Raw genomic sequence first — 57671 nt, 5'->3', positions numbered from 1 at the left:
AGTGTATCTTGCGTAATTGTAAAATTCTTTACTTACAAACAAGTCATCTTCTAATAAAATTAAAGAACCATATTTCCTAGTTAAATCTCCACAGGAAATTACATGTTTTCTTAAACCTTGATTGGATTTATGAATAAGAACCTCCTTGAGACCGTGCTCCCAAATAAAATTTTCAGAAATCTCTACAACTTCAGTGTGCTGAGTACTGTTATGGAAATCTATACTAATAATAAGATTTATTGATCTATTGGGATAGTTTGCTATTTTAATGGAATTGAGTAATCTCTTTAAGGAATTGGGCCGATTGAAGGCAACAACAACTATGCAAGGATTGGGAATATTCATTTGGTTTATTCGGCTATTTCAACCTTAAATGTTGAACATTAAATACTATAAGCGCACTTAGATATTCTTTAAAAGTAATTTCTGTCATTTTAAATATAAGTAGTCGCCAAGCAGGATAAATAAGTAAAATCATAGAACCCATCATTGCCAGAGCAACACCTATGGTTCCAAAACTTACCCCGATTATCACAAAAATAGGAGTTAAAATAAGTGTTAATATATTCCAGTAAAATTCAAGATCAGTTCTTCCTGTTGCAATAACCAGACTCCCAATAGGAGAATTGATTGCTCTGATTAACATATAAAATCCAAGAATACGCACTAATATTGTTATATCTTCAAATCCCGAGCCATAAAGAATCTCGACTGCTAATGGCGCAAATACTATTAAGGCTATATAAACCGGTATGTTGATTGCCGCAATAATACTTAAAAGTTTAAGATAATTCTTTTTTAATTCCTGTATTGAGTCTTGAAATTTGGCTAGAGTGGGTGATGCAACTTTAGTTACTATAGGGTTTAATATCTGCATTGGTCGCATTACCAGCTGCTTAGCTAAATTATACCCCCCCAATACTTCAGGAGAAAAAAACTTTCCTACCAATAAGATATCAATATCTCTATTAAAATAATTTACCAATTGGCCTCCGACTTGATATATGCCAATTTTAAGGAATGGTTTAACTTCTAAATACCTGTAATGCAGCTTTAGACCATATGTATGCAACCCGTAAACTAGAAAAAATAAATTTGATAAGGAGTACTGTATTAAGGCAGAGTAAATAAGGGAATAGACCCCATAATTATTATAAGCAAAGTAAATTGCAAAAATAAGTGAAAACATAGCTGCAATCATTTCGAACCATGCTACCGTACGAAACTTTAAATGTTTATGATCTATAGTTTTAAAGATTCTACCTAAACCGGATATGATTAAATTCAATCCAAGTAAGGGTATTAATATTTTGAGTTGCGGTTCCTCGTAGAAATCTGCAATTAGAGGTACTACTAATAGCAATAACCCATACAAACAAATACTAATTACAAGGTTAAACCAGTATAAACTGGAATACTCCCTGTCTGAGATATTTTTTTTATGAAGAATTGCGGATGTAAGCCCCATCTCATTAAAGAGGTCCATAAATCCCAATACAAATGTAACCATAGCCATTAGACCAAAGTCACTTTTATCTAAAACACGGGCAAGTATAGAAATTTTAAGAACGGCCGTTATTGCAATAAAAATCGTACCGGCACTAGACCATTTTATTCCGGAAATAATATTAGTTCTCAGACTCATTTTATACCCGTTAAATTAAAAAATGATTGAAGCTCATTTTTTAATATTTCGTCTTTAACTTCCAAACTTAACAGTCTTCTGTTGTGCTCTCTTTGCAAGGGTGTGAGTAGAGTGCTCAATTGGTCACTATTTAAATCTTTATTAATTGAGTAAACAAATAAACCTAACCTTTTTAAATAGTCAAATAACGTGTTGCGCTCATTTAAAAAAACTTTCGCTCCCATCCAAAGCATTACAAGTACATTACCAACGGCCTGTTGTCGATAATGGTTCATTACAGCAAAACCACAACTTTGAATGTAGCTATTATATTTATGTAAAGGCATAAAATCCAACAAGGGCTCAAAAGCTGAACCTAAATATTTCTCGCCTTGTTCTTTTATTAATTGTGCATAATCGTTATCTCCATAACTTAAAGGACATATTACTTGTTGATCTTTTAAATCAAAATCCTTAAGCTTATCTAAAATTTCCAGATGATTGTTTGCAATAAATGCAGAGTTACCAAGTAAAACAGAGTTTCCGGTCACAGTAGATTGAGAGTCTGCAAGCATTTTTTCAATTGGGTAATATGAAAATTTAAAAAAAGATAGCTTCGCATTGTCTATCTTCTTTTTTATAAATTCATATTCTTCTTTGTAAGGTAAGCCTATAAACGAAGTTCGTCTCATCGCAAATAGACATTCATTATTCGGTGATCTCGTACCTTTAAATATTCTGAAATAAGGAATACGCAATAACTGTTTCCATAAACTATCTTTATTATCATTAAGTTTAATTGTTAGATCTCCATAAAGCTTTGAAGGATTAATTATCAAAGGGTTATTATAAATTTCATACCCAAAAAGTAACCAGATAATAATAGTTTCTTTAGGAAGTCTGTTTGCGATTATACTTGCCTGGTAAGAAAAGCTGTGAAATACAACGTATCGCACACTTTGTAGCTTTTTAGCAATTACTTTAGCATTTTTTATAGAAGCGCTCTCGATGCGCATATTTTTCTTTAAACTCACATAATTCAAAGGAGTTACTGCCGTTTGATTTACCAGAATTAAAAAAAGATTTTGATCAGGTAAAATAGCTTCAAATTGATCATACGCACTATTTATAAATTTTTCATCAGGGGCTATATGTACTATTTTATAATCCAAAATTCTTCATTAAATTCCTTTATAAAAAGCGAATATTGTATCTACAATATGCTTTTGCTCGTTTTCAGTAAGCTCATAATAAAGAGGTAGTCTTATCAAACAATTCGAGTAATGATCTGATTGAACCAAATTTCTATTGTCGTGAAAAGGCTCATAATATTTACTTTTATGCAAGGATAAATAATGAAATACGCTTAATATATTTTCCTTCTTGAGGTAAGCCAACAAGGCTTTACGTTCTTTAGCGTTTTGAACTACTAAATAATACATATGCGCATTGTTAGTAGCACTATCTGGTAAGTATGGCAATCGAACCCCAAATTTCACGTCCAAGTGACCTCGAAATGCGTCATCGTATCTCTTCCAAATCTCTTTTCTTCGGGTTTGAATAGTATCAAGATTTTCTAGTTGAGCATACAAAAAAGCAGCAATAATATCTGAAGGTAAAAAGGAAGAACCTACATCTACCCAACCATATTTATCCACTTCTCCCCTAAAGAAAGCTGATCTGTTCGTTCCCTTTTCACGTATTATTTCGGCACGCTTCATAAACCGTTCATCATTGACCACAAGTAAACCGCCTTCTCCTGATATTATATTTTTGGTTTCGTGAAATGAAAAAGCAGCTAAATGTCCAAAACTACCTAATGGCTTCCCTTTATAATAAGAATCTATAGCCTGTGCAGCATCTTCAATTACGAACAAGTTGTATTTCGTTGCAACACTCATAATAAAATCCATATCACATGCTACTCCCGCGTAATGTACAGGTACAATGGCTTTAGTTTTTTCAGTTATTAAAGATTCAATTTTTGACTCATCGATACCGGGGTGATCTTCATGACTGTCTGCAAATATGATTTTTGCTCCTCGAAGCACAAAAGCATTTGCAGTCGAAACAAACGTATAAGAAGGCATTATAACCTCATCACCCGGCTTAAGATCAATTAGTATTGCTGCCATCTCTAAGGCATCGGTGCAGGAGGTGGTCAATAATACCTTAGAAAATTGAAATTTCTGTTCAAAAAAATTATGACATTTTTTTGAAAAAATACCATCCCCTGAAATCTTGCCGGATGACACTGCTTCTTTAATATAGGTTGTTTCTAAACCTGTAAAATAGGGTTTATTGAAAGGTATCATTTCCATATGTGATATATGTATGTAGTTGATTTTAATTTAAATTCTTGGCTTTCGTATAATTTAACAGCCGGCTTATTCAAGCCCTGAGTTACAACTGAAATCTCACTAAATCCATTTTGGAAACTTTTATTAATAGCATTTTGAATAAGTAATTTAGCATACCCTTTTCCTCTCTCTTTCTCATCAACTGCAATTAATCCAATACTAGCCGTTTCAGCGTCAACCTGTCCTAAAGTTATAAAACCAACCTCTCTAGAATCATTTTTGATAAACAATACGTCCCAACAGAGCTCAAGATTCATTGATTTTTCAAACCAGATACTGTATAGTTTTTGAAATTCTGAATTCTTAAAGGCATGGTCTGTATAAAATCTTGAAAAAACTCCACTTTGAAAAGCAAGCCTTTGAAGATTCTTGTAATTAAAGTTATGTTGCGTTACAGATTCTATTTCTTTTAAGTTTTTTATTGATGTGGTAGATCGTTTATAACTTTCTTTGCGATCAACTAATCTAAGTGGTAGTTCCACGCTTGAAAACACATAAATTAATTGGTAATCGTCAGGAAGTTCGTTTGGTTTATAATCCTCGATCCTATTTATATACAGAGCCCCTACTTTATATCCAAATAAAGAACTGTCAAAATTTAGAAATTTAACCTGTGGGTTCATCTAAAGTCCTAAAAGATATTGCCCATAACTACTCTTCCCCAAAGCTTCGCCCAGTGTCTTTAACTGTTTTTTATCAATATATTTCATTCTATATGCTATCTCCTCAATACAAGCAATTTTTAAACCGGTCCGCTTTTCGACAGCCTTTACAAATTCAGTAGCCTCAGTGAGTGCCTCATGTGTTCCTGTATCTAACCAGGCAAAACCCCGACTTAGAATTTCCATTTTTAAATTGGACTCCTCTAAGTACATTTGATTAAGACTTGTTATCTCTAATTCCCCTCTTTTGGATGGTCTTACTTGTTTCGCCTTTTTAACTACATCATTTGGGTAAAAATAGAGACCTACAACTGCAAAATTAGACTGAGGTTTAATTGGCTTCTCTTCTATACTAATAACATTTTTATTATCATCAAAATTAGCAACTCCATATCGCTCAGGATCATGTACATAATTGCCAAAAATCACGGCCTTATTAGTGTCTTTAACCATTTTGACAGAATTTGCTAAAAGATTTTGTAAGCCTGCACCGTAAAATATATTGTCTCCCAAGACAAGGCAAACAGAGTCCTCTCCAATAAAATCTTCGCCAATCAAGAATGCTTGGGCAAGACCATCAGGCGAGGGTTGTTCTTTATAAGTTAGACTGATACCCAAATGACTACCATCTCCCAATAAATTCCGAAAATTTGGCAAATCGGAAGGAGTGGATATAATCAGGATATCAGTAATTCCAGACAAAAGCAAGACTGATAGTGGATAATAAACCATTGGTTTATCATAGATTGGCAATAGTTGCTTACTCACTGTTAAAGTTAGAGGATGTAAGCGTGTACCAGATCCTCCGGCAAGTATAATTCCCTTCATTTGCTTATTCATTAAATTCTAAAAAAATCCTTATTTTTCATACTGAGTGTCGTAATACTCCTGATACGCTCCACTAGTAACTCTAGCCAGCCATTGCGGGTTATCAAAATACCAGTCTATGGTTTGCCTCAGTCCCTCTTCAAAGGTTACCGAAGGCTCCCAACCCAATTCGGTATTTATTTTTGTGGCGTCTATGGCATAACGTAAATCATGCCCGGGCCTATCTTTTACAAAAGTGATGAGTTTAACAGAGGTGCCGGGGTTCCTGCCTAATTTTGCATCCATTTGCTTACATAGTAATTTGACCAGATCAATATTCCTCCATTCGTTAAACCCGCCTATATTATAGGTTTCCCCGTTAACCCCTTTATGAAATACAAGATCTATCGCCCGTGCGTGATCAATTACATACAGCCAATCCCGGGTATAATTGCCGTCCCCATACACCGGTAAGGGTTTTTCATTAATGATGTTGTTGATGAATAAGGGGATTAATTTCTCTGGAAAGTGATTGGGTCCATAATTGTTAGAACAATTGGTAATCACATAGGGCAGACCATAGGTTTCTCCATAAGCCCGTACAAAATGATCGGAACTCGCTTTAGAAGCCGAGTAGGGCGAGTTGGGATCGTAAGCGGTGGTTTCTGTAAACAAACCCTCAGCTCCCAATGAGCCATACACTTCATCAGTACTGATATGATAAAAGCGTTTGCCTTCCGATTTACCCTGCCAGATGCTCTTGGCGGCATTTAAAAGATTCATAGTTCCTAAAACATTGGTTTTTACAAAGGCCAAAGGATCTTTGATGGATCGGTCTACATGGGATTCCGCTGCAAGATGAATCACCCCGTCAAACTGTTCCTGCTGAAAAAGCCGATCTATAAAATCTGCATCCGTAATATCCCCTTTTATAAAATGGTAATTGGATTGGGCTTCAACATCTTTGATATTCTCCAAGTTTCCCGCATAGGTAAGAGCATCCAGATTATGGATTTCATAACCAGGATACTTTAATACCAGTTGCCGCACCACATGCGACCCGATAAACCCGGCTCCTCCGGTAATTAATAGTTTTCTGTTACTCATGATACCAATTATAAATCTGTTTAATACCCCGATACAAATCTACGTTATGATGCCATCCTAAAGCATTTAATTTAGTTACATCCGTCAGTTTTTTCATCGTTCCATCCGGTTTATCCGTATTAAAATACAATTCGCCTTGAAAACTTACCGTTTCTTTAATCAACTCCGCCAGCGCTTTAATCGAGAGGTCTTCTCCGGTACCAATGTTGATGTGGGTATTGCGGATTTCTCCGGTATTTGCATGTTGCCCCTCGACTGCGCTCGGGGTGACGTCAGCAAAGTCTCGGTTTTCCATGATAAAGACACAGGCATCAGCCATATCTTCACTCCACAGGAATTCACGCATGGGTTTGCCGCTGCCCCAGATCTCTACCCGCACGGCAGCCCCCTCCCGGCAGCCCCCATTGGGGGATTTGGAGTTGGCAGTCCCGGCAGGCAGTTTGCGGCTTATGCCGTACTTTTTAAGAATGCCAAGAATCGCATCTTCAGAGGCACTGCCATCAACCCCCTCAATAGGTAGTTTATTTAAATCAGCCTTTAGGCTGTCCCAGTCGTTTTGTTCCAGAGCTTTCCCCAAATGCATCTTACGAATCAGCGCCGGCAATACATGAGACTTCTCGAGGTCAAAATTATCGTTAGGCCCATACAGATTGGTAGGCATTACCGAGATAAAATTGGTCCCGTATTGCAAATTATAGCTTTCGCACAACTTGATCCCGGCAATCTTCGCAATGGCATAGGGTTCATTGGTATACTCCAGCACATCGGTAAGCAAATACTCCTCTTTCATGGGCTGCGGGCAGTTTTTGGGATAAATACAGGTACTGCCCAAAAACAACAACTTCTTGACTCCGTGCACATAGGCCTGATGCACCACGTTGTTCTGAATCATCAGATTCTCGTAGATAAAATCAGCCCGGTAGGTGTTGTTGGCTACAATCCCCCCCACTTTTGCCGCGGCCAGAAATACATATTCCGGCTGTTCTTCCTTAAAAAAAGCAGCTACCTGCACGGCATCCCGTAAATCCAGTTCGCTACTCGTACGCACGACCAGATTGGTATAGCCCTTTTCGGTCAGATTTTTCACAAGTGCCGAGCCTACCAAACCCCGGTGTCCCGCCACATATATTTTTGAATCTTTTCTCATGTATTTGATGTCACTGTTAAGGTTCGTTACACGGATTTATCCGGATTATCACAAATAGCAGGCGTATTGATCAAACGCTTCCAGGTTAGACTCTTTGCTCCGAAATTAATTAACAAACCCAATTCAAAACGACTTGCTTTCAGATAATTAATAGTTTGTGCAATCATAGATTCGGTAAGCAATGCCGTGGCTTTAAGCTCAACCACTATATGTTCATAGCATATAAAATCAGCTTTAAAGAATTTCTTCAGTTTCTGATCTTCATAAAACACTTCTAGCTTTTCCTGAGACCTAAACGGAACGTTCCGGTTTATAAACTCACGCGAAAGGGCCTCTTGATAAACCGATTCCAGAAATCCAGCTCCTAAAGTCTTATGCACCTGCATACAAGCACCTATAATTGCATAACGCTCTTCCTCGTAAATCAACTTCCCCATACTACCAAATCACTAAATCCGTGGAATCCTTAATAATCCGCGTAATCCGTATTCCTGTAATCCGTGCTTATTCGAAGTAATTAAGGATTCTATACCCCCCATCCTTCAGATACTGATCTTTCTTCATCAGTTTCAGATCGCTTTGCATCATATCATTGACCAGGTCTTTCAGATCGTATTCCGGTACCCAGCCCAGCTTTTCTTTGGCTTTGGTGGCATCTCCTATAAGCAAATCCACTTCCGTGGGTCTGAAGTATTTGGGATCTACCGCCAATACTTCTTTCCCGATTTCCAGCTGATACTCGGGATTGGTACAGGCGGTTACATAAGCCTTCTCCTCAACCCCTTCTCCTTTAAACTCCAGCTCAATCCCGGCATGACCAAAAGCCATACGTACAAACTCGCGTACCGGCGTGGTCTTATTGGTGGCGATTACCCAGTCTTCCGCTTCATCGGCCTGTAAAATCATCCACATCATGCGTACATAATCCTTAGCATGCCCCCAGTCGCGCTTGGCATCCAGATTCCCCAGATACAGCTTATCCTGAAGCCCTAAAGCTATTCGCGAAGCTGCACGGGTAATCTTTCGGGTTACAAAAGTTTCCCCACGGATGGGCGATTCATGATTAAACAAAATCCCGTTACAGGCAAACATCCCATAAGCCTCCCGGTAATTTACCGTAATCCAGTAGGCATACATCTTGGCCACCGCGTAAGGCGATCGGGGATAAAAAGGCGTGGTTTCGGTCTGAGGAACTTCCTGCACCTTCCCGTACAATTCGGAAGTAGAAGCCTGATAAATACGAGTTTTCTCAGACAAGCCCAGTAAACGCACCGCATCCAGAATACGCAGCGTACCCAGACCATCGGCATTTCCCGTATATTCCGGTGTTTCAAACGAAACCTGCACATGACTCATCGCTGCCAGGTTATAGATCTCATCAGGCTGTATCTCCTGAATCAGACGAATCAGGTTGGTACTATCGGTCATATCCCCATAATGCAAAAAGAAATTACGGTTCTCTACGTGGGGATCCTGATACAGATGGTCAATACGATCGGTATTAAATAAAGACGAACGGCGCTTCAGCCCGTGTACCTCGTACCCTTTTTTCAATAGGAACTCACTCAGGTAAGCCCCGTCCTGTCCGGTTACCCCGGTAATTAATGCTACTTTCATAATGTGGTTTTAATATATGGTATTCAAGTTAAGAGCCAATGGCATAAAATTCAAATCCTTTCGCCTGTAGAGCTTCCTTATCGAGTAAACGCCTCCCGTCAAACAAAAAGGCCGGCTTCAGCATAGCTTTGTAGATATGATCCCAGTCCAGTGCAACAAATGCATCCCATTCGGTCAAGATCGCCACCGCATGGGCCTCCCGGGTAGCCGCATAGGCAGTATCCACCACTGTAATGAGTTCGCGGTTTTCCGCTTCAGAGCGAGATCCCAGATAATCCAGATCGGCAAGAATTTGTTCTTTCGTAACTTTAGGATCATACACCACCACCTCAGCCCGTTCGTTCAGCAGATAATCGGCTACATAAATGGCTGCCGATTCCCGGGTATCATTGGTATCTTTTTTAAAGGCCCAGCCCAGCATCGCGATCTTTTTCCCGCTCACGGTATTGTAAAGCGTACGTACGATGTTCTCTGCAAAGCGGCGCTTCTGATGATCGTTCATAATAATTACCTGCTCCCAATAGTCGGCCACTTCCTGTAAGCCAAAAGACTTAGCTATATAGACCAGGTTTAAAATATCTTTCTGAAAACAGGAACCTCCAAAGCCTACCGAGGCTTTTAAAAATTTAGGCCCTATACGGCTGTCCATCCCAATGGCTTTAGCCACTTCATTCACATCGGCTCCGGTTTTCTCACACAATTCAGACATGGCATTTATGGAAGATACCCGCTGGGCGAGGAAAGCATTGGCTGTCAGTTTTGAGAGTTCGGAAGACCACACATTAGTTGTGAGAATATTATCAGCTGTCACCCAATGCCCGTAGACATCTACCAGCGCCTGTACAGCTGCTTTTCCGGCTTCCGTATCCAGATCGCCGCCTATCAGGACGCGGTCGGGCATTTGCAAATCGGCCACCGCGGTTCCTTCTGCCAAAAACTCCGGATTCGACAGAATCTGGAAATTCACCCCGTTCCCGGTATTATCCAGGATGTTTTTAAGTGCCTCTGCCGTACGTACCGGTAAGGTTGACTTTTCTACGATGATCTTATCGCTGGTCGCTACCCGGGCAATTTGCCGGGCACACAATTCGATATACTTTAAATCGGCTGCCATGCCTTTCCCGATCCCGTAGGTTTTGGTGGGCGTGTTTACCGAAATAAAAATCATATCGGCTGCATCAATCGCGGCATCCACATCTGTTGAAAAAAAGAGATTGCGTCCGCGGGCCTCAGCCACTACTTCAGAAAGCCCCGGCTCATAAATGGGAATCTTTTCCACATCAGGGTCATTCCAGGCTGCGATGCGCTTTTCATTGATATCCACAACGGTGACCCTGATCTCCGGGGATTTTTGGGCGATGATCGCCATGGTAGGTCCGCCCACATAGCCGGCCCCAATACAGCATATATTTTTTACCTTCATCAATAATTATTTATCACCCCCTTGAAGAAGGGGATCTTTTAATTCTAACTCCTTGACTTAATCAAAACGCTCTAAACACATTCTCAACTTGTCAAACTGCCAATGCCCGACGATGATGTTCTTGAGCTACAAACAGCAAAAAGACTTCGACAGGCCCAGACTGACCATTTTACACCGCACAGTGTCAGAACGTCTCCTTTATAATTTTACTCCTTAAACCGGTACTTATACCCCACGCCTACACCCAGCACATCCCGGGTACGATTACTAAGGTCTCCTCCCAGATACCCGGTAAACAGACCAAAAGACGTGGTATAGCCCAACTCTCCATAAGCATAGAAAGCCTGTTCTTTGGGCTGATAGGGAGTATTGTACGTACCCAGATTGGTCACCGCACTCAGTTTTGCTTTATAGCTCCAGCTGCTGATGCTTCCGGTAGCTCCCAGATGATAAACAAAACTGCGGTCGTTTATGTTGCGTTGCCCGTAAGCCCCGGGAATGATAAAAGGAAGTCCGATAATGCGATCCTGATAGCTCCACCCGGTTTGATAAATCCCGTTCCAGAAATAACTATCACCTCCATTGAAGTTACCTCCATTTCCACTATTTCCAAAACGCCCGCTTTGCGATACAGTTTGCACATATTCCATTACAAAAGCATCCAGCCAGGCTATTTTTTTCGGTTCGATATAGGCCCCCCAGACTCCATCCGGAAAATTTTTCAGCATCATACCCGAGCCATCTTCAAATATATTTTGATGATAGAGACGCAGATCAAATTTGTCGCGCTTCATGTCGTAAGCCACTTCTTGCGACCCCAAAGCATTTCCCAGGACATTTTCCTGATCTCCGGCAAATGCAGTTTCACTGCCCGAACTACCAAAAAACACCCGGATATAATCTCCAAAACCAGAAGGCTGTTTGCCAAACTCCGGAGAAGTCCCTCCGTATTGAACATAGTGCTTCAACGTACCGCTGAGCCGGTCGCCGTTACCAAAAACCAGTGCCAGTTCAAGACTCTTATGATGCACCTGTGCGTTTGAAACATAACGAGCTTTTTCTAAGAAATAATGCCCAAAAGTAGCTTTAACCTCAAACCATTTAAAAACGGGAAATGGCTTAAGCATCTCCACATAAAACCCCGGAAGGGCCCGGGCATTATTGCTCCAGACAACATCACCGCCCACGCTCGAAATACCGCTCAGTTTCTCGTCCCGATGTTTCAATCCGGCACTTGCCTGCAACCAGGTATTGGTGTAGGCAACATATAATTCATCAGCTCGCACATCCTCATAAATACCGTCATTGGCTAATAGACCACCACCCAGTTTTAGACTATTCTCCCCTCCCAGCTGAAACGTATAGCCGGCCTGTACCAGCGCCAGGGCATGGGTTTCTGCGTCTTGCCTGCCGTATTGGTTGCTGTACATCCAAAAAGGATTATTAGAACCTGAAGAAACCAAGCCCAATCCACCTAAAGAAAAATCAAAACCCGAAACCTGCTCCTGAGACCAGGCTTTATTAAGGCCTGGAAAAATCATCAGAGCAAGAAAAAAAGTGCATTTATAAACCGTATTCATATTTAGAAATTGATAACTAAATCTCATGGCTTCGCCACGTGAGTCCCATTTAGAGTCCCACCGGGAATAAAAAATAAAGACCGGCAGCTTCAAAAGCTCCGGTTATGTTTCATCAGCATCAGGACACCAGGTCCCGGTAGCTGGCCTCGACGATCACGTCAAGATGTTTTAAAATTAAGCGTATTTTTCGCGATCCCGTATGGTCTACCACGGCGCTTTGCCCTTTAAAAACCCCGCCTTTGATTTCTACGCGATCCCCCGGGCTAAACTGCCTTACCTGCACATCGGCCACCTGCTCATCAGCCAGCCACTTCTTAACAGTCTCCAGTTCTTCATCCCGTACCACAGCCGGCTTACCCAGCCAGAATAAATACCGTACTACTCCGGGAACAGCAAACACCTGCTGGCGCTCCTCTTCCTTAAGCCGTACGAATACATAGGATTTAAATAACGGAACTTTTACCTTTTTCTTGCGATCACTCCACTGCCGTACTTCGGTCTTAGTGGGACAAAACACTTCAAGCCCCATCCGCTCCAGAGCCGCAGCGGTTTTTTTTTCAGTTTGTGACTTCACGTAGAGTACGTACCAGTTCATTGAAATAAGGCGCTTTATAACCGAACTTTAATATTCAGTCTTTTAACATTTTGGAAAGGCGAAAATAAGTAAAAACAGTCGCTAAACAAGGATAATATAGCATTAAATTTCGGAGCCACAACAAATAAAAAAACACCCGAAACACGCGAAAACGTTTGAAAATCAACACCTAAAGACACTTAAAAAAGCTAGCCCATTGATCCCTAGCGATATAGATTGTTAAAACCTATATATGTATAAGTTTAACAAATAAAAGCTCGTTAAAGTGTGATCGCGCGATTGTATCGCGTGCCTGAACAAAACCTTGTTACCGCGCGATTGTATCCCGTGCCCTAAACAACACACCCTATAGTACCTATGACTTCCAATCTTGCTCCTTGCTCCTTGTTCTTTGTTCTTTGTTCTCTGTTCTCTGTTCTCCGTTAATTAAACCCCATCCAAAATAGAATGAAAAATAAGTTTTTCTTGCTCCATTTCTTTTGTCTTGATACAAAAGAAACAACCCCGAAGCTTCCCTTGTTACCGCGCGATTGTTTCCCGTGCCTGAACAAAACAACTTTAGGACCGAAAACCTCTGATCTTATTCCGGGTTCCCGAACTGAAGAAACAAGATTTCTATTTCTATGCTTGCTTCTTTTCTTTTGTCTTGATACAGAAGAAACAAAAGATCAAGGCTCACAAGACGGTGTCTAAATTTATCGTTCGCTGCACTGCATGCGCTTAACTCGACCGCTAAGGCGGCCTCAAACAGAACCGCCTGCGACGCTCCGCTCACTTCAAATTTTACAACACCTTCTTGTAGGCCGTCTTTTAAACCAAAAGTGAAAATTTTATTCTCTAGCCCTCCCTCGGTTCAGAATAGACGCTGGCAGCTCCGAGATTCAGTAGCGATAGCGACGCGGAGCTGACAAGGCGGTTTTCGCCCTCAAGGCGAAAAATTCCTAAGCGAGGGGCTCTTTTCTTTTGGTTCGCCTGCCCTGAGCGCTAGCCGAAGGGTTTCTTTGGAGAAGCAAACCGACGATAGGAGGTTCACGAGCTCCAAAACCAATAAGCAACAGCGAGCTAAATCGACGATAGGAGATTCACGAGCCCCAAAAACCAATAAGCAATAGCGAGCTAAACCGAGGTACGAGGTTCACGAGCTCCAAAACCTATAAGCTATAGCGAGCTAAAGAAAATGAACAAAACACCCTATAGTACCTATGACTTCCAATATTGCTCTTTGCTCTTTGTTCTTTGCTCTTTGCTCTTTGTTCTTTGTTCTCTGTTCTATGTTCTCTGTTCTCTGCTCTCTGCTCCCCCGTTAAGTAAACCCTTTCCAAAATGGTCTTAAAAATAAGTTTTCAAAAAAGCCCGTGCATTAAGCCCCATTATGCGATCTACGATAGCACCGGCATCCAGTTTGTTGAAATCATGCTTAATTCGGTTCTTTTGTAAATAGTTGTAAGCATGACGTTCCAGGAAATCGCTCAGATACGGGAGTTCTTCCGCGGTCCAAAATGAATTAAGCGGATCGATGATGCCGTCATAATCTGAACCTATCGCCATACAATCCCAGGCAAAGAGACCCTCGGCGTCCAGCACTTCCAAAATATGCTGTATTTGATTCCACAGCAGTTCAGAGCGGTAATGCATAATTTTAGGGCGTTGCGTGGCGTGACGGGTCGTTTTTAGGGTTTGCTCGCTGGCAACCCGGCGCTCGTCGAGTTGCAAACCCAGAATACCCCTGCTTTTAGCCAGTAAAATAAGCTCCTCATCATAAAAATTAATGGAACTGTGCTGTAGTTTTTGAGCGGTTTCGGGATAAGTCATAACCGGATTCTGAGGTGATCTTAGACCGTTTGCAGCGCCATGACTAATGATGATGGGCAGCAGTTTGTAAGCCTCGTGAGTTTTTAAATATTCATAATACTCATAGCGTGCCTTCACACTCATATGCTTGACATCGATTAAAATGGGTCGCCCCTGTTGCCCGTCAAGCAGTAAAGCCAGGACCTCTTTTCCCAAAGGAGTAAATCCCAACCCCAGACCATAACTTTGATCGGCATGCTTTTTAATAAGACCGCTAAAGCTTTCTTCGTGTCCGCAAAGGTGATTCCAGAAGTGATGGGCCATGGTTACGAAAAAGGGAGGATGCTCCCAGTTTTTGAGGCTTTTCAGGTTTTGAAGCACTTCCTGCCGGTCAGGATCGGGAGACAAACCGGTATTCAGCACGTGCATACCTTCAATGGTGATGATTACACAAATACTCACAATGCCATCCTGCACCTCTTCCGCCTTAATAACTTCGATCTCGTTGTATGAATTCACAATACGATACCTGAATTTCCCCTCTTTCAGCTGAATCACTTTTCCGTCCAGCTGTTTGTAAAAATCATATTCAGCCTCAAGATCTTTAAAATAATCTGTAAAGCCCTGTATATGATCTATGCGCTTTTTGCCCAGTCCCGTTGCGAAATTGGCTGCCAGATCAAGCAGCAATTCGTTAGTAACCTTATTGCGTACAAACCACTTTTCCATGGGATATAGCGAAACGCAAACCACACCAACCCCGCCGTAGGACAAAGCAGTGAAATTGGATTGTGAAAATTTGGTCAGACCGGTTAAATAATTAAGCACCTTATCGAAGATAGAAGGCGGATCATAATGCCAGATCGAATGTTTAGAACTGCGCCGTGCCGTATTCTTGCCTGCAGGCTTTTTATTAAAACTTTTTCCAAAAGGTTTCAGTGCCGGATGGCAATGCAGATCCACGTAAAAATGAGAAGTATTCATAACTTGAGTTTAGTTGTACTCAGGGGTCATAAATGATAAAGGGATTCTAAGGTACTCATTTATATCGAGATAACACAGATTGCTGAATGCAGAGTGCTGAGTGCTGAGTTCAGAATGCAGAATTCAGAATTCAGAATGTAGAATTTTATGCTTTCAAATAACTCAATAACAAAGCATAATTCAGAATGCAGAATGCAGAATGCTAAATTTTTCCGTTCAAATAACCGAATAACTCAATAACAAATCAGAATGCAGAGTGCTGAGTGCTGAATTCAGAATGTAGACTTTTATGCTTTCAAATAACTCAATAACTCAATAACTCAATAATTCAACAATAAATCAGAAATACAAAATTAGAAATGCAGAACACCAGTTGTAACGTTGAAGATACCCAACCAGAAGATCATATAAGATATAAGCACTAATAAGCTCCCTCTCCGACCTTTGGGAAGGAGTCAAGGGAGAAGGTTGGGGGGATGAGGCCAGAATGCAGAATTTTATGCTTTCAAATAACTCAATAACTCAATAACTCAATAACTCAATAACTCAATAACTCAATAATTCAATAATTCAACAATAAATCAGAAATACAAAATTAGAAATGCAGAACACCAGGTGTAACGTTGAAAATACTCAACCAGAAGATCATATAAGATATAAGCACTAATGAGCTCCCTCTCCGACCTTTGAGAAGGAGTAAAGGGAGAGAAGGTTGGGGGGATGAGGCCAGAATGCTGACTTTTATGCTTTCAAATAACTCAATAACTCAACAATAAATCAGAAATACAAAATTAGAAATGCAGAACACCAGGTGTAACGTTGAAGATACCCAACCAGAAGATCATATAAGATATTAGCACTAATGAGCTCCCTTCTCTGTGGGAGAAAGGCGGGGGGATGAGGCCAGAATGCTAAATCGCTCCGTTCAAATAACTCAATAACTTAACTTAACAACCCATTTAACCATTAACAATTAACGAATAACCAAACACCAGCCAGCTACCGCGCGATTGGATCGCGTGCGGAGCCTTATAAGTATCAAACAAAAAAAGAACCCTAAGGTTCTTTTGTAGTTCATGCTATATCAACAGGCTTAATCCTCAGGATAAGCAACATCACCATCCCATTCCATAAAACCGCCCATTAGATTATAAGTAGTCTCAAACCCCAGCTGGTCCATCAATTGGGCAGCCTGACCACTTCGGTTACCCGAACGGCAGTACACATAATAGTTTTTAGACTTATCCAGTTTATTTACTTTATCGATAAAGCCCTGACCTTCGTAAATATCAATATTATGCGAATCAGGAATAATCCCTTCATCTACTTCATTTTGGGTACGTACGTCTAATATAAAGGCATTATCGTCTGCGGCCAGTTTACGGCGCCATTCTTCCTGGGTTAGATTTTTCATGATTTGTTTTTGAGGTTGAATACCAAAGTTAAGGCATTGTCTATTTTCTTCCTAAAATTTTATTTAGGCTTTGATCGAGCAACCTATGGCTTTCGTGTTGCTGGGCTCCACAGGTTTACCGGCTAAAAGGGCCTGTACCGCATCTGCTACAAAGCGTTTGGTCACCGTAGCCTCATCGCGAACGCTGTCGTCAATAGCCCCTATATAGCGTACCAGCAGAGATTCTCCTTCTTTTTGTAAAAGATATACATGCGGAGTTTTAGTAGCCCCATATTGCGGGTAGATTTCCTGATTTTCGTCAAACAGATACGGGAAGGTAAAGCCCTTTTCGCGGGCACGCTCCTGCATCGCTTCAAAACTGTCACCGGGCTGCACCTCCGGATTATTGGGATTGATTGCGATTACCGGATAACCCTTAGCTTTAAACTCCTTATCCAGGTCAAGGATGCGATCTTCATTGGCCATGGCAAACGGACATGTGTTGCAGGTAAATACCACAATAAAACCTTTGGCTTTATCAAAATCTGAGAGGGAAACAAAGCTTCCATCAACATTTTTAAGTTTAAAATCGGTGGCAACATCTCCCACAGCATATCCGCTTTCAAAGGTGTCGATCTGGGTAAATGCAAATGCTGAAACAACCAAAAGCAAGGTTAATACAACAAGAATTTTTAGGGATTTCATCTCATCAATAGTTTAATCATTAAAGTTGCTTTTTAAGGAAAGCAATTCGTGTTCCAGTGCCGGATATTCAAACGAACGCTCATAAAAGCGGTATTCTTCCGAAGTTAGTATTATAGTGGCCGGGATAGCCCCACTCCACTCTTCCGAAACCTGGGGAATCCACACATCTCCATGCGGATCATCTAACAGCAGTACCTTCGACTTCAGTTGCTTTTTGAGAATAAAAGGGATTAAGCGCTCCTTAACCTGATCTGGAAAATCAAGACTCACCAGTATAACCTCTACCTGTTTATCTTTATAATTTGCCTGCAATGTTTCAAAAGCCGGCAACTCGGCCAGACAGGGCTTGCACCACGTGGCCCAAAAGTTAATCACCCGCACCACATCGGTGTCTGTTACCTTTAGAAAAGGCTTAAAGTGCTCATAATCGTAAACCGGCAGCTTATACCCCTGCTCCTGATACACTTTTACGGGCTTTGGCAACTCCTGACCCTTGGTCGCATCGGTGCATCCCAAAGCCAAAAAAGCAGCCATAAAAAACAAATAAGGTCTCAAAAAATCAGTTTAAAGCGGCTAAAGCTATAGTAAATCAACTGGTTTTGCACAGTCTTTAAGATTTGTATAACATTTAAACGCTGCAACCCCTTAAAAATCGATGAGTCTCTTAATAATGCGTTAAACTCGTTCGCGTTGCTTGCAGGAAAACAACTTTGCCTTACATTTGTATATACAAATATTGTATAGACGATAATGACAATTGAAGAAGCCTTACATATAAGTGCGAAACTGGATCTGGAATCCAAAACAGCAATAAACCTGCAATACACTTCCCGCATTCTGGAAGAAAAATTTGCCGGCTTATTGAAGGAATACGATTTGACTACCCCACAGTTTAACGTGCTTCGCATCTTAAGAGGTCAAAAAGGAAAGCCTGCGAGTCTGGCCTGTATTCAGGATCGAATGGTAGACCGCAACAGCAATACCACCCGTCTGGTTGATAAACTCATTAAAAAAGATTGGGTGAAGCGCAGGGTGTGTCCCGATAACCGAAGAATGGTAGAGATCGAAATCACGCCCGACGGCCTTACGATCTTAGAACAACTCGATCCCCTCACCCGCGAGATCAATGCCAAAAACGTGGCTCCTTTAACGCGAGATGAATTACTAACCCTAAATATACTTTTAGATAAATTAAAAACTCATGACTAAATACGTAGAAGACTTAAACTGGCGCTATGCCACCAAAAAATTTGATGCAACCAAGAAGATTGCTTCAGATGATTTAGAAACCCTTAAAAAAGCAGTACAGCTTTCTGCAAGCTCGTACGGATTACAACCGTATAAAATACTTGTTGTCAAGGACGATGCCGTTAAAGCAAAGCTGAAAGAAGCCGGATACAATCAAACTCAGTTTACCGATGCATCTGAAATTTTTGTATTCGCACATCAAACCGATTTTGGTGCAGAATTGGTAGACTCCTACATCGAGATTGCTGCTGAAGCAAACGGAGTTAAGCCTGAAGCGATGCAGGACTATGCTAATTTGATGAAAAATTCACTGCTCAACCTGCCACAGGAAGCCAAAGCAGGCTGGACAGCCAGACAGGCCTATATCGCAATTGGTAATTTATTAAGTGCAGCTGCCGCTCATAAAATTGATGCCTGCCCAATGGAAGGTTTCAATGCAGAGGCATTTGATGAAATCCTAAATCTTAAAGGAACCAATTTACACGCAGTTGCAGTGGTTGCTGTAGGATACCGCAGCGAAGAAGACAGCCATCAGCACGATCCTAAAGTGAGAAGACCACAGGAAACCCTGTTTGAAACGATCTAAAATTTTTTAATTCAACACTTGTATATACAAATAAATCTCTAAACCCATGAAAACAGTAAAATCAATTTTAATTCTGGCAGTAGCTGTAGGCACTGCATCATTCACAACAAAAGCTATTATGGAAAAAGTAAGCGTAAAAACCAGCTCTATCACCTGGACGGGTAAAAAAGTAACCGGCAAGCACGTGGGAACCATCGATCTTAAAGACGGGTTCTTTACAATGGAAGGGGACAACATCACCGGTGGTGAGTTTCATATCGATATGACCAGTATTGAATGTACCGATCTTTCCGGAGACAGCAAAGGTCAGTTAGAAGGGCACTTAAAGAGCGACGACTTTTTTGGCGTTGACAATTACCCAACTGCAAAACTGGTTATAACCAATGCTGTAAAAAAGGGAAATACCTATAAAGTAACCGGAGATCTTACGATTAAGAAAACCACCGAGCCGGTAACTTTTGAATTGGAGCGTGCAGGCAGCAACTTCAGCACCGTTCTTACAATCGACAGAAGTAAGTATGACGTACGTTACGGTTCTGGTAGTTTCTTCGACAACTTAGGTGATAAAACCATCTATGATGATTTCACACTGGACATCAACCTGTCTATCTAATTTTTTTCAGAACTAAATGCCGATTTTGTTTGTTAACTAAGAAGCTATTTTTATCTTTGAGCCACTTATGAAAAACAGAATCGCAAATACCTGGTGGTGGATCTCGCAACTTTAATGTCGTGATGCAACCTCGTATTTGATAAATACATAATTAAAGGCCTGTCTCACGACAGGTCTTTTTTGTTTTACGCAAAGCGGAAAGACAACATAAAATGAGTTTAGGTAGTCAAACCCATAAAAGATGAAATTTACCTTAAAGACACACAGCAAAAAAATTCTGGCAGATACCATTACTCCGGTATCGGTTTACCTGCGTTTGCGCGATAAATTCCCCAACAGTCTGTTGCTGGAGAGCAGCGATTACCGGGCAAACGACAATACCTTCAGTTACATTTGCTGCAATCCCATCGCCTCCATTTCGGTACAAAACGAGCAGATTAAAGAAGTGTTTCCTGACGGAAGCATACAGCAAACAAACATCAGTGCAGACACCGATGTCGTGGGTATTATCGAAGGCTTTGCCCAAAAATTTGAAACCCAAAACAACGACCGCAAGTTCATTCAAAACGGACTTTTTGGGTATATGAGTTATGACGCGGTACGCTATTTTGAAGATATTGAAATTGCTAAAAAGGAAGGCAGCCTTCAGATCCCCGATATTTATTATGCGGTGTATCAAAACATCATCGCCATCAACCATTTCAATAACGAGGCCTATATTTTTTCGCATACCTATGAAGGCGAAAACAACCTCGATCAAATCGCACAGCTGCTTACCGTAAAGAGCTTTTCAGAATACAACTTTAAGCTGGAAGGGGAACGCAAATCGGTAATGACCGATGCAGAATATGTAGAGCTGGTCAAAACCTGTAAAAAGCATTGTCAGCGTGGTGATGTGTTTCAGATTGTACCTTCCAAGCGTTTTTCGCAAGGCTTTAGCGGCGATGAGTTTAATGTGTACCGAAGCCTGCGCAGCGTAAACCCATCTCCCTACCTCTTCTATTTTGACTACGGCAACTTCAAGATTTTTGGCAGTTCGCCCGAAGCTCAATTGATCGTTCAGGATGGTAAAGCCGAAATTCACCCCATCGCCGGAACCTTTAAACGTACCGGCAATGACGAGCAGGACGCCGCTTTGGCTAAAAAATTATCGGAAGACGCCAAAGAAAACAGCGAGCACGTGATGCTGGTTGATCTTGCGCGTAACGACCTGAGCCGTAACGGCAGTAATGTAAAGGTTGAAACCTACCGCGAAGTGCAGTTTTTCTCGCACGTGATTCACCTGGTAAGTAAAGTTACGGGAACCAAACACCCCGAAACCTCAACAATGCGCGTGGTAGCAGATACCTTTCCCGCAGGGACTTTAAGCGGCGCACCCAAACACAACGCGATGAAACTGCTGGAGAAATACGAACCCATCAACCGGGATTTTTACGGCGGCGCCATCGGCTTTATGGACTTTAACGGCAACTTCAACCATGCCATCATCATCCGTTCGTTCTTGAGTAAAAACCATCATTTACACTATCAGGCCGGCGCGGGTGTGGTAAGCGATAGCGTGCCCGAGAAAGAACTCGAAGAAGTATATAACAAACTGGGAGCCCTTTCTAAGGCCCTCAAACTGGCAGAAGAAATTTAGCCGCCTGGTACCCAAAGGGGAACCCTTATTTTCGCAAAGCGAAAAAATTAAAAGAACTTAAAGTATTCAATAGACTTTAAACCAAATATGGAAACTAATAGTAATAGCAATAATAATAGTAAATCCACTCCCCTTTCGGGGGTCGGGGGGCTCAAAATATTAGTCATCGACAACTACGACAGTTTTGTGTACAACCTGGTGCATTACCTGGAAGATCTGGACTGTGAGGTTACCGTAAAACGAAACGATCAGCTTACGCTGGAAGAAGTTAAGGATTACGATAAAATTTTGCTCTCTCCGGGACCGGGCATTCCCGATGAAGCCGGACTTCTGAAAGCCATCATAAAAGAATATGCGCCTACCAAGAGTATGTTTGGCGTATGTTTGGGTCAGCAGGCTATTGGCGAGGTTTTCGGCGGAAGCCTGATCAATCTGGATAAGGTTTTTCACGGAGTAGCCACCAAAGCGAAACAGACCGTGAAAGACGAAACGCTTTTTAAAGACATTCCGGAAGAATTTGAAATAGGTCGCTATCACTCGTGGGTCGTGGCGCCGGAAGGTTTCCCGGAAGAACTGGAAATCACCTCGGTAGACGATAACGGCCAAATCATGTCGTTGCGTCATAAAACATACGACGTGCGCGGGGTACAATTCCATCCGGAATCGGTACTCACACCCGAAGGCAAAAAAATGATCAAAAATTGGATAAATGCGTAGCACTTTATCATTTCCGCGAAGGCGGAAATCTCAATAAAACATAGTTTACATTTCCGCGTAGGCGGAAATCGCAAAACAGAATTACAAACATCAAAAAAAGTTCTCTCCCCTGGGGAGAGATGCCCGAAGGGCAGAGAGGGAAATGAAAACACTTTTAAACAGACTCATCAACCACGAGCAACTCAATAAATCAGAGGCACGTGACGTGCTGGTCAATATTTCAGAAGGTAAGTACAACACCAGCCAGATTGCGGCATTTATGACGGTATATATGATGCGCAGCATCACCGTTGAAGAACTGGCCGGCTTTAGGGATGCGCTTTTAGACTTGTGCATCGCCGTACCCTTTGAAGGCTATAATGCCATTGACCTCTGCGGAACCGGTGGCGATGGCAAGGATACCTTCAACATTTCGACCCTGTCGTCCTTTGTAGCTGCCGGAGCCGGAATCAACGTAACCAAGCATGGCAATTACGGGGTTTCTTCGGTGAGTGGGAGCAGCAACGTGATGGAGCATCTGGGTATTACATTCAGTAATGATAAAGACTTTTTAAAGCGTTGCCTGGACGAGGCCGGAATTTGTGTGTTACACGCGCCCCTCTTCCACCCGGCTATGAAGAATGTAGGTCCCATACGCCGCGAACTGGGCGTCAAAACCTTTTTCAATATGTTGGGCCCTATGGTAAATCCGGCTTTTCCCGACAATCAGTTGGTGGGGGTTTTCAATCTGGAGTTGGCCCGTATGTATGGCTACCTCTATCAGAAAACCGATAAGAATTTCACTATTCTACACAGCATAGACGGCTATGACGAGATTTCCCTCACCGGCGAGACCAAAGCCATTCGCAACACCAGCGAGCGTATGCTTACCGCTGAAGATTTTGGCGTAGAAACCATTAGACAGGAACAGATTTACGGCGGCGATAGCATCGAGTCTTCTGCTGCAATATTTAAAAAAGTCATCAGCGGGCAGGGCACTGAAGCTCAGAACAATGTGGTCGCGGCAAATGCCGGTATGGCCATAGCCACAGTAAAAGGCCTGGAACCCAAAGAAGGATTTGACATCGCGAAAGAAACCCTCCTCAGCGGAAAAGCTTTAGATCGCTTAGAGAAACTAATTCAGCTAAGCTCACACGTCTAATAGGTAATAGCAATAAAAATAACAATAGTAATCGTTTTGAACATTTTAGATAAAATAATCGCAGACAAACGAAAGGAAGTAGCCTTACGTAAGCAACTAATTCCCGTGAGTCAACTGGAACAATCCGTTCTTTTTGACCGGAAATCGCCTTCGCTGGCTCAGGCTTTACGCGATAGTGACACCGGCATCATCGCCGAGCACAAACGCCGTTCCCCCAGCAAGCAGGTAATCAATCACAACCTCAACGTACAGGATGTCGCAACCGGTTATGAAAGTGCCGGTGCCTGCGGCATGAGCGTTCTTACAGACGGGAAATACTTTGGCGGTTCTCTGGACGATTTGCTGTTAGCCCGTGCTGCCAGCAATTTTCCGCTGTTGCGAAAAGAGTTTATGATTGATGAATATCAAATTCTGGAGGCCAAAGCTTATGGTGCAGACGTCATTTTATTGATCGCTGCGGTACTTTCGCGAAGCGAAATCAGAAGCCTGTCTGAATTCGCAAAAACATTGGGGATGGATGTCCTGCTGGAGGTGCACAACCTTGAAGAATTGCAAAAATCGATTATGCCTTCGCTCGATATGCTGGGAGTCAACAACCGAAACTTAAAAACCTTTGAGGTAAGCCTCGATATCAGTAAAAACCTTTCCGCAGAAATCCCGGACGAATTTGTAAAAGTCTCTGAAAGCGGAATCAGCACTATCGAAGCGATTAAGGAGTTAAGACCTTTTGGCTATCAGGGCTATTTAATTGGTGAAAACTTTATGAAAACCGATAATCCCGGTGCAAGCGCCACTAAGTTTATTCATAAACTCAGATAAAAAGCTCCCCTCCTTTCCAAGGAGGGGAACGTTTCAGCTTTGCTGAAACAGGGGTGGTTCTACTGCCCCCGGATTGGAAATAATCTAAAATGAAAAATAAAGACCAACATAAAAAAGAAACTCCCGCTCTCCCGACCACCTTCGGGATGGAGAGGGCTGGGGTGAGGCTAAAAGTCTGTGGGATGAAACACAACACCGCAGCCGTTGCAGCCTTGCAACCCGATTATCTGGGGTTTATTTTTTATGAGAAGAGTCCACGCAATTATGATTTAAATGAGATTCCTTCGTTACCACCCGGAGTCAAAAAAGTAGGCGTATTTGTCAATGCCAGCCTGGATTTTGTTCTTGAAAAAGTACAGCAATTTGGTTTTGACGTCATCCAGTTACACGGTAACGAATCACCGGAATATTGTACAGAGCTGCGAAAGCTCAATGCTGAACTTGTTTCAGCATCTCATCCTGATAACGAAGTGCCTGCACTGAGCCCAGTCGAAGTGCCTGTACCGAGCTCAGTCGAAGTGCCTGTACCGAGCGCAGTCGAGGTACCTGCACTGAGCTCAGTCGAAGTGTGGAAAGTGTTTAGCATAAAAGACGCATTTGATTTTTCAGTCTTAGAAGCCTATGAACCCTATGTAGATGCCTTTTTATTCGATACCAAAGGCAAGGAAAAAGGAGGAAATGGGTACACCTTTGACTGGGAAGTTTTAAAAGACTATCCTTCTAAAAAGCCCTTCGTACTGAGTGGAGGTATTGGTCTGGACGAACTCGACTCCGTCAAAAATATGCTGAAGACTTATTTACCGCTGTTTGCCATTGATGTAAACAGTAAATTTGAAGACCAGCCCGGATTAAAAAATAGAAGCGATTTAGAGAAGTTATTGAGCTTTTTTAGAAATCCTGATAGTGCGAAATAAAAAATAGAAATAAGAATAAAAGATTTCCGCCTTCGCGGAAATGAAAATATAGAATAAAAAATGAACTACAACGTAAACGAAAACGGATATTACGGCGATTTTGGAGGGGCATACATCCCCGAGATGCTGTATCCCAATGTAGAAGAACTGCGCCAGAATTACATTAAGGTCATGCAGGAACCCGAATTTCAGAACGAATTTCACGAACTGCTGCGCGAGTACGTAGGTCGCCCTACCCCGCTTTATTTCGCGAAGCGCTTTTCTGAAAAATATGGGACTAAAGTCTACCTGAAACGCGAAGACCTCTGCCATACCGGGGCGCACAAGGTAAACAATACCATCGGGCAGATTTTGATGGCTAAACGTTTAGGCAAAACCCGCATCATCGCAGAGACCGGTGCCGGGCAGCACGGGGTGGCCACTGCTACCGTTTGTGCTTTGATGGGACTCGAGTGCATCGTTTATATGGGTGCTGTTGATATCAAACGCCAGGCGCCAAACGTCGCCCGTATGAAAATGTTGGGCGCCAAGGTCGTTCCGGCAGAATCGGGAAGTAAAACCCTGAAGGATGCCACAAACGAGGCCATTCGCGACTGGATCAACAATCCTACCGACACGCACTACATCATTGGTAGCGTCGTGGGACCGCATCCCTATCCCGATATGGTAGCACGTTTTCAAAGCGTGATTTCCGAAGAGGTTAAAAAACAACTGGTGGAGAAAGAAGGGCGTGAAAATCCCGATTATGTAGTAGCCTGCGTAGGCGGCGGCAGCAATGCTGCGGGGATTTACTACCACTATCTTGACAATCCGAATGTGGGTATCATCGCGGTTGAAGCTGCCGGTAAGGGCATTGACAGCGGCGAGAGTGCAGCAACCTCAGCATTGGGCAAAGAAGGTATTATTCACGGTAGCAAAACCCTGCTTATGCAAACGCCGGACGGTCAGATCACCGAGCCCTATTCCATTTCGGCCGGTTTGGATTATCCCGGAGTTGGGCCTATGCACGCGCACCTGTTTCGCAGCGGACGTGGGGAATTCATCAGCATCACCGATGATGCAGCTATGCAGGCCGGTCTGGAACTCAGCAAACTTGAAGGCATCATCCCGGCGATTGAAACCTCACACGCCTTAGCCATTTTCAAAGACCGAAAATTTAAAAAAGACGATGTGGTGGTGATTAATTTAAGTGGTAGAGGGGACAAGGATTTGAATACATACATAGAATATTTCAACCTCGCATAAGCGAGTTTGACTTTTTTCATTTCCGCGAAGGTCGAGTGTTATTTTTCATTTCCGCGAAGGCGGAAATCTTATGATCCAAACCCCAATGCTCAATGGAAGAATTGTTTTACACCTATATTCTTACCAATAAAAACCACACCGTTCTTTACATTGGGGTAACCGCTGATTTGAAAAAACGCTTAAGACAACATAAACAAAAAAGTAATAAAGGATTTACGGGAAAATACAATGTAGAAAAACTGGTCTATTTTGAATCAACTCCCTATGTGAATAATGCGATACACAGGGAGAAGCAACTCAAAAAATGGAATCGGGAGTGGAAAGAAAATCTAATAAGCGACATAAATCCGGATTGGAATGATTTGAGTTGGATGCTTGAGTGAAATTATTCCGGATTAAATAAAGGGTTTTAAATAAAAATCAGGATACGATTGGAGAGATTTCCTTAGGAACCAATCTAAAACAAGGATACGATTGAAGAGATTTCCTTAGGAACCAAACTAAAACAAGGATACGATTGAAGAGATTTCCTTAGGAACCAAACTAAAACAAGGATACGATTGAAGAGATTTCCTTAGGAACCAAACTAAAACAAGGATACGATTGAAGAGATTTCCGTCTTCACGGAAATGACTAAAAGATTATATAAACATGAACAGAATCAATAAAAAACTACAGGAAGATAAAAAACTGCTTTCCATCTATTTTACGGCAGGTTATCCTAAGCTTCAGGATACCACGACCGTTATTCACGAACTGGTAAAAGCAGGTGTCGATATGATCGAAATTGGTTTACCGTTTAGCGATCCGCTGGCAGACGGGCCTACCATTCAGGAGAGTTCGACCGAAGCCCTTAAAAACGGGATGACCACCGCTACCCTTTTTGAGCAGATCAAAGACATCCGTAAGACTGTGGATATTCCACTCATTGTGATGGGCTATTTCAATCCAATGCTTCAGTACGGCGTGGAAGAATTTTGCGCCAAATGTGCCGAGATAGGTATTGACGGCCTTATTATGCCCGACCTTCCCCTGGCCGAATACGAGATGCATTACAAAGCCATCTTTGAGAAGTACGACCTTAAGATGATTTTCCTCATTACGCCACAAACGGCAGATGCGCGCATCCGCCAAATTGATGCTGCCAGTGATGCCTTTATCTATATGGTAAGCAGCGCGAGTACCACCGGTAAAACTTCAGGCTTCAGCACGGTGCAAACCGATTATTTTGAACGCATTGCAGAGCTTCAGCTTAAAAACCCACAGATTGTAGGCTTCGGTATTAAGGATGAAGAGACCTTTAAAGCCGCCACTCAAACGGCTAAAGGAGCTATAATTGGTTCGGCATTTATTAAGGCACTCACAGCAGATGGTATAGAAGGCATTGGCCGTTTCATTTCAACAATTCGACCCTAAAATCAACAAGTGGCTGATTGCGAAGGCTTTTTGCGTATTTTAACGGGATCTTAATACTGCATTATCAGTATTTAACACGCGCTATGACTATCTTGAGTTGAATTTAAAAAAGATAGTATTATGGCAAAGAAATTTGAACGAACAGTAGAACAAAAAGATAGCGATCCCACAAGTAGTTTAGGGGACCGAAAGAAACAAACCAATAAGGTTGATATTGATGAGAAAACCATCAAAGATCAACAAAATAAAAAATAAGATTTACGTAATGTAAATTCCATTTTCGCCCAACTTTGTAGAATGGAAGCCGGTGCACTTAGGTGTACCGGCATTTTTTTGGTATAAAATCAACGAAGTTTAGAATACCAGTTTCCCCAGCAAAACAGGATTGGTAATATCCTCCGCATTCAGTTCGTACTGCCTCAATTCACTGGCTCCAATAACCAGCAAATGATTGTCTCTGATGATGACGTCAAAAGCGTCGATCTCAATACCGCCCAGCAAATCGGGCTCTGCGGGCTTGGTCACATCAAAAATGCGTACCGTACCTGCATCGGTCACCAGCAGGTAGTTTTCGTAAAGCCCAAGGCCAATGGGTCGGTCCATTTCTACTGTGGTGAGCAATACCGGCTCCCGCGGATTTTTAGTATCATACACCTGAAGCTGATTGATAGTACCCAGACACACCGCGTTGGTATGCAGGGTCACGTAGGTATAATCACCGCTCGAAACCACAGGATCACAACCGCGTACGTGCTGCACTTCAGAAAGCTTCAACGGAAACTTGGGATCTGAAATATCGTAGATAAACATACCCAGCCTGCTTCCCATAAATAAATACTCATCAAGTGCGTAAAGAGTTTCGATATCAAAACCAATGTATTTATCACCGGTCTTAACGGGTTTATCGGGATCTGTAATATCAAAAATATTCAAGGCCTGATCGTCTACCGTATAGAGGTAGTCACCCACCAGGGCAAAACGGGCCAGCGAGCCTCCCTGACCGTCCCCACCGGCAGCGTCATTGGTTACCGCACTGGTATCACCCTCGCACGAAGTGAGGATCAAAACAAAAAGCAACAACGTGTATCCTATATTTTTCATAATCTAGTCTTCTTTTAGTTTATACCCCACGACAATCAACTCCTCTTCTACGCCATAATTTTCAGGACTTAAACCTTCGGGAGATATCAAAGCCGGAAACGCTTGCTGCTCCCGGTGTAGCAGCTGCAATTCATCTGCACCTCTTTCATAGCGAAAAGCGACAAGATCAATAAGATGATGCGAGTACATCACAGTTCCCCGTATGGCCAGATCGGTACTCCCGGGAATGCTGATAAAAGCCAAAGATTGCGGATCTTCAGGATTGGTATTATCAAAGACGTGAAAACCTTCCTGCTTTTCATTGATGTACATCATGGCATCTTTGACGTAAATCTTTCCCGCATTTTGTACGGGGCGCGAAGGCATCAGTTTTATAGTTTCTTCAAAATCGGCCCGGGTTTGTGTAATGGGCTCGTAGGCTATGTGATAAGGATCTACAACCTGAGGCCCATCATCATCTACGGTATACCAGCAGGACTGCAACAGCATTGCCACTCCAAAAAGCAGGAAGTACATTTTTTTCATAATTGATTGGTTTAGTTCGTGTTAATTAATCAAAAGATGCGGTTTTCGGTTAAGGGTTGCGTTCCGAAACGAAATAGTACAGGAATTTTAATTTCAGAACCCACAGAATCTGATGTTTTTAGCTACTTGCTGCGGAATTCTAAAAGGTATTAGTACAAAAAAGACAAGCTTTTGACGTTTTGCATCCTTCTAAACATCAACTCGGCCGTCATCTTGAGCGCTTATTTTGGTAATTAGTCTACACTAAATGCTCTCGACTGCACTTCAACAAGCTCAGTGTGACACCCTCGACCTGAAAGTAAACCACAAGTTATGATGCAGTATACTTCATAGCTTAATTTTCAGTTGAATATAAAAACGCTCACAAGGCAGCTTTTAACAGAAACAGCTCCAGCCGTTAAACTTATACTAATCTCCTGCTCGAAAAACCCGGGGGGATACGAAAAACTTTAATTTCGTAAAAAACTACCTATGAATAAATTATTCTACACACTAGCCTTAGCAGTCGCTTTTACAGCCTGTAAAAATGATAAAAAGGTTTCTGAAGAGACCAAAGAAGATCTTGCCGATAACGGCAGCGTCACGGTTGAAACCACAGTAGGACCTTTAGAACTTCCTGCTCCCTTTGCTTCCGAATCGGTTACCAAAGAAAGCAAGGTGGTCGCCTGGCCCGAAGGCAAGACTCCCGTAGCCCCTGAAGGTTTTACAGTAACCCGCTTTGCAGATGAGCTGCAGCACCCGCGATGGACCTACGTAGCTCCCAATAACGACATTTTCGTAGCCGAATCAAATACCCGAAATAGCGCCAATCAAATCACCCTCCTTCGCGATACCAACAGCGACGGAAGCGTTGATGAACGTTTTGTATTTAAAGATGGGCTCAATCAGAATTTTGGGATGCTGGTTCTTGGTGACTATTTCTACATCGCCAATACCGATGGACTTTACCGTTACCCGTATACCGAAGGTCAAACCAAACTGGAAGGCGAAGGCGAGAAAATCGTTGAACTTTCGGCCAGCGGTTACAACAACCACTGGACGCGTAATATCATCACCAACGAAGCTAAAGACAAAATATACATTTCGGTAGGTTCTGCCAGTAACGTAGGCGAACAGGGAATGGAGAAAGAAGAGCGTCGTGCGGTTATTTTAGAAGTAAACCCTGACGGAAGTGGCGAAATCACCTATGCTTCGGGATTGAGAAATCCCGTGGGAATGGACTGGAACCCCGTTACCGGCGAACTTTGGACTGCCGTAAACGAACGGGATGAATTGGGCAATAATCTGGTTCCTGATTACGCGACCAGTGTCAAAAAAGGCGGCTGGTACGGATGGCCGTACAGCTATTATGGCCAGATTAATGATCCACGCTGGGAAGAAGACCCGCATCAGGATTTGGTTGATAAAGCCATTGTTCCCGATGTGCCTTTGGGATCCCATACCGCCTCTTTAGGATTTACCTTTTACACCGGAAATAAGTTTCCGGCTGAATATCAAAACGGAGCTTTTGTTGGGCAGCATGGTTCCTGGAATCGCGAACCCTTCTCGGGCTATAAAGTGGTTTTTATTCCTTTTGAAAACGGAAAGCCAAAACCGGCTGTTGATTTCCTTACCGGTTTTATCCCCGATGAAAACGGAAACGAAGTTTATGGTCGCCCGGTTGCAACTACCGTTGCTCCTGATGGCTCCTTGCTGGTTAACGATGACGACAGCGGTATAATCTGGAAGGTTTCAGCAAACTAGATGAAAAACCTCCTGCTGCTCTGTACCTTATTGGTTACGTCCTTTGGCTTTTCTCAGGAAGAAACAGCGACCGACTCGTTGACCCAACGCAATACCTTAGGCGAAATCCTGATTACCGCAACCCCGGTTCAAAACCAACTGCAGCGCATTCCGGCGGCAGTGGCTGTAATTACCGCCCAAAATTTAGAGCGGGGTGATCAGCTTTCGGTGGCTAATGAGATCAACAAAATCCCCGGAATACAGATGCAGCAGGGTGCGCTGAACACCAGCCGCATCAGCATTCGCGGTCTGGGTGCACGCAGTCAGTACTCCACAAACCGGGTAAAGGCGTATCTGGAAGGTATTCCACTTACTACCGGCGAGGGAGAAACGACTCTTGAAGATTTAGACCTCAGCCTCATCCAAAACATAGAAATCATCAAAGGCCCCGCGAGCAGCAGTTACGGCGCGGGCTTGGGAGGAGCGATGCTGCTTTCGGTTATCAAACCCAAAAAACCGGGTTTTTCGGTGCGTTCAAATGCTCTGGCAGGTTCGTACGGACTTTTTAAGACGGGGGTATCGGGCTTGTATGCAGATGAGCAAACACAGGGATTTATAAGCTACAACCACCTGGAAAGCGACGGTTTTCGGGATAACAGCGGGTATAACCGCAACAGTATTACGGCTTATGCCAAAACCCAGCTTAACGAAGTTTCAAGCCTTAGTTTTTTCGGGAATTACATCCGTCTCAAAGCCTACATTCCAAGTTCGATAAACGCTACTGATTTTAGAGAAGCTCCGCAAAAAGCTGCATTTACCTGGACGCAGGCACGGGGTTATGAATCCTACGATAAAATTTTGGCAGGTCTGTCTTACGACTGGCAAATAAACGCTCAAAACCGCTGGACCACCAGCCTATTTACCAATACCCGCGACGGCTATGAGCCAAGACCTTTTGATATTCTGGACGAAAACAGCCTTGCTTTCGGTATACGCAGCAATCTGAATTCTGAATTTTCAATTTTTCAGCTAAACGCGAAAAGCAGCATTGGCGTAGAATATTTTGATGAACACTATAAAGCCGAATTGTTTGAGAATAACTACGAAAGCAATCCGGGTAATGGAAGCATTCAGGGAAACCGCTTTGCTGATCAGGAACAGGACCGAAAATACCTGAATCTTTTCGCCCAAATACAACTGCAATTTACAGAGCGGCTTACGGGAGATTTCGGCCTTAATTACAACCACAGCCGTTATATTCTGGATGCTATTTTAAACGAAAACGGCACAGACAATTCGGGCACCTATACCTATCCCCGCATCTTTTTACCTCAGGCGGGTCTGACCTACGAGGCTTTTACCGATAAGTTTATCTACGCGACCGTTGCCCGTGGTTTTTCACTGCCTACTGTTGCCGAAACCCTGACACCCGAAGGCGCCATCAACCCCGAAATCAAACCGGAAACCGGCGTAAATTATGAGCTCGGTTTTAAAGGGCAATGGTTGCAAAAACGGCTCTATACCGAAGTAGCATTCTACACGGTGCAGGTTGACAACCTGCTGGTGGCAGAACGTGTGGGCAATGATCAGTACGTAGGCCGCAACGCCGGAAAAACCGATCACAACGGTTTAGAATTTTTCGCACAATACCGGGATTATATAGATGAAAACCTGATGCTTCAGCCCTACGTATCTGTAGCGCTAAACGACTATTCTTTCGAAAAATTCACAGACCGGGACGTCGATTACAGCGGCAATGAGCTTACCGGCGTCGCAGACCGGGTGATTAATTTGGGACTTGATCTATCGTGGAAAAGCTGGAGCTTCAATACCAATTACCGCCACACCGGAAGCATTCCGCTTGATGATGCAAATAGTATTTACAGCGATTCGTATAATGTGGTGAATCTGCGTAGCGATTATGCTTTTGAGTTAGGCAAGACTTTAGACCTGAATGTATTTGGAGGCATCAACAATCTGTTTGATGCAGACTATGCCGCACAGATTTTACCCAATGCGACCGGTTTTGGAGGTAGTTTACCCCGATATTACTATCCCGGCGAACCGATTAATTTTTATCTCGGACTGAATTTTCAATTCTAAATTCAGAATTCAGAATTATTGAATAACCCAATAATCAATAACTTCAATTACTCCCGGGTTTCGCCAGCCCCTCTTGCTTAAACTTTTTAATTTCGGCATTAAAGCTTTCGCTAAGGGCAAGAAGTTCTTTCAATAAATCGAGTTGGTGCTCGGTTTCGAGCAGTATTCCATCCAGATTTACCGCGCCCACATATTCAAAAAAGAGATTTTGATATTCGGCTTCGATCTTGAGTTGTTCCCTTAAAAACTTCTGATCAAAATAGGCGTCAGTAGCAAATAACTGCTGAATGCGTTCATACGAGATAACACCGTAATCCTTTTCCTTTTTCGAGGGATCCTTTTTAAACAAGCTTGCAAAGCGTTTGGCCAACATTATAAAATCGATACCCTGAGAAGTGTATTGTGGCCGGTAAGCCTGGGGATTAAGCTGATAATCTCTTTTGACCAGGTCATTAACCTTGGCTGTATATTCCTCCTGATTGAATTCTTTGGGCTTCGGCGCTTCGGTCAGGCGTACTTCGTCAAGTTCGTTGAGATTTTCATTTAATGCAACCACCCAGCGTTGCTCGAGTTTCTCTTGTTCCACAATAAAGACCTGAGTTTCCATAAAAGGTGCACTAAACACCAGCGAATCATTCAGGCGGGCTGCGATACTAAAATCGCCCGCATCGGTAGTAACGGTCGACTTCTTTTGGGTGCGGTTTTCAACCAAAACACCCGGTACACGCTTATCGCCGGCATAAACCTTACCCGAGGTATTTTGCGCTTTCGCGGCTGCGAAAATCAAAAAAGTAACAAGAAAAATAAGGTTTTTGATCATAGATAAATGGTGTAGGCTTACTCTAAAGACCTGACTAGTGCACTTGCGTTGCAGTTTTCTAAATACGCACAGCATCAGGCACAAGCCCGGTGTAATCCCCACCATTGCGAATAACGTCGCGCACAATTGAAGACGAAATATAACTCTTACCCGAAGAGGTGAGTAAAAACACAGTCTCAATCTGCGCCAGTTTTCGGTTGGTATGGGCAATGGCCTTTTCAAACTCAAAATCCGCCGGATTGCGCAAACCGCGCAGAATAAAGCCGGAGTCGGTTTTGTTACAAAAATCTACGGTAAGCCCTTCGTAGGTCATCACCTTAATGCGGGATTCGTCTTTAAATGATTCCTTTAAAAAGTGTTCGCGTTGCTCAAGCGTAAACATGTATTTCTTTTCGGCATTAACCCCGATGGCGAGAATGATCTCATCAAAAAGCTTGAGCCCACGCTCAATGATGTCGTAATGCCCTAAGGTAAGGGGGTCAAATGATCCTGGAAATACTGCGCGTTTCATAAATAGGAATTCAAAATTCAAGGTTGAATATTAAAAGTACAAAAACCGGAACTCATTAAAATCATTTTCCGTTTACAGTTCTCGGTTTACGGTTACTTCAAGCTTGAAAACCGTTGAACCGTGGAAAAGTTTAATCGTTTATGTCAATTTTCGCCATCTTACTCTTATCCTTATGACACCCCATTCGGAAACCAACAAGTTTAAAATAAGAATCTGCTTACTGATACTGCCTACTGAGACGATCTACCGCTAATCGCCTGTTGAATAACATTATCAAATAAATCTGAAAGCGAAATCCCCGCCACCTTTGCCTGCTGTGGGATTATACTTGCCGGACTAAGGCCCGGAGTGGTGTTGACTTCCAGAAAATGCGGTTCTCCGTTATGGAAAATAAATTCAGCACGGGTAAGTCCCTTCAGCTTTAGAATTTTAAACACGCGTTCTGCTTCACGCTGTACCGAATCGGTCTGCTCTGGTGAAATGCGTGCCGGTGTAATCTCCTGAGACTTTCCGGCATATTTAGCCTCGTAATCAAAAAAATCATTCTCGCTCACAATTTCGGTGACCGGCAGGGCCGTGATTTTTCCGTTATAATTGATCACACCCACAGAAACTTCGGTACCTTCCAAAAAGGATTCGATAATGATCTCGTCGTCTTCCTTAAACGAATTTTCCAGCGCTGCTTCCAGATCTTCCGCGGCATAAACCTTGGAAACCCCAAAGCTGCTCCCCGCTTTATTCGCTTTTACAAAACACGGCAAGCCCACTTTACTGATGATTTCTTCGGCATTGATCGCATCGCCCTGATTGATAAAATAATTGGTTGCTGTTTTAATTCCGTAAGCCCTAAGCACACTGATACAATCGCGTTTATTAAACGTCAGCGCAGCTTCATAATAATTGCAGGCCGTCTGCGGAATATTAAGCAAGCCTAAATACGCCTGAATGCGCCCGTCCTCACCGGGAGTACCATGAATGGTATTAAACACGCAGTCAAACTTGATTTTTGTCCCATCAAGCGTTATCGAAAAATCGCTTTTATCTACTGGAATGGGTTTATGATCGGGGTGCGTACAATGCCACCCGTCTTTTAAAATGGAAATAGGATAAACGGTATATTTTGAAGGGTCGAGGTGTTTACAAACGGTATTGCCACTCATCTGTGAAATTGTAGCTTCACTTGAATAACCACCCATCAGGACCGCAATAGTTAACTTAGACATAGTAAAACGAAAGCTTAACGTTAGGTATTCTTTACGGCTCCAAAGAACGCCAATTTTAGAATAAATAGGCAAAAAAAATGATTGTAATTGAGCTTCAGCCTAAATTAAGTTAAGTTTGCAATTGCATTCAGACTCCCTGAATAAAGCACACATACGTTTTAGAACAGGTTGTCGTTTTTAACTAAAACAAAGAGCTCTCAGGAGCACAGGTATATATGGGATTTTTTAAATTTTTATTCAGTAAAACCTTTTTAAAACAACTGCTGTTAGCGGTACTGGTTTTAGTGGTATTAGGCTTTGGGATACTATTTTGGCTAGACAGCTCTACCAACCATGACCAGCGTATTGCAGTACCAGACCTCAGTAAGATGACTTTAAGTCTGGTAGAGCAGGAACTCGAGAATGCCGATTTGCGCTATGTGGTGATTGACTCCTCAAACTTTAATCCCGACTATCCCCGGTATTCGGTAATCGAACAAAACCCGGCGCCCGGTAAATTTGTAAAGGAAGACCGAAAGATCTATCTCGTACTCAACCCATCGGGCTATAGGGAAATTACGCTACCCCAATTGGTAGGCCGTACCCAGCGCCAGGTAGAACCTACGCTTTTGGCTTTAGGTTTCAGAATAGGCAAAATAGACTACCGCGATCACATCTCTGAAGACGAAGTGCTGGAGCTGCGCCACGACGGGAAAACCTTAAAAGAAGGCGATGCCCTTCGCAAAACTTCGGTAATTGACCTGGTGGTGGGCAATGGTGAAGGCCGGTATATTCCTGAGGATAGCGAGTCTATGGATACCTATGACGAGGATTACGTTCCTGAAGATGAATTTATGGATGAGCAAGCTACAGACGATGCAGGAATTTAAAACCGAAGATCCCGAAGAAGGAGACGACGATCTGTACGAGCATTACAGCTTTACTGCTGGGAAAGGACAGGAACCGCTGCGTGTAGATAAATTCCTGATGAATTTTATCGAAAAAGCGACCCGAAATAAAATACAGCAGGCCGCCAAAAATGGAAACATTGAAGTTAACGGTACGGTCGTTAAGCAAAATTATAAGGTAAAAGCCGGCGATGTCGTTCGGGTTTTGTTTGAACACCCGCCTTATGAGTTTTTACTAACGCCCGAAAACATTCCGCTTGACATCGTTTATGAAGATGACACCCTTTTAGTGGTCAATAAACCGGCCGGAATGGTGGTGCATCCCGGGCACGGGAACTACAGCGGTACGCTTATCAATGCACTGATTTATCATTTCGAAAATTTACCCGAAAACAGCAGCGGACGCCCCGGTTTGGTACATCGTATTGATAAAGACACCAGTGGCTTGCTCGTTGTGGCAAAGACCGAAGAAGCCATGACCCATTTGGCCAAACAGTTTTTTGACAAGACCAGCGAGCGCGAATACATCGCAATCGTCTGGGGTAATGTGGAAGCAGACAGCGGCACGGTAGAAGGTCATATTGGCCGCCATCCCAAAAACCGACTGCAGAATACCGTTTATGAAGACGGTTCCCAGGGTAAAGAAGCCGTAACGCATTATAAAGTCATTGAGCGCCTGGGTTATGTAACTTTAATAAGCTGCAAGCTGGAGACCGGGCGAACACACCAGATTCGCGTGCATATGAAACACATAGGTCATACGCTTTTCAATGACGCACGCTATGGCGGTGATGTCATACTTAAAGGAACGACCTTCAGCAAATACAAGCAGTTTGTAGAAAATTGCTTTACCATTTTACCCAGACAGGCCCTGCACGCCAAAACCCTGGGATTTGAACATCCTAAAACCGGTGAATGGTTGCGTTTTGACAGTGCATTGCCCGAGGATATGGTTGCCTGCATTGCAAAATGGCATACATACGCCAGGCACGCCATGGAATAAGCAAACCTGTTTCAATACCTTTGCCCTATGTTTGATTTTATACCCGAAAGTTTACAGCCTGTTTTAATCATTGTAATTCTTGCCGTGCTCTTTTTTGCCGTAATGGCAAATAATCGCAAAAACCAAAGCAAGCTGCGCGAGCACAAGAAGCGTAACTTTAGGGCAGATTATCAAAGGCGCAAAGCAGAGCGCAAACAATCGCGCGAAGACCAGTCTTAAAAAAAACACACCTGTGAAAATTTATACAAAAACCGGAGACGACGGTACTACAGCTCTTTTTGGCGGTACCCGCGTTTCTAAACATCACATACGCATCGACAGCTACGGTACGCTTGACGAACTCAATTCGCACCTGGGTTTGCTGCGCGACCAGGACATAGATGCTTCCAGCAAGTCTATGCTGCTTAAAATTCAGGAAAAACTTTTTGTGATTGGGGCTATTCTGGCCACAGATCCTGAAAAGGAAACCCTGAAAAACGGCAAAAAAAGGCTGGACATCAAGCGCATTTCAGACGAGGACATCAATCTGCTGGAAGCTGAAATGGATAATATGGACGAGACCCTCCCTCCTATGACGCATTTCATCTTACCGGGCGGACATCAGACCGTGTCATTCTGTCACGTAGCCCGATCGGTTTGCCGCAGAGCAGAGCGCTTAGCTACAGCACTTTACCAGCACAGCCCTTTTGAAGCAAATGCCTTAAAATACCTAAACCGCCTATCTGACTACCTATTTGTACTGGCACGTTTCTTGTCAAAACAGCTACAGGCAGAAGAAATTAAATGGATTCCCGAAAAGGAGAATTAAACATTTAGTATTCAATAAAAATGTCTTTAACGCCAATAATTACAGGTAGTTATAAACGTTCTTAAAAATAGTTTTGAAATAATTGATTATTTACTTGGTTATTACGTTAATAAATTTATTTTTGCAAAAAATTAAACACGTTAACTTATGTACTGGACATTAGAACTAGCTTCGCACCTGAGTGACGCACCCTGGCCTGCAACCAAAGATGAATTGATTGATTATGCGATTAGAACGGGAGCACCTTTAGAGGTTGTAGAAAACTTGCAGTCTATGGAAGACGAAGGTGACTCGTATGATTCTATCGATGAGATATGGCCAGACTATCCGTCTGATGACGATTACCTCTGGAATGAGGATGAATATTAATAGTTACCTCGGGTAAAGCATTTAAAAGTCTCGCATTGAGGCTTTTTTTTTGCTTAAATTTGAACCCGTTTAAGAACAAAACAGCTTTGCCTTAAGCAGGCAAAACGAATATAAACAAACACCCGGCATTTCACCAGATTGCTGAGTAGAACATACGGCCCCGGGCCGGGCTATAAGAGATTAATGAACCGGGCAGGTGTAACCAGACACTCCGGAAAAACACAAACCAGTTATGGGATTATTAGATAAAGTTTTAAAGGTTTTTGTAGGTGACAAATCAAAACAGGATGTTGCTTCCATTCAGCCTATTGTAGATAAAATCAAAAGTTTTGAGGCGGAATTAGAAAAACTCTCTCACGACGAACTTAGAGCCAAGACTACAGCTTTTAAGGCAAAAATCGCCGATGCGCTTGCAGACAACAATGCCGAACGCCTCAAACTGGAGGCCGAAGCCGATGAAACCGAAGATATCGACCGTAAAGAAGAAATCTACGCCAGCATCGATAAACTGAAAGACGATGCCTACGCAATCAGCGAAAATATCTTAAATGAAATTCTCCCCGAAGCATTTGCAGTCGTTAAAGAAACCGCTAAGCGCTTCTTCCACAATGAAAACATAACCGTTACCGCAAGCGCCTTTGATCGCGAATTAAGCGCAGAAAAGGATTTTGTTACGCTTGAAGGCGACAATGCCCTTTGGTCAAACAGCTGGGATGCCGCAGGTAAGCCCATCACCTGGGATATGATTCACTACGATGTGCAGCTCATAGGTGGTGTGGCGATGCACCAGGGTAAAATTGCAGAGATGCAGACCGGTGAAGGTAAAACCCTTGTAGCTACCCTTCCGGTGTATCTCAATGCTCTTACCGGCAAAGGGGTTCACCTGGTAACCGTAAACGACTATCTGGCTAAGCGGGATAGCGCCTGGATGGCACCGCTGTTCAACTTTCACGGACTTACCGTAGACTGTATTGATTATCACAGACCCAATTCCGCAGCGCGCCGCAAAGCGTACGCCGCAGACATCACCTACGGTACCAATAACGAATTTGGTTTTGACTACCTGCGTGATAATATGGCACACGCGCCAAATGATCTGGTACAACGCGAGCACAACTACGCCATCGTCGATGAGGTCGACTCGGTGTTAGTTGATGATGCCCGTACCCCGCTTATTATTTCAGGACCGGTACCTAAAGGCGATCAGCACGAATTTGATGCCTTAAAACCAAAAATTGAAAGCCTGGTTAACATGCAGCGTCAAAATCTTACCGGGGTTTTGGCAGAAGCCAAAAAATTAATCGCTGCAGGAGACACCAAAGAAGGAGCGATCTTATTGCTTCGCGTATACCGCGGGCTTCCGAAAAACAAAGCGCTTATTAAGTATTTGAGTGAAGAAGGAATCCGCCAGTTGCTTCAGAAAACTGAAAATCATTATATGCAGGATAACAATCGCGAAATGCACGTGATTGATGCCGAATTGTACTTCACCATTGATGAGAAAAACAATCAAATAGAACTTACCGATAAAGGTATCGAGCACCTTTCCGGAAAAGACGATCCTAATTTCTTCGTCATGCCCGAAATGGGAATGGAAATCAGTAAGATCGAAAACGCCAATCTTACTCCGGAAGAAGAGGCACAGAAAAAAGAAGAACTGTTCCGTGAGTTCAGCATCAAGAGTGAGCGTATTCACACGATGAACCAGCTGCTTAAAGCCTATACCCTGTTTGAAAAAGACACCGAGTATGTGGTGATTGACAACAAGGTGAAAATCGTTGATGAGCAAACCGGTCGTATTATGGACGGGCGTCGTTACAGCGATGGTCTGCACCAGGCTATTGAAGCAAAAGAAAATGTAAAGATTGAAGATGCTACCCAGACTTTTGCAACCGTAACCCTTCAGAATTACTTTAGAATGTACCGCAAACTCAGTGGTATGACCGGTACTGCGGTAACCGAAGCCGGTGAATTATGGGAAATCTACAAACTGGATGTGGTAGAAATCCCAACCAACCGCCCTATTGCCCGTGACGATAAGGACGACAAGGTTTATAAAACCAAACGCGAAAAATACAATGCGGTTATTGACGAAGTACAGAATCTGGTAGAGCAAAACAGACCGGTACTTATTGGTACCACTTCGGTAGAAATATCGGAATTGCTAAGCCGTATGCTTTCGCTTCGCAAAATCAACCACAACGTGTTGAACGCGAAACTGCATAAAAAAGAGGCCGACATTGTTGCTGATGCCGGTAACTCAGGTCAGGTAACCATCGCCACTAACATGGCTGGTAGGGGTACCGATATCAAATTAAGTAAGGCGGTAAAAGAAGCCGGTGGTCTTGCCATTATAGGTACCGAACGCCATGACTCCCGCCGCGTTGACCGCCAGTTGCGTGGTCGTTCTGGACGTCAGGGAGATCCGGGTAGTTCGCAATTCTACGTATCGCTTGAAGATAACCTGATGCGCCTTTTTGGCTCTGAACGTATCGCCAAGATGATGGACCGTATGGGTCTTAAAGAAGGCGAAGTGATTCAGCACGGAATGATTTCAAAATCTATAGAACGCGCTCAGAAAAAGGTGGAAGAAAACAACTTTGGGGTACGTAAGCGACTGCTGGAGTATGATGATGTGATGAACGCCCAGCGTGAAGTGATTTACAAGCGTCGTTACCATGCTTTATTTGGAGAGCGTTTGCGCGTGGATATCGCAAATATGATTTACGATACCTGTGAGCTGATTGCAGAGACCAATAAAATGGCTCAGGATTATAAGAATTTTGAGTTTGAATTGATCCGTTTCTTCTCGATGAGCAGTCCGGTTGAAGAAGCCGAGTTTGCCAAGCTTTCTGCGAAAGATTTAGCGGTGCGTATTTATGACGCGGCATTGAAGCATTATCGTGAAAAAATGGAGCGTAATGCAGCTCTTGCTTTCCCGATAATCAGCAATGTATATGAGAATCCAAACAGCAACTACGAGCGTATTGTTGTACCGTTCTCTGACGGAAACAAAGAACTGAAAGTTGTGACTAACCTGAAAGAGGCCTATGAGTCTAAAGGTAAACAGCTGATCACCGATTTTGAGAAGAATATCACCCTTGCAATTATTGATGATGCCTGGAAAACGCATTTGCGTAAGATGGATGAATTAAAGCAAAGTGTGCAGCTGGCTGTTCACGAGCAGAAAGACCCCTTGCTTATCTATAAGTTTGAGGCCTTTGAACTCTTCAAGCAAATGATTGATCAGGTAAACAAAGATGTGATTTCGTTCCTGTTTAAAGGCGAATTGCCGGTACAGCAGGAAAATCAAATCCGTGAGGCCCGTCAAATCCAGCAAACCGAGAAAACACAGACTTCTAAGGAAGAAATCCCGAATCTGGACGAACGTGCGGCACAAAGTCGCGCTGCAAGCGGAAACACACAGCCGCAACGTCAGCAGATCACCGAAACCATCACCCGTGAGCGCCCAAAAATAGGTCGTAATGATAAAGTGACTATCAAACACGTGATGAATGGGGAAAATAAAACTATGAAGTACAAACAGGCCATTCCGTTCTTAGATAAGGGCGACTGGGTGCTGGTAGAAGAATAGACGCATTCTTCCCAAATAATTCAGAAGCCCGAAGAAAATCTTCGGGCTTTTTTCTGCCTGAAATTCAATCGCTTAGCTGCTACTAAATACTTAACACTAACTTAATATTGAGGTTTGTAGTGCTATTGCATAAACCTTATTTTAGCTCAAAATCTGAATCAAATTGTTTTCAAAAGAACGCCTGCATAACGAATTACTCAACGCGACAAATATGAACGCGGTAGAACTGCGCGCCTGGTTGCGCACCGATATTGCACCCATAACCGTGGCCAATTACAAAGACGCCCCATCGCTCGATTTGTCAAACAAACTGCTGCGTATTTTAATGAAAACAACAGACGAGCTTACCCGTACCGATTGCCTGATCATTCAAAGTGTACTGCAACGTATCAAATACCTGAAAGCTAACCGCTCCCGCGATTCCTTTTTGCGTTTAGACTGGGAAAACAGTCTGCGCAATCTGGGTTATGATCTCAAAAAAACCGGAACTAAAGCCACCAGACCGGAAGCATTTTATGAGCGCTAACCCAATCAAAATCAATGCTTCTTTATCTGAATTATAGTATCTTAGAGGCAAATTAAAAAAGATGTTTTCATACAGATTAGAGCTTAAATGGGCGGTGATTTATACGTTCTTCCTGTTTATCTGGATGATCTTTGAAGTCCAGATGGGATGGCATGATGAGGGTATTGCTCAACAGCATATCTATACGCTTTTTATCTTAATTCCTGCTACACTGATTTATTATCTGGCTCTTACCGATAAGCGCAATAACTTTTATGGCGGCATTATGAGCTACCGCCAGGGGTTTCTGGCCGGTCTGGTGATTACGCTATGCATCGCAGTTCTTGCAGCCCCTGCACAATACATCATCAGCACCTGGATCACACCCGATTATTTTGAAAATGTAAAGGAATATGCTGTGCAAACGGGCAAGACCACGCCCGAAGAGGCTGATGCCTTATTCAATCTCAAAAGCTATATGATTCAGGCTGTCGCAGGTAGCCTGGCTGTGGGACTTATCTTTAGCGCGCTTCTACCACTTCTGGTAAAAAGGAAATAAGCATTTTTGCCTTTAGCTTTTTCATACAAAATGTATTTTTACGGTATGAATAAAGATCTTAAACTCATCTGCTCAGATATTGACGGCACCTTATTGAATGCCGATCGCGATATCGCCCCTGAAACGGCTTCCGCATTTAGCAAACTTCCAAAAGATTTTCCGGTGATCCTGGCTTCTTCAAGAATGCCTTCGGCTATGTATTACCTGCAGGAGAAAATTGGCCGTTATGGCAGTCCGCTTATTTGCTATAATGGCGCACTGGTTTTAGACGAAACTGGAAAGGCCCTGCAATCGTACACGGTATCATTAGAGCTTCTGAATACCATTATTGAGCATCACAAAGATTACGATTATAACATCAGCACGCATTGTACAGACACCTGGCGCACCGAAAAAATGGATTACTGGACGATGCGTGAAATACGCAGCACCCGAATGCAACCCGTTTATGTGCCACTAAAAGACCTCATCGCTTCTCTTGAAGCCGTAGAGGAGCAACCCCATAAAATCATGTGTATGGGATCTCCTAAAGCCCTGGACAGCCTTATTGAGCTTTTAAAGGAAAGACATCCCGATGAAGCACATTTATACCGCTCGAAAGATAGTTATGTCGAGATTTCAGCGAAAAATATCGATAAGAGTACTGCGCTCGAAGATTTGATAAAAAGCAAATACAATCTGGAATTGAGTAACGTTATAGCTTTTGGAGATAATTTTAACGACACCCAACTCCTCAAAAGAGCCGGTATGGGCGTAGCAATGGCCAATGCTGCTCAGGAAGTGAAAGATGCAGCAGACTTTGTGAGTGAGTACACAAACAAACAACATGCGGTGGCAAAAGCGATTGAAAAATTCTTAATACCGTAAACGCATACTGAGTTAGAAAAGTAATAGCAGCAAGCTTACAGTCTTTTTTTTCAAGTTTAGAGGTTTATCTATCGGGCTTGCAAAAAAAAAGAGGCACACTCCAACCAAAAAGTGCGCCTCTCAAACAACCTAACCAATAATCTTAAATATCGTTCTGAATATAATTCTTGTAATTATTCACTTTAATTTTTGCCCCCAGATCGTGCATCAGATTATATAAACCGAAAAAGGTTCGGTTGATATAGAGAAAATGCTTGCTGCCACGATTACCATTCATTTTTCGAAGTTGGGTATCTTTTGAGTATTTATCACTCAAATCGGCTATTCTAGCAAAGAATGTCTCATCACTAAAATCAAACGTATCGAGGTGAAAGGGCTGAGTAAATAAACTCAGCATTTCGTGAAATAATTCGGAAAAGAATTTAAGTTCTTCAGGGGAATCCTCTTCGCGAAGTATTTCAAGTTCAAACATTTTCTCTGTAAAAACCTCGGGGTTATTAATATTTTCTGGGTTCGCCAGTTCAAAATAAGGCGTATAAAATTCTTCGGGCACCTGTTTAATGCAACCAAAATCTATGGCTATTAAATTATGTTCCTTATCAACCAAAAAGTTACCGGGATGCGGATCTGCGTGCACCGCTTTCAGATGGTGCATCTGATACATATAAAAATCCCACAACGTCTGTCCTACCTGATCTGCAGCTGCTTTATCTGTATTGCGTGCCGTAAACTCACTCAGGTGCTCCCCTACCATCCAGTCCATCGTAATGATACGTTCACTGGAAAGTTCCGGGTAATACTGCGGAAACTTCAGATTTGGAATAACACTGCATTTTTCGGTTATTTCCTGACTCTGCTTGACTTCAAGGATATAATCAGTCTCTTCAAGAAGCTTATCTTCAACCTCCTTAAAATACTTTTCTTTATCCTTTCCTTTTAAATTAAACATCCTGCTAGCGACCGGCTTCACTAGAGCCAGGTCGCTGCTGATGCTGTCTGCAACGCCGGGATATTGTATTTTCACAGCAAGTTTTTTCCCATCTTTCGTAGCCTGATGCACCTGTCCGATGCTGGCCGCATTAACGCTTTGGGTTGCAAACGTATCGTATAATTCTTCAGGATATTTATCTAAATAATTTTTAAAGGTCTTTCTAACTAGAGCCGCACTTAACGGAGGTACCGAAAACTGAGATAAAGAAAACTTTTCGACATACGCCTTCGGCAGGATGTTTTTTTCCATACTCAGCATTTGTGCAACTTTGAGTGCACTACCTTTTAAACTCTTAAGCCCGTCGTAAATGTCTTCTGCATTATCATCATCCAGCTCTTCCCGGCTTAAATCTGAATTAAAAGCCTTTTTGCCATAATATTTGGCATAGTTACCACCAACCTTAATTCCGGTCTTGACGAGCTGTGAAGCACGCTGCAACTTGTTTGTGGGTATGTAGTCAATGGTTTTCATTTGTTGTTTTATGATTTTCTTGAAAAATTCTCTTTAAATAGAAATTTTCCAAAATCCAGTATACTTTCAAGCGGTGTTGTATTAAATACGTCAAAAATAGCGTTGACGGATTTCTCGATGGCTACATCTGTTTTTTCAAAGCGGGCCGAATTATCATCCATCCAGTATTTCAAAAGAAATAAGGTTTGTAACCAGGCACCTTCACTAAATATAGAAACCGGATTTTTGGTTAATCGTGAAGACTTTTCATCATTAGCCTGCTCGATGAGATCTCCGGCAAACTCCCGCACTTTCAATCGCAGATCGCGCAATTGACCTAAATTTTTTAAACTGTCTTTCTGTTCGTGTAAGGCAAAAAGCACATAACTTCTATTAGCCGTCAACACCTCAAAGAAGGTGTAGAAGAAAGAAAGCATTTTTTCCCGGTTGGGATACATTTTATATTCCGGGTTTTTATGTAATACCTGAATGGTGTTTTCATAAAAAGCAATCCAAATCTCTTCGCGAATTCCCTGAAAGGATCCAAAGAAGTTGTAAAATTCACCTTCCTCAATCCCGTGATCTTTACAAAATTTAAATACCGAAGCAGGTCGCGCACCATGTTCTAAGACATATTCCATATACATGGTCATTACATCACTTTTGGTAAGTTCTTGTTTTTTAGATTTTGCCGGTGTTGCTTTTTTCGCTGTCATAGTCTTAATCTTGCTTCGTAAAATTAATGTTGTTCAACCTTTTATCAAAACACTTAAACAAAATGTTACGTTAATGTTCTTTCAGAAAATTTGAAACTTGTGTCAGTTTGTCACAGGTGGTTATTTGGTATTTTTTTTGAAACCCTCGGTGTATCTATTATTAACTCAAATGCGCAATGCGCTTAAAATACACACACTATGTCCACAGGTAAAATAAATGTTGCTGTTGAAAACATTTTTCCGCTCATAAAAAAGTTTTTATACAGTGATCACGAAATTTTTCTACGTGAATTGGTTTCTAACGCGACCGATGCAACCATTAAACTAAAACACCTAACCAATATTGGCGAGGCTCAGGTGGATTACGGCAATCCCAAAATCGAAATCAAAATTGACAAGGATGCAAAAAAATTGCACATTATCGATCAGGGTATCGGGATGACCGAGGAAGAAGTGCAGAAATACATCAACGACATCGCTTTCTCGGGCGCCGAAGAATTTTTAGATAAATACAAAGATTCAGCTAAAGATAGCGGGATTATCGGGCACTTTGGATTAGGATTCTACTCTGCTTTTATGGTAGCCAGCAAGGTAGAAATCATCACCAAATCTTATAAAGATGAGCCGGCAGTACATTGGGTTTGTGATGGCTCTCCGGAGTTTGAACTCACTCCGGCTGACAAAACCGATCGCGGTACCGAAATCATCCTGCATATTGCAGAAGATTCAACCGAATTTCTCAAAGAGAGTCGCATTCGCGAGTTGTTAACCAAGTACAATAAATTTATGCCGGTGCCTATTAAATTTGGCACTAAAGAAGAAGAGCTTCCACTACCTGAAGATGCTGCTGAAGACGCAGAGCCCGAAACCAAAACGGTTGATAATATCATCAACAACCCCAATCCGGCCTGGACGAAACAGCCTACAGATCTTGAAGAGAAGGATTATAAAGAATTCTATCGCGAGCTCTACCCTATGCAGTTTGAAGAGCCGCTCTTCCACATTCATCTGAACGTAGATTACCCATTCAACCTAACCGGTATTTTGTATTTCCCGAGACTGGGCAGGGATATGAATATTCAGCGTGACAAGATTCAGCTGTACCAAAATCAGGTTTTCGTAACCGATAATGTAGAAGGTATAGTCCCCGAATTTTTAACAATGCTACGCGGGGTTATTGATTCGCCAGATATTCCGCTTAACGTATCGCGCTCCTATTTACAGGCCGACGGCGCAGTGAAGAAAATATCAAGCTACATCACGCGTAAAGTTGCAGATAAGCTAAAATCCCTGTTTAACGAAGATCGTGCTGATTTTGAAAAGAAATGGGACGATATCAAAGTAGTTATCGAATACGGTATGCTTAGCGAAGATAAATTCTTCGATAAGGCTGAAGCTTTTGCCCTCTACCCTACTGTTGACGGCAACTACTACACCTATCCAGAACTGGAAGAAAAGCTCAAAGAAAATCAAACTGATAAAGACGGTAAGTTGATTTTCCTTTACGCTTCAGATAAAGACGCGCAGCACAGTTATATTGCTGCTGCTAAGGATAAAGGTTACGAAGTATTGTTGCTCAACTCGCCTATTGTTTCGCACCTGCTGCAGAAGCTCGAAACTTCAAAAGAAAACATCAGCTTTGTACGTGTAGATGGCGATGATGTCAATAACCTCATCAAAAAAGACGAGGAGCACATCTCAAAACTTTCAGACGAAGAAAAAGAAAATCTAAAAAAATTGCTTGATAAGACTATTGGAGATAAAGCATATACCGTAAAACTGGAAGCTTTAGACAGTACTACGGCTCCATTCACCATTACGCAGCCTGAGTTTATGCGTCGTATGAAAGAAATGCAGGCCAGCGGCGGTGGCGGCGGTATGTTTGGTATGGGTAATATGCCCGATATGTATAATCTCGTCGTAAATACAAACAGCGAACTGGTAGGTGAAATCCTTAATACCAAGACCAAGAAAAAGCAGGAACGTTTAATCACACAGTCATTAGATTTGGCTCGTTTGTCTCAGGGCTTGCTTAAAGGCGAAGCTTTAACTAACTTTGTCAAACGCTCCTATGAGATGATTAAATAGGTAGTTAGATCGTAGATTTGAGAACCTTGATCTAGAAACCCTGACTTCATATTAAGAACCGCCCGATATCCGGGCGGTTTTTTTATGCTTTCGCCTTTCTAATCCTAACGTTTCTTTAACCTGCATCCCGCTTCTATTCTGGCTATTTTAGGTAACTTTCTACCTTTAAATATGACTATGTTTAACTTTACCGCTACCTATACAGACCTGTACCAGTTGAGCATGGCGCAGGTTTATTTTAATAAAAACGAAAATCAGCAGGCCGTTTTTGACTATTATTTTAGAAACCTTCCGTACAAGGGTGGGTATGCTGTTTTCGCAGGGCTGGAAATACTACTTCAGGTTATTGAAGAGCTTCGGTTTTCTGATGAGGATATCAACTATTTAAAAGGCCATGACTTTAAGGAAGACTTTTTAGATTACCTGAAAGATTTTCGCTTTAGCGGAAGCATCAGAAGTATGGCCGAAGGGGAAGTGGTTTTTCCCAATGCCCCTATTTTACAGGTAGAAGCAAACCTCATCGAAGCCCAGATTATAGAAACCATTTTGCTCAACATACTCAACTTTCAGACCCTTATAGCGACCAAAGCGAGTCGCATACGCAACGTTGCCGGCAATAAAACCCTGCTTGATTTTGGTTTGCGACGGGCACAGGGTCCGGGTGGCTATTATGCTTCCAGAGCAGCGGTTATTGGTGGTTTTGACGGAAGCAGCAATGTGATTGCCGGCAGGGATTTTAACATCAGCATCAGCGGTACAATGGCACACGCTTTTGTGCAAAGTTATGATGAGGAGTTAAGTGCTTTCCGGGATTTTGCCAAACACCGCCCTAAAAATTGCGTGCTTCTGGTTGACACCTACGACACCCTCAAAAGTGGCGTACCTAATGCGATTACCGTAGCTAAAGAAATGGAAGAACGCGATCAGAAATTGCTGGCCATACGTCTGGACAGCGGGGATCTTGCCTATCTGGCAAAACACAGCCGGCAAATGCTGGACGCAGCCGGTCTTAATTATGTAAAAATTGCAGCGTCTAATCAGCTGGATGAGTACGTGATTCAAAGTTTACAGAATCAAAATGCTCCTATAGACATTTACGGTGTAGGCACCAATCTGGTGATTGGTAAACCCGATGGTGCTTTAGACGGGGTTTATAAACTGGCTTTTGCTAACGGAAAGCCTCGCATTAAAATTTCAGAAAGTATCTCTAAGGTAACACTTCCGCATAAAAAACAGGTCTTTCGTATGTTTACCGAGGAGGGTCATCTCGTAGGTGCAGATGCTGTAGCTCTTGAAGAAGAATGGCACCTCAATCGTATGCACCATCCGGTAGAACCCTTTAAAAATCTTACTTTGGCCAGCTTAAAGCAAAAACCAATGTTACAGCCGGTAATGACTGAAGGTAAACGCACCTATCCCGAAAAATCCCTGGAAGAGATTACAGCATTCAGTAAAAAGCAGGTTGATGCCCTTCCGGAAGAATACAAACGCTTTGATAATCCGCATATTTACAAAGTGGGTATTAGTACCCAACTCAAGCAGGAACGCGACAAGCTAATTGAACAACATAAAGAATAACAGTTAACACAACGATCTCTTTTACATCAAAATAAGTTTTACCCCCCTTATCAATCAAAAAAAATAAAATATGAAAGCACTTCTTATCATAGATATGCAAAATGACTTTATGCCCGGCGGTGCTCTTGCTGTACCCGGCGGAGACCAGATTATTCCACTGGTAAACAAGCTGCAGGATAAATTTGATCTGGTCATCGCCACTCAGGACTGGCACCCTGAAAATCATTCCAGCTTTGCCGAAAACCACCACAATAAAAAGGAATTTGAGGTCATTGATCTCAATGGTATTAAACAGACCCTCTGGCCTGTACATTGCATACAAACAACAGACGGGGCAGATTTTCACCCCCACCTCAACGCCGGGCGCATCGAAGCCATATTTAGAAAAGGCACCAATCCGAAAATTGACAGCTACAGCGGCTTTTACGACAATGCTCATCAAAAGGCGACGGGACTCACCGGCTACTTAAAGGGAAAGGGCGTAACCTCTATTTATTTTTGTGGTCTTGCTGCCGAATATTGTGTGGGATTTTCGGTTCTGGATGCCCTGACCGAAGGTTTTAAGGCCACGCTCTTCGAAGACGCAACACGTGCTTTGAATGAAGCTGATTTTGAACAGATGAAACAGCGCATCCTTGAAAAAGGAGGACGCATTCGTTTAGCCGAAGACCTGTTTTAAAAACTCCTTCTTAAAGTTTAAAAGACCGCCTCATAGCGGTCTTTTTTTTGCGCTAAAAAATTAAATAATAGCGCATTAACCATCATCTAAATAATTTTATCACATTTTAAAAATTATGAATTTTCAATTAAAAAAGTATTTACATTAGATGCGATTGTTGCACTTTAAACACCAACCAGAAAGGCGGTATTCCGCATAATTTTATGATACACCCACATACTGAAATCCGGTTTATTAACGACCAAAAAGGTCACGGCGTTGTCGCGACGCAATTCATCCCGGCAGGAACAATTACCTGGGCCTTAGACAAACTCGATCGGGAGTTTAGCCCTGCCGAATTTCAAAAGCTCGATCCGCTTTATCAGCATATTCTGGACACCTATACCTATCGTAACAAAAATGGGAATATGGTGCTGTGCTGGGACAATGGCAGGTTTGTAAACCACAGCTTCAAATCCAATTGTTTAAGTACAGCTTATGATTTTGAGATCGCCATACGGGACATTCACCCGGGAGAAGAACTTACCGACGATTACGGCTATCTGAATGTCACCACTCCTTTTGAAGGAATTGACGAAGGCACTTCCCGAAAGGTGGTATATCCTGATGATTTATTGAATTATTCTGATATCTGGGATAAACAGCTACTTGAAGTTTTTCCGAATATTACAGAAGTTAATCAACCTTTGAAAAATTTGGTTTCTGAAGAGGTCTGGTTAAAAATAAAGCGCATCATTAGTGGAGATGCAAAAATGGCATCTATCGCCGAGAATTATTATCAACCCAAAGGCAGCAAGAAATCTGCTAAAGCTTAGTGCCAAAGCAACACCTGCATTCGTGAGAAAATAGGTATTTTTGGCAAAAAGCTATGATTTTTGCTGGAATAGACGGCTGTAAAGCGGGTTGGTTACTAATCACCTATCAATCGGGGATTTATAATTGGCATATTGTCCCACACATTGATGAACTACCTCAATATACCGGAAAAATTGCCCGGGCGTGCATTGATATGCCCATAGGACTGGCCTCTGAAAAATTCCCGCGTACCATCGAGAAACGCTTACGTGCAGAATTGGGCAATCGCAGTTCAACCGTTTTTAGTGTCCCGGTGCGCGCTGCGGTGTATGAACCCGATCGCGACAGGGCAAAGCAAATAAATAGCGCACTTACCGGAAAAAGTCTTTCGGAACAATCTTTAAATATCAAAGCTAAAATTTTGGAAGTTGATCAATTTGTGCACAAGAAACCAGATTCACTGGTACTCATTGAATCACATCCGGAGCTCTGTTTTAAATTTTTAAAAGGTAGTATTCTTCAGTCTAAAAAATCTGAAAAAGAGGGTATCGAAGAACGTCTTGAACTCATTGCCAGTTTTGATACAGATTGTGCATCGGTGTTTAAGACCATCCTTCAAAGTACATTGCGTAAACACGTAAAACCCGATGACATCACAGATGCACTGGTTCTCTGTCTGGCAAATCATCTCGGGGGACAAAAAAACTTCAACCTTCTGCGTGATTTAAATACCGAAGATGAATTGAAGACGCCTATCCAAATAGGCTACTATAATCCTCAAAATTTCCAATAAAAATCATTATTTTACGGCATTCCGTAAATGATTTAGGTTTGATAGGGCTATATTCGCAACTCCCTACTCAATGAGCCTTATTATTAATCTATTACACCCCATTTCATTCGAGTTATGATTACACTTAAATACCGGAAACGCAAGAGATACCTTAATTTACTACTAGCAATCTTATGGATTTTGATTTTGATTTTTAGGCTTATACAAAGACGGCAAATTGAAACCCTCGATTTTTGGATTGGCGGTTTTGCACTTTTTTTCCTGATTTACTTTATCTATTTATCTAAAAAACCCTTGCTTAGCCTGAGCAAATTGCACATTACCAGACACCGCTTATTTGGGAAAACCGTGATTCCTTTAAATGAGTTAACTGAACTTGAGATTAATGCAAAGGGAGATTATGTACTAAAGTCAAATACAGGCAAGGAAATAAGCTTCAAACCGGTATATTTAGACCAAAAATCGTTGAAAACATTTAAAGCCTATATATCCGATCTGAGTTCAGGACGCGATACACAAAGGCCCTAGCGTGTCTTCTCTAAAATGAAAATTTATGATTCAAGCTCCCTGGCACTTTTTTGCTATGGCTGCAATGTATGTTGTAGCTGGTGTAATGCATTTTGTAAAACCCAAAGCCTACATGCGCATTATGCCACGCTATTTACCGGCACATAAAAGTCTTGTCTATCTAAGCGGATTTGCTGAAATACTTCTTGGTGTTCTCTTATGTTTCGATGCTTCTAAAAACCTTGCTATCTGGAGCATCATTGCAATGCTCTCCGTTTTTCTACTGGTACACGTTTACATGCTTTCATCTGAAAAAGCCGGTCTTAATTTGCCCAAATGGTTGTTGGGATTACGACTCCTATTGCAATTTGGGCTTATGTACTGGGCTTATTTCTATTTATCGATATAAAAAAACCCTCACTAGTGTGAGGGTTATCTTTATTAGAAGGATTAGGTTTTTACTATTTTAAGGTAATTTCTTTGGTAAAAAAATCATCACCGATGCTTACACCTATTCTGTAGGTCCCGGCAGGAAGCGCGTTAAGATCAAGCGCCTGCTTAACGATAAGATCACTATTAGCAAGAGACTCGATGATTTCGCCATTTACATCATAAATTCGGGTTTTTGTTTTAACCTCTTTAGGATTTGTAAATGAAATCAATACAAGACCATTCTCTACTTTATAGCTGGGCTTAAAGATCGTCTTACCTTCATCACTTACAATATCAAGACCATTAATAGTACGCGATATAGTGGTGTATGATTTTGCGTAAACATCTTCATAGATAAGGTAGTACTTCCCAACAGGAAGTTCTTCAAGACTCAATGTTTTACTGTCATTTGCAGTTGCACCGGTGTATTCACTAAAAAGACGCTCACCTTCTGCATCCTCAAGATAAATCTGGGCGCCTTCAATGGCGTTAGTGTAGGCAACATTCACTTTAAAGTTGTCATTTACAGTCACGGCAATACCGTCTGCAGCGTTTACATTAAGACTCAACAGAATCGCAGTAAACAGAACCAATGTTTTAAATAGACTTTTCATAGTTTTGGGTTTTTCTATTTGTTTGGTTCAAAATTACGAGGAAGACCCACCGAAAAATAGAAGCGATTGTGCAGATTTATGTCTTATTTTAACCCTGCAACCGATTTAAAATTTAGTTTTGTGAAAATTATACATATTAAGGTTAAAATAGCATAGTAGCTTATGAGTTGTCTTAGTTAATTTTAGGAAAGATTAAAGACCATAGCCATGATTAAATCCCCAAAACCTGCTTTAGAGAAAATTGAACCCGGTTTTGGCAGTTCATTTTCGTACCGAACCTACGACGAAAATCACGAGAATAATAATCAGAACTTTTGGCATTACCATCCCGAACTCGAACTTGTCTATGTAAAAAAAGGTACCGGTAAGCGACAGGTAGGAAGTCATATTTCGTATTACCGAAACGGTGAGCTTATACTTATAGGTTCAAATCTTCCACATTGCGGTTTTACCGACTCGTTGAGTAATTATGAGCGGGAAACCGTAATACAAATGCGACCTGACTTTCTTGGGGAATCATTTTTTCAAATTCCTGAAATGCGCAGTATTCAGGGTTTGTTTGAGCGCGCCAAAATGGGCATTGTATTTCACGGGGAGTCCAAAAGAGAAATCGGGGCAAAAATTGAATCGTTAAAAGACCTTAAAAGCTATGAACGCCTTTTAGGCTTGTTAGAGATACTAAAGCTTCTAGATCGCACAGACAACTACACCATACTCAATGCTCAGGGTTTTATACTCGAAACCGAACTTCAGGACAACAACCGCATCAACGTAATATTCAACTTTGTTAAGGAAGAATTTAAACGACAAATCTCATTAGAAGAAATAGCCGATCTGGTAAATATGACGGTACCGGCCTTTTGCAGGTATTTCAAAAAAATTACCGGAAAGACTTTTACTCAGTTTGTAAACGAATATCGCCTGGTTCACGCAGCCAAGCTACTCCACGAAAAACCAATCAGTATAACCGATGTTTGTTTTGAAAGTGGATTTAACAACTTCAGCCATTTTAATAAGCAATTCAAAAAATTTACAGGCAAAACCCCCTCGACGTATAGAAATGAGCTAAAAAACGTAGTAACCTAATTATCAGTACTTACTAAAAAATACAATCGATTTATTATTTGTTAATTTTTTAAGAAATAATTCTTAAAAAGCAGGGCTCATGGAAAAAATTCACTACTTTTATTTCACTCCAAATCACATTCTTCCCTAAGTTTTTTATTACCTTTTGTCGTATATTTAAAAAAATATGTAAGATTTTTATTCTTACATTATTGTTAAATAAAGCTACAAATGTAACTTTATGCTTTTTACTGTTACTTATTAATTGATGCATTAGAATTAAAAGTCCCAAAAATCTAAAAATCAATCATTCCATGATTCTACTCAATTGGCAGGAAATCTTTTTTATTAACAGATTTACAACTTCGAGGTGGGATATGCCTGATCGTGATGAGGTCTATTTTGAAATGATTTTTATTGAAGAAGGAAGTGGCCGAATAAGTCTTAATGGTAAGACTATTAATTACAAAAGCAGAGATATTTTTATTTTTTCAAAAGATGAACTTCCTGATGTAAAAATATATGAGACCACTACTTTTATAGTCTACCGCCTTACTCAACTTATGTTTTCGAGTAAGATTAATTTGACTGAGCGTCAATATTGGTTAAGAAGGTGCGAATACATCTTTAATCACCCCAAACGCACTTTTGACGTTGCGGTACGCAAAATGGAAGATTTAGATTTGGTTTGGCGCATTATCTTCTTTATAAATAAGGAAAACACAAAAAAGGAGCAATATTATCTTGAAATTATAGCAAATATGCTGAGTACACTTTTAAGTGTTTTAGCACGAAACGTAACTGACACGCAGTTTTCTAAAGAATTACTCCTTAAAACGGCTAATAAAAATGAACGTATTGATGAAATTTACGCATACATACGCTATAACATATACGATTCCAAAAAATTGAAAATAGCCAGTATTGCCAAACATTTTCACATTACGAGCAGCACACTCAGCAATTATTTCAAAAAAGAAACCGGCAACTCGCTTCACAACTACATCCTCTTATATAAGCTAGATATTGTAAAAGACCGTTTGCTCAATTCTGAATTCACAGTATCACAAATAGCTATACAATTGGGCTTTACCGATGAAAGTCATCTAACCCGCATTTTTAAAAAGTATTGCGACAGCACGCCCAAACAGTATAAATTAGACCACGGCTATGAATAATTGTGTGATATGTCTAAGTATTTAAGACTATCCAAAAATACTGTTTAGCATCTTGGCCAGTCTTACACCTCCTTTTTGCAGCTGAAGAGTTACGAGATCCATATGATCTGCCACATAGCGATATCCCAATTTCTCTCCCTGATCTGCAGAATTATAAACCTGCTGTGCCAGTTGCTGACCCTCCTGAACCCAGGACATTAATTCGCCAGAAGTTAGTTCTTTGAATTTCTTTTTAGAAATAGCGCCAAAATTGGTGTTAAGCTCGCTGTAAGACATACCGTAACTTTCGATCATTTTAGTATCCCATACCGAGTGTAAATTGGTTCCGTCATTGAACCAGCGCACCTGAAAATCGTTGCCGCCTTTATCTTCTGCTCGTCCCAAATGCAAGGGTTGATGTAAATCACCTATAAAGTGAACCAATAATTTAAGATGAAACACTTTTTCTTCCTTTGAACTTCTGTCGCTGGTAAGCACTTCCTCACAGGTCCTTATTGCAGACACCAGATCTCCATAATCGTTTTTATCAGACTCCTCATAGGTAAGACCCGGCTCTACATTTACATAGTGCCAACTACTGTATTTACGGTATTCATCATAACTCTTAATCTCGTCTGCATAAGTAGATATGGTGACAAGCGTTTCATCATCCAGAAGCTCTTTTATTGCCTTTTTGGCCTTACCGGTCAAATATGTAGAAGCAATAGCTGCTGTTGTTCTGTGTCCCTTTTGTCCCCAGTCATCTGCATAAACTGAAAAACTTAAAGTGGTTATAAATACTAGTGCGAAAGCCTTTCTGAACATAGTTTTTTTTGCAAAACTAGTCATTATCAATGGCAAATAAGACCCGGCGGTAATTTGAAAAAAAGAAAAGCTAACCACAGCATTGAATATCATACAATTAAGCAAACTATTTTTATCACGATTACCGGTAAGAAACATAGATTCTTTAGCAATTCTGGTATATTTTTAGATGTGGAATAGCATCTCAAAACTGCAACAAATAACTATAACTGACGTTTAATTCTGATTGAGCCTAGATTTTTCTTAATAC

57 protein-coding genes (1 of these 57 cut by a window edge) are annotated in these 57671 nt (G+C 41.9%); 31 read left to right on the top strand and 26 right to left on the bottom strand.

Translation table 11 applies throughout. The features are described 5' to 3' along the window. The 17 genes from ACSSS3_RS11945 to ACSSS3_RS11865 form a co-directional block, all read right to left on the bottom strand. Window positions 1–345 carry the start of a hypothetical protein gene (locus ACSSS3_RS11945; RefSeq protein ID WP_442844797.1) on the bottom strand. It extends 816 nt beyond the left edge of the window, so the window shows 345 of its 1161 coding nt (coding positions 1–345); it begins with the start codon at window positions 343–345; its stop codon lies beyond the left edge, outside the window. 13 nt (window positions 346–358) lie between these two features. Beyond that, entirely contained in the window at window positions 359–1645 is a 1287-nt protein-coding gene (locus ACSSS3_RS11940) for an MOP flippase family protein (protein WP_442844796.1), read from the bottom strand. Further along, window positions 1642–2796, bottom strand: a complete 1155-nt coding sequence (locus ACSSS3_RS11935) for a TDP-N-acetylfucosamine:lipid II N-acetylfucosaminyltransferase (protein WP_442844795.1) — start codon at window positions 2794–2796, stop codon at window positions 1642–1644. Before ACSSS3_RS11935 ends, ACSSS3_RS11940 begins: the two co-directional genes overlap by 4 nt. Window positions 2797–2805: 9 nt before the next feature. Then, complete coding sequence (gene rffA / locus ACSSS3_RS11930) at window positions 2806–3939, bottom strand: dTDP-4-amino-4,6-dideoxygalactose transaminase (protein ID WP_442847425.1); 1134 nt, start codon at window positions 3937–3939, stop codon at window positions 2806–2808. Continuing rightward, window positions 3936–4607 (bottom strand): GNAT family N-acetyltransferase, encoded by a 672-nt coding sequence (locus ACSSS3_RS11925; protein ID WP_442844794.1) that lies wholly within the window; start codon window positions 4605–4607, stop codon window positions 3936–3938. The genes rffA and ACSSS3_RS11925 overlap by 4 nt, the downstream gene beginning before the upstream one ends. Then, window positions 4608–5474 carry a glucose-1-phosphate thymidylyltransferase RfbA gene (gene rfbA, locus ACSSS3_RS11920; RefSeq protein ID WP_442844793.1) on the bottom strand — a complete coding sequence of 289 codons (867 nt, stop codon included), beginning with the start codon at window positions 5472–5474 and terminating at the stop codon, window positions 4608–4610. Window positions 5475–5504: 30 nt separating this feature from the next. Then, window positions 5505–6560, bottom strand: coding sequence for a dTDP-glucose 4,6-dehydratase (gene rfbB / locus ACSSS3_RS11915; RefSeq protein ID WP_442844792.1), 1056 nt, complete (start codon window positions 6558–6560; stop codon window positions 5505–5507). After that, a complete protein-coding gene (locus ACSSS3_RS11910; RefSeq protein ID WP_442844791.1) occupies window positions 6553–7707 on the bottom strand; it encodes a GDP-L-fucose synthase family protein in 1155 nt (384 codons plus the stop codon). The genes rfbB and ACSSS3_RS11910 overlap by 8 nt, the downstream gene beginning before the upstream one ends. Before the next feature lie 26 nt (window positions 7708–7733). Further along, window positions 7734–8144 carry a GxxExxY protein gene (locus ACSSS3_RS11905; RefSeq protein WP_442844790.1) on the bottom strand — a complete coding sequence of 137 codons (411 nt, stop codon included), beginning with the start codon at window positions 8142–8144 and terminating at the stop codon, window positions 7734–7736. A 67-nt stretch (window positions 8145–8211) separates the two neighbouring features. After that, window positions 8212–9324, bottom strand: a complete 1113-nt coding sequence (gmd, locus tag ACSSS3_RS11900; protein WP_442844789.1) for a GDP-mannose 4,6-dehydratase — start codon at window positions 9322–9324, stop codon at window positions 8212–8214. 28 nt (window positions 9325–9352) lie between these two features. Beyond that, complete coding sequence (locus tag ACSSS3_RS11895) at window positions 9353–10747, bottom strand: nucleotide sugar dehydrogenase (protein WP_442844788.1); 1395 nt, start codon at window positions 10745–10747, stop codon at window positions 9353–9355. Between the two features lie 206 nt (window positions 10748–10953). After that, a complete protein-coding gene (locus tag ACSSS3_RS11890) occupies window positions 10954–12288 on the bottom strand; it encodes a capsule assembly Wzi family protein (RefSeq protein WP_442844787.1) in 1335 nt (444 codons plus the stop codon). 157 nt (window positions 12289–12445) lie between these two features. Continuing rightward, window positions 12446–12922, bottom strand: a complete 477-nt coding sequence (locus ACSSS3_RS11885) for a UpxY family transcription antiterminator (RefSeq protein WP_442844786.1) — start codon at window positions 12920–12922, stop codon at window positions 12446–12448. Window positions 12923–14251: 1329 nt separating this feature from the next. Continuing rightward, the gene (locus ACSSS3_RS11880) at window positions 14252–15697 is read right to left on the bottom strand and encodes a membrane dipeptidase (protein WP_442844785.1); all 1446 of its coding nucleotides are present in this window, start codon (window positions 15695–15697) and stop codon (window positions 14252–14254) included. A 1093-nt stretch (window positions 15698–16790) separates the two neighbouring features. Next, window positions 16791–17111, bottom strand: coding sequence for a rhodanese-like domain-containing protein (locus tag ACSSS3_RS11875; protein WP_442844784.1), 321 nt, complete (start codon window positions 17109–17111; stop codon window positions 16791–16793). 63 nt (window positions 17112–17174) lie between these two features. Further along, window positions 17175–17795, bottom strand: coding sequence for a thioredoxin family protein (locus ACSSS3_RS11870; RefSeq protein WP_442844783.1), 621 nt, complete (start codon window positions 17793–17795; stop codon window positions 17175–17177). A gap of 12 nt (window positions 17796–17807) precedes the next feature. Continuing rightward, the gene (locus ACSSS3_RS11865) at window positions 17808–18350 is read right to left on the bottom strand and encodes a TlpA disulfide reductase family protein (RefSeq protein WP_442844782.1); all 543 of its coding nucleotides are present in this window, start codon (window positions 18348–18350) and stop codon (window positions 17808–17810) included. A 195-nt stretch (window positions 18351–18545) separates the two neighbouring features. On the opposite strand from ACSSS3_RS11865, the gene ACSSS3_RS11860 reads away from it, so the two are divergent. The 12 genes from ACSSS3_RS11860 to ACSSS3_RS11805 all read left to right on the top strand — a co-directional run bounded on the left by ACSSS3_RS11860 (window position 18546) and on the right by ACSSS3_RS11805 (window position 28388). After that, the gene (locus ACSSS3_RS11860) at window positions 18546–19004 is read left to right on the top strand and encodes a MarR family winged helix-turn-helix transcriptional regulator (RefSeq protein WP_442844781.1); all 459 of its coding nucleotides are present in this window, start codon (window positions 18546–18548) and stop codon (window positions 19002–19004) included. Continuing rightward, window positions 18997–19629, top strand: coding sequence for an NAD(P)H-dependent oxidoreductase (locus tag ACSSS3_RS11855; RefSeq protein WP_228231392.1), 633 nt, complete (start codon window positions 18997–18999; stop codon window positions 19627–19629). The genes ACSSS3_RS11860 and ACSSS3_RS11855 overlap by 8 nt, the downstream gene beginning before the upstream one ends. 46 nt (window positions 19630–19675) lie before the next feature. Continuing rightward, a complete protein-coding gene (locus ACSSS3_RS11850; RefSeq protein WP_442844780.1) occupies window positions 19676–20242 on the top strand; it encodes a YceI family protein in 567 nt (188 codons plus the stop codon). A 241-nt stretch (window positions 20243–20483) separates the two neighbouring features. Then, window positions 20484–21881 (top strand): anthranilate synthase component I family protein, encoded by a 1398-nt coding sequence (locus ACSSS3_RS11845; RefSeq protein WP_442844779.1) that lies wholly within the window; start codon window positions 20484–20486, stop codon window positions 21879–21881. A gap of 87 nt (window positions 21882–21968) precedes the next feature. Beyond that, complete coding sequence (locus ACSSS3_RS11840; protein ID WP_228231395.1) at window positions 21969–22598, top strand: anthranilate synthase component II; 630 nt, start codon at window positions 21969–21971, stop codon at window positions 22596–22598. Window positions 22599–22740: 142 nt separating this feature from the next. Continuing rightward, window positions 22741–23739 carry an anthranilate phosphoribosyltransferase gene (trpD, locus tag ACSSS3_RS11835; RefSeq protein ID WP_442844778.1) on the top strand — a complete coding sequence of 333 codons (999 nt, stop codon included), beginning with the start codon at window positions 22741–22743 and terminating at the stop codon, window positions 23737–23739. A 36-nt stretch (window positions 23740–23775) separates the two neighbouring features. After that, complete coding sequence (gene trpC, locus ACSSS3_RS11830) at window positions 23776–24558, top strand: indole-3-glycerol phosphate synthase TrpC (protein WP_442844777.1); 783 nt, start codon at window positions 23776–23778, stop codon at window positions 24556–24558. Between the two features lie 182 nt (window positions 24559–24740). Continuing rightward, on the top strand, window positions 24741–25472 hold the full coding sequence (locus ACSSS3_RS11825; protein ID WP_442844776.1) for a phosphoribosylanthranilate isomerase: 732 nt from the start codon (window positions 24741–24743) through the stop codon (window positions 25470–25472). 60 nt (window positions 25473–25532) lie between these two features. Beyond that, entirely contained in the window at window positions 25533–26717 is a 1185-nt protein-coding gene (gene trpB, locus ACSSS3_RS11820; RefSeq protein WP_228231398.1) for a tryptophan synthase subunit beta, read from the top strand. A gap of 92 nt (window positions 26718–26809) precedes the next feature. Next, window positions 26810–27100: a GIY-YIG nuclease family protein gene (locus ACSSS3_RS11815; RefSeq protein WP_442844775.1), complete on the top strand. Its 291-nt coding sequence runs from the start codon at window positions 26810–26812 to the stop codon at window positions 27098–27100. 268 nt (window positions 27101–27368) lie between these two features. Beyond that, window positions 27369–28133 carry a tryptophan synthase subunit alpha gene (gene trpA / locus ACSSS3_RS11810; RefSeq protein ID WP_442844774.1) on the top strand — a complete coding sequence of 255 codons (765 nt, stop codon included), beginning with the start codon at window positions 27369–27371 and terminating at the stop codon, window positions 28131–28133. Between the two features lie 120 nt (window positions 28134–28253). Then, on the top strand, window positions 28254–28388 hold the full coding sequence (locus ACSSS3_RS11805; RefSeq protein WP_442844773.1) for a hypothetical protein: 135 nt from the start codon (window positions 28254–28256) through the stop codon (window positions 28386–28388). A 99-nt stretch (window positions 28389–28487) separates the two neighbouring features. On the opposite strand, the gene ACSSS3_RS11800 is transcribed toward ACSSS3_RS11805, so the two are convergent. Then, a complete protein-coding gene (locus ACSSS3_RS11800; RefSeq protein ID WP_442844772.1) occupies window positions 28488–29234 on the bottom strand; it encodes an LVIVD repeat-containing protein in 747 nt (248 codons plus the stop codon). A 3-nt stretch (window positions 29235–29237) separates the two neighbouring features. Beyond that, window positions 29238–29759 carry a hypothetical protein gene (locus ACSSS3_RS11795; RefSeq protein WP_442844771.1) on the bottom strand — a complete coding sequence of 174 codons (522 nt, stop codon included), beginning with the start codon at window positions 29757–29759 and terminating at the stop codon, window positions 29238–29240. Window positions 29760–30230: 471 nt separating this feature from the next. Between ACSSS3_RS11795 and ACSSS3_RS11790 the strand changes: the two genes are divergently transcribed. Beyond that, window positions 30231–31502 (top strand): PQQ-dependent sugar dehydrogenase, encoded by a 1272-nt coding sequence (locus ACSSS3_RS11790; protein ID WP_442844770.1) that lies wholly within the window; start codon window positions 30231–30233, stop codon window positions 31500–31502. After that, the gene (locus ACSSS3_RS11785) at window positions 31503–33584 is read left to right on the top strand and encodes a TonB-dependent receptor family protein (protein WP_442844769.1); all 2082 of its coding nucleotides are present in this window, start codon (window positions 31503–31505) and stop codon (window positions 33582–33584) included. Window positions 33585–33627: 43 nt separating this feature from the next. Here the strand turns inward: ACSSS3_RS11785 and ACSSS3_RS11780 are convergent, their stop codons facing one another. From ACSSS3_RS11780 to ACSSS3_RS11770, 3 genes are all read right to left on the bottom strand, one after another. Continuing rightward, the gene (locus ACSSS3_RS11780) at window positions 33628–34404 is read right to left on the bottom strand and encodes a hypothetical protein (protein ID WP_442844768.1); all 777 of its coding nucleotides are present in this window, start codon (window positions 34402–34404) and stop codon (window positions 33628–33630) included. A gap of 58 nt (window positions 34405–34462) precedes the next feature. Continuing rightward, window positions 34463–34915, bottom strand: a complete 453-nt coding sequence (coaD, locus tag ACSSS3_RS11775) for a pantetheine-phosphate adenylyltransferase (RefSeq protein ID WP_099647290.1) — start codon at window positions 34913–34915, stop codon at window positions 34463–34465. A 230-nt stretch (window positions 34916–35145) separates the two neighbouring features. Further along, window positions 35146–36138, bottom strand: coding sequence for a D-alanine--D-alanine ligase (locus ACSSS3_RS11770; RefSeq protein ID WP_442844767.1), 993 nt, complete (start codon window positions 36136–36138; stop codon window positions 35146–35148). A gap of 215 nt (window positions 36139–36353) precedes the next feature. Here ACSSS3_RS11770 and ACSSS3_RS11765 point away from each other — a divergent pair, with 215 nt between their 5' ends. The 9 genes from ACSSS3_RS11765 (at window position 36354) to ACSSS3_RS11725 (ending at window position 44731) form a co-directional block, all read left to right on the top strand. Next, complete coding sequence (locus tag ACSSS3_RS11765; protein ID WP_228231406.1) at window positions 36354–37007, top strand: PASTA domain-containing protein; 654 nt, start codon at window positions 36354–36356, stop codon at window positions 37005–37007. Then, entirely contained in the window at window positions 36976–38028 is a 1053-nt protein-coding gene (locus ACSSS3_RS11760) for an RluA family pseudouridine synthase (RefSeq protein WP_442844766.1), read from the top strand. Before ACSSS3_RS11765 ends, ACSSS3_RS11760 begins: the two co-directional genes overlap by 32 nt. Window positions 38029–38055: 27 nt before the next feature. Beyond that, entirely contained in the window at window positions 38056–38247 is a 192-nt protein-coding gene (locus tag ACSSS3_RS11755; protein ID WP_228231407.1) for a hypothetical protein, read from the top strand. A 13-nt stretch (window positions 38248–38260) separates the two neighbouring features. Further along, a complete protein-coding gene (locus ACSSS3_RS11750; RefSeq protein WP_228231408.1) occupies window positions 38261–38836 on the top strand; it encodes a cob(I)yrinic acid a,c-diamide adenosyltransferase in 576 nt (191 codons plus the stop codon). Between the two features lie 147 nt (window positions 38837–38983). Beyond that, window positions 38984–39205, top strand: coding sequence for a DUF2795 domain-containing protein (locus tag ACSSS3_RS11745; RefSeq protein ID WP_028374482.1), 222 nt, complete (start codon window positions 38984–38986; stop codon window positions 39203–39205). Window positions 39206–39437: 232 nt separating this feature from the next. After that, window positions 39438–42800, top strand: a complete 3363-nt coding sequence (gene secA / locus ACSSS3_RS11740; RefSeq protein WP_442844765.1) for a preprotein translocase subunit SecA — start codon at window positions 39438–39440, stop codon at window positions 42798–42800. A 163-nt stretch (window positions 42801–42963) separates the two neighbouring features. Beyond that, entirely contained in the window at window positions 42964–43326 is a 363-nt protein-coding gene (locus tag ACSSS3_RS11735) for a DUF3140 domain-containing protein (protein WP_228231410.1), read from the top strand. Window positions 43327–43387: 61 nt separating this feature from the next. Beyond that, the gene (locus tag ACSSS3_RS11730) at window positions 43388–43864 is read left to right on the top strand and encodes a DUF4199 domain-containing protein (RefSeq protein WP_442844764.1); all 477 of its coding nucleotides are present in this window, start codon (window positions 43388–43390) and stop codon (window positions 43862–43864) included. 45 nt (window positions 43865–43909) lie between these two features. Continuing rightward, complete coding sequence (locus ACSSS3_RS11725; protein ID WP_442844763.1) at window positions 43910–44731, top strand: Cof-type HAD-IIB family hydrolase; 822 nt, start codon at window positions 43910–43912, stop codon at window positions 44729–44731. A gap of 142 nt (window positions 44732–44873) precedes the next feature. Here the strand turns inward: ACSSS3_RS11725 and ACSSS3_RS11720 are convergent, their stop codons facing one another. After that, window positions 44874–46193 (bottom strand): ABC1 kinase family protein, encoded by a 1320-nt coding sequence (locus ACSSS3_RS11720; protein WP_228231413.1) that lies wholly within the window; start codon window positions 46191–46193, stop codon window positions 44874–44876. Window positions 46194–46201: 8 nt separating this feature from the next. Further along, on the bottom strand, window positions 46202–46888 hold the full coding sequence (locus tag ACSSS3_RS11715) for a TetR/AcrR family transcriptional regulator (RefSeq protein WP_442844762.1): 687 nt from the start codon (window positions 46886–46888) through the stop codon (window positions 46202–46204). Window positions 46889–47086: 198 nt separating this feature from the next. Here ACSSS3_RS11715 and htpG point away from each other — a divergent pair, with 198 nt between their 5' ends. From htpG to ACSSS3_RS11685, 6 genes are all read left to right on the top strand, one after another. Further along, window positions 47087–48976, top strand: a complete 1890-nt coding sequence (gene htpG, locus ACSSS3_RS11710) for a molecular chaperone HtpG (protein ID WP_442844761.1) — start codon at window positions 47087–47089, stop codon at window positions 48974–48976. 177 nt (window positions 48977–49153) lie between these two features. Next, window positions 49154–50554, top strand: coding sequence for a nicotinate phosphoribosyltransferase (locus tag ACSSS3_RS11705; protein ID WP_442844760.1), 1401 nt, complete (start codon window positions 49154–49156; stop codon window positions 50552–50554). A gap of 70 nt (window positions 50555–50624) precedes the next feature. Then, window positions 50625–51233 carry a bifunctional nicotinamidase/pyrazinamidase gene (gene pncA / locus ACSSS3_RS11700; RefSeq protein ID WP_442844759.1) on the top strand — a complete coding sequence of 203 codons (609 nt, stop codon included), beginning with the start codon at window positions 50625–50627 and terminating at the stop codon, window positions 51231–51233. A gap of 203 nt (window positions 51234–51436) precedes the next feature. Then, entirely contained in the window at window positions 51437–52048 is a 612-nt protein-coding gene (locus ACSSS3_RS11695; RefSeq protein WP_442844758.1) for an SET domain-containing protein, read from the top strand. 53 nt (window positions 52049–52101) lie between these two features. Beyond that, window positions 52102–52821 (top strand): DUF429 domain-containing protein, encoded by a 720-nt coding sequence (locus ACSSS3_RS11690; RefSeq protein WP_442844757.1) that lies wholly within the window; start codon window positions 52102–52104, stop codon window positions 52819–52821. A gap of 553 nt (window positions 52822–53374) precedes the next feature. Continuing rightward, window positions 53375–53737: a DoxX family protein gene (locus ACSSS3_RS11685; protein WP_442844756.1), complete on the top strand. Its 363-nt coding sequence runs from the start codon at window positions 53375–53377 to the stop codon at window positions 53735–53737. A 52-nt stretch (window positions 53738–53789) separates the two neighbouring features. Here the strand turns inward: ACSSS3_RS11685 and ACSSS3_RS11680 are convergent, their stop codons facing one another. Beyond that, complete coding sequence (locus ACSSS3_RS11680) at window positions 53790–54374, bottom strand: hypothetical protein (protein WP_442844755.1); 585 nt, start codon at window positions 54372–54374, stop codon at window positions 53790–53792. 207 nt (window positions 54375–54581) lie between these two features. On the opposite strand from ACSSS3_RS11680, the gene ACSSS3_RS11675 reads away from it, so the two are divergent. Beyond that, the gene (locus tag ACSSS3_RS11675; RefSeq protein WP_228231423.1) at window positions 54582–55460 is read left to right on the top strand and encodes an AraC family transcriptional regulator; all 879 of its coding nucleotides are present in this window, start codon (window positions 54582–54584) and stop codon (window positions 55458–55460) included. Between the two features lie 293 nt (window positions 55461–55753). Then, complete coding sequence (locus ACSSS3_RS11670) at window positions 55754–56617, top strand: helix-turn-helix domain-containing protein (protein ID WP_442844754.1); 864 nt, start codon at window positions 55754–55756, stop codon at window positions 56615–56617. 27 nt (window positions 56618–56644) lie between these two features. Here ACSSS3_RS11670 and ACSSS3_RS11665 read toward each other — a convergent pair whose 3' ends face one another. Further along, a complete protein-coding gene (locus ACSSS3_RS11665; protein ID WP_442844753.1) occupies window positions 56645–57421 on the bottom strand; it encodes a S1/P1 nuclease in 777 nt (258 codons plus the stop codon). Window positions 57422–57671 lie beyond the last annotated feature (250 nt).

Origin of the sequence: Leeuwenhoekiella sp. H156 (genome assembly GCF_052218455.1) — a bacterium.
Taxonomy (GTDB): domain Bacteria; phylum Bacteroidota; class Bacteroidia; order Flavobacteriales; family Flavobacteriaceae; genus Leeuwenhoekiella; species Leeuwenhoekiella parthenopeia.
The sequence above is the reverse complement of the archived record's forward strand: the minus strand, read 5'-3'. Positions and strand labels throughout refer to the sequence as shown.

Coding starts and splice junctions, on each gene's coding strand:
- ACSSS3_RS11940 (WP_442844796.1), bottom strand. CDS start 1,645: ATGAGTCTGAGAACTAATATTATTTCCGGAATAAAATGGTCTAGTGCC.
- rffA (WP_442847425.1), bottom strand. CDS start 3,939: ATGATACCTTTCAATAAACCCTATTTTACAGGTTTAGAAACAACCTAT.
- ACSSS3_RS11925 (WP_442844794.1), bottom strand. CDS start 4,607: ATGAACCCACAGGTTAAATTTCTAAATTTTGACAGTTCTTTATTTGGA.
- rfbA (WP_442844793.1), bottom strand. CDS start 5,474: ATGAAGGGAATTATACTTGCCGGAGGATCTGGTACACGCTTACATCCT.
- rfbB (WP_442844792.1), bottom strand. CDS start 6,560: ATGAGTAACAGAAAACTATTAATTACCGGAGGAGCCGGGTTTATCGGG.
- ACSSS3_RS11910 (WP_442844791.1), bottom strand. CDS start 7,707: ATGAGAAAAGATTCAAAAATATATGTGGCGGGACACCGGGGTTTGGTA.
- ACSSS3_RS11905 (WP_442844790.1), bottom strand. CDS start 8,144: ATGGGGAAGTTGATTTACGAGGAAGAGCGTTATGCAATTATAGGTGCT.
- gmd (WP_442844789.1), bottom strand. CDS start 9,324: ATGAAAGTAGCATTAATTACCGGGGTAACCGGACAGGACGGGGCTTAC.
- ACSSS3_RS11895 (WP_442844788.1), bottom strand. CDS start 10,747: ATGAAGGTAAAAAATATATGCTGTATTGGGGCCGGCTATGTGGGCGGA.
- ACSSS3_RS11890 (WP_442844787.1), bottom strand. CDS start 12,288: ATGATTTTTCCAGGCCTTAATAAAGCCTGGTCTCAGGAGCAGGTTTCG.
- ACSSS3_RS11885 (WP_442844786.1), bottom strand. CDS start 12,922: ATGAACTGGTACGTACTCTACGTGAAGTCACAAACTGAAAAAAAAACC.
- ACSSS3_RS11880 (WP_442844785.1), bottom strand. CDS start 15,697: ATGAATACTTCTCATTTTTACGTGGATCTGCATTGCCATCCGGCACTG.
- ACSSS3_RS11875 (WP_442844784.1), bottom strand. CDS start 17,111: ATGAAAAATCTAACCCAGGAAGAATGGCGCCGTAAACTGGCCGCAGAC.
- ACSSS3_RS11870 (WP_442844783.1), bottom strand. CDS start 17,795: ATGAAATCCCTAAAAATTCTTGTTGTATTAACCTTGCTTTTGGTTGTT.
- ACSSS3_RS11860 (WP_442844781.1), top strand. CDS start 18,546: ATGACAATTGAAGAAGCCTTACATATAAGTGCGAAACTGGATCTGGAA.
- ACSSS3_RS11855 (WP_228231392.1), top strand. CDS start 18,997: ATGACTAAATACGTAGAAGACTTAAACTGGCGCTATGCCACCAAAAAA.
- ACSSS3_RS11850 (WP_442844780.1), top strand. CDS start 19,676: ATGAAAACAGTAAAATCAATTTTAATTCTGGCAGTAGCTGTAGGCACT.
- ACSSS3_RS11845 (WP_442844779.1), top strand. CDS start 20,484: ATGAAATTTACCTTAAAGACACACAGCAAAAAAATTCTGGCAGATACC.
- ACSSS3_RS11840 (WP_228231395.1), top strand. CDS start 21,969: ATGGAAACTAATAGTAATAGCAATAATAATAGTAAATCCACTCCCCTT.
- trpD (WP_442844778.1), top strand. CDS start 22,741: ATGAAAACACTTTTAAACAGACTCATCAACCACGAGCAACTCAATAAA.
- ACSSS3_RS11825 (WP_442844776.1), top strand. CDS start 24,741: ATGAAACACAACACCGCAGCCGTTGCAGCCTTGCAACCCGATTATCTG.
- trpB (WP_228231398.1), top strand. CDS start 25,533: ATGAACTACAACGTAAACGAAAACGGATATTACGGCGATTTTGGAGGG.
- ACSSS3_RS11815 (WP_442844775.1), top strand. CDS start 26,810: ATGGAAGAATTGTTTTACACCTATATTCTTACCAATAAAAACCACACC.
- trpA (WP_442844774.1), top strand. CDS start 27,369: ATGAACAGAATCAATAAAAAACTACAGGAAGATAAAAAACTGCTTTCC.
- ACSSS3_RS11805 (WP_442844773.1), top strand. CDS start 28,254: ATGGCAAAGAAATTTGAACGAACAGTAGAACAAAAAGATAGCGATCCC.
- ACSSS3_RS11800 (WP_442844772.1), bottom strand. CDS start 29,234: ATGAAAAATATAGGATACACGTTGTTGCTTTTTGTTTTGATCCTCACT.
- ACSSS3_RS11795 (WP_442844771.1), bottom strand. CDS start 29,759: ATGAAAAAAATGTACTTCCTGCTTTTTGGAGTGGCAATGCTGTTGCAG.
- ACSSS3_RS11790 (WP_442844770.1), top strand. CDS start 30,231: ATGAATAAATTATTCTACACACTAGCCTTAGCAGTCGCTTTTACAGCC.
- ACSSS3_RS11785 (WP_442844769.1), top strand. CDS start 31,503: ATGAAAAACCTCCTGCTGCTCTGTACCTTATTGGTTACGTCCTTTGGC.
- ACSSS3_RS11780 (WP_442844768.1), bottom strand. CDS start 34,404: ATGATCAAAAACCTTATTTTTCTTGTTACTTTTTTGATTTTCGCAGCC.
- coaD (WP_099647290.1), bottom strand. CDS start 34,915: ATGAAACGCGCAGTATTTCCAGGATCATTTGACCCCCTTACCTTAGGG.
- ACSSS3_RS11770 (WP_442844767.1), bottom strand. CDS start 36,138: ATGTCTAAGTTAACTATTGCGGTCCTGATGGGTGGTTATTCAAGTGAA.
- ACSSS3_RS11765 (WP_228231406.1), top strand. CDS start 36,354: ATGGGATTTTTTAAATTTTTATTCAGTAAAACCTTTTTAAAACAACTG.
- ACSSS3_RS11760 (WP_442844766.1), top strand. CDS start 36,976: ATGAGCAAGCTACAGACGATGCAGGAATTTAAAACCGAAGATCCCGAA.
- ACSSS3_RS11755 (WP_228231407.1), top strand. CDS start 38,056: ATGTTTGATTTTATACCCGAAAGTTTACAGCCTGTTTTAATCATTGTA.
- ACSSS3_RS11745 (WP_028374482.1), top strand. CDS start 38,984: ATGTACTGGACATTAGAACTAGCTTCGCACCTGAGTGACGCACCCTGG.
- secA (WP_442844765.1), top strand. CDS start 39,438: ATGGGATTATTAGATAAAGTTTTAAAGGTTTTTGTAGGTGACAAATCA.
- ACSSS3_RS11730 (WP_442844764.1), top strand. CDS start 43,388: ATGTTTTCATACAGATTAGAGCTTAAATGGGCGGTGATTTATACGTTC.
- ACSSS3_RS11725 (WP_442844763.1), top strand. CDS start 43,910: ATGAATAAAGATCTTAAACTCATCTGCTCAGATATTGACGGCACCTTA.
- ACSSS3_RS11720 (WP_228231413.1), bottom strand. CDS start 46,193: ATGAAAACCATTGACTACATACCCACAAACAAGTTGCAGCGTGCTTCA.
- ACSSS3_RS11715 (WP_442844762.1), bottom strand. CDS start 46,888: ATGACAGCGAAAAAAGCAACACCGGCAAAATCTAAAAAACAAGAACTT.
- htpG (WP_442844761.1), top strand. CDS start 47,087: ATGTCCACAGGTAAAATAAATGTTGCTGTTGAAAACATTTTTCCGCTC.
- ACSSS3_RS11705 (WP_442844760.1), top strand. CDS start 49,154: ATGTTTAACTTTACCGCTACCTATACAGACCTGTACCAGTTGAGCATG.
- pncA (WP_442844759.1), top strand. CDS start 50,625: ATGAAAGCACTTCTTATCATAGATATGCAAAATGACTTTATGCCCGGC.
- ACSSS3_RS11695 (WP_442844758.1), top strand. CDS start 51,437: ATGATACACCCACATACTGAAATCCGGTTTATTAACGACCAAAAAGGT.
- ACSSS3_RS11690 (WP_442844757.1), top strand. CDS start 52,102: ATGATTTTTGCTGGAATAGACGGCTGTAAAGCGGGTTGGTTACTAATC.
- ACSSS3_RS11685 (WP_442844756.1), top strand. CDS start 53,375: ATGATTCAAGCTCCCTGGCACTTTTTTGCTATGGCTGCAATGTATGTT.
- ACSSS3_RS11680 (WP_442844755.1), bottom strand. CDS start 54,374: ATGAAAAGTCTATTTAAAACATTGGTTCTGTTTACTGCGATTCTGTTG.
- ACSSS3_RS11675 (WP_228231423.1), top strand. CDS start 54,582: ATGATTAAATCCCCAAAACCTGCTTTAGAGAAAATTGAACCCGGTTTT.
- ACSSS3_RS11670 (WP_442844754.1), top strand. CDS start 55,754: ATGATTCTACTCAATTGGCAGGAAATCTTTTTTATTAACAGATTTACA.
- ACSSS3_RS11665 (WP_442844753.1), bottom strand. CDS start 57,421: ATGTTCAGAAAGGCTTTCGCACTAGTATTTATAACCACTTTAAGTTTT.